Genomic DNA, 57,671 nt, shown 5'->3' on the forward strand with positions numbered 1-57,671 from the left:
TTCCAAATAAAAAACCAAAGGACCTCTTTTTTCTTCTGAAACAGTATAAGTTTTATCTGTAATACCTACTATAACTCCTGGATAAACTACCTCTAAAACCTTAATTATCTTGTTTTTAAAAACAGTTATCTGCTTTTTTAAATCTGTTATAGCAACACGAATTTTATCCAATTCATCCAAGTGCTTTTGAAACTGATCTTTAATTTTTTCTAAAATACCCTCTTTTTCTTTGGTTAATCTACCTTCTTTTTTCAATTTCTCTCCTAATTCCAAACCCACTTTCAATTTCTTAAGAGATTCTTTAAATAATATCTCTTTTTGTATACATTTTAGGTAAGACTCTATGATATTAGCTTTATAACCTGCGAGGATTTGGGTAGGGGTTTGGGATTCATTTCCCAAGATTTTAGCTTCTATATTTCCACTGCATTTTATTGATCCGCCATAGATTATGCCTTTTCCTGAGGTTGCCAGGATATCTCCCATAACATAAGTATCCGAGAAAATGAGATAGCTATCAATGACGAGATTACCTTCTATTTCCAGTTTAGCATATTCAACACCTTTAAGTTCTGCGGTTCCCTTTACTTTTAATTTTGTATTTTCACCTCTTATAATACCATTGCATTTGAAATTTCCTTCCACATCTATAAGGACTTTGTTTTCGGTGCCACCTTCAAGTTCTACATCGCCTTTAGCTTTTACTTTAAAACCGAATTTAATATCACCCTTTATGATAAGTTTTTTGCCTATGAAATTTACATTGCCTACAGAGAAATCTACATCACCTTTGATGGTATATTCAGGGTATATTTCTATTTTATTGTTTTCAATCAGTATAACTCCAGCCTCTTTTGCTCTTATAAAATTGTTCTCATCTATATAAAGATTGTTTCCCAAAGTAAAAGGGGCTTCATCAATTTCTGGAGGTTCTATAGGTTCTCCGAAGATATTAACTCCTGCCACTCCTGGTACAGGAGGATACCATTTACCTATGGATTCATCTTTTTCAGCACATATAATAGTTTGATAAGCCTCTCTAAGATCTTCCCTTTTTGTTTCTTCCTTTTCGGGAGTTGATAATTTTTCATCCTTTAAAACACAAACAAATTTTTTAAAAAGTTCTATCTTCTCAGGAATAGGAGGTTTTGGTGGAGTAGCTTTAGCTATTATTATTTTATTGTCAATAAGTTCTGGTTCATCTAAAATTCCAAAAAAATTTTTGGTTTTTAAATCAGTTTTTATTTTTTCCCAATTTTTTTTAAAATTATCAATAAATTCTGAATCTGAAGGATCAACTTCCAGATAGAGAATAGTTTTATCAGAAGAAGGTTTTATTAAAAAATCACCAATCCAGATTTCTTCTTGTTTAATTTCGTTATTATCAGACATTTTTTATTTTTTTCCAAGTTTTTTCTTCACCTCTGAGTAATCTCTTAATATTATCTTTATGTTTGATCCAGATTAAAATAGCTAAAATTGAACTACATATTATATATTCGGAAGGATAACCGAAAATAAAAATGTTTAAAGGAAGTAAAGCAGTGGCTAAAAGAGAACCTACAGAAACATAACCAGATAATAAAACAGCAAAAAAGAAAATAGCTAAACTTAATAACATAGCCTTAGGGGTAAGAATAAGGAAAATACCTATGGTAGTAGCAACACCTTTTCCACCTTTAAACTTAAGGAAAATAGAAAAAAGATGTCCTAAAACTGCAAAAAATCCGGCTCCAGCTAAAACTAATTCCTTAGGGTAGGGCAAATTTTTAAATAGAAAAAAAGCTAACAGAAGAGCAAAAATTCCTTTACTTGAATCACCTATAAAGGTAATAATACCCCATTTTTTTCCCAGAAGACGCGCTACATTAGTAGCGCCTGGATTTTTACTACCTTCTTTTCTGGGATCAACTCCTTGAGGTAAAGCTACAAGAAGAGCAAAAGGAATAGACCCTAAAAGATAACTTACAAGGAACAAAAATATTAATTTAATCACAAAATTTATTATACATAATTTTTACAAAAAAACAAGATAAAATAGACTTATACTTTTTAATCTTTTACTGATTTGGATAAACACTTACTACCTTTTTACCACCTCTGGTTTCAAATTTAACAATACCGTCAATTTTAGAAAAAATAGTATAATCTCTTCCTAAACCAACATTAAACCCTGGACGAACTTTTGTTCCTCTTTGTCTAACAATTATTTCACCAGCTTTAACAAATTGGCCACTATATCTTTTAACTCCCAGTCTTTTAGAATGAGAATCTCTTCCATTTCTTGATGATCCACCTGCTTTCTTATGAGCCATTTAAAAACCCCCTTATATAATTTCTTTAATTTCTATAGTAGTATAAAATTGCCTATGTCCTCTTTTTCTTTTATAGCCCTTTTTAGCTTTCTTTTTAAAGACAATTACCTTAGAAGCTTTACCCTGTTCCACAATGGTTGCTATTACTTTAGCTCCTTCTACTAAAGGAGTTCCTATTTTAACTTCTCCATTTTTATTAATTAAAAGAACTTCTGAAATCTCAACAGTATCTCCTATTTGTCCTTCAATTTTTTCAACCTTTAACTTATCTCCAGGTTTTACAATATATTGCTTTCCTCCAGTTTTTATAACTGCAAACACAGATAATCCCCCTTTCTAAGGTTTTCTTTAAAAATAGCTTAAAATTGAATTTTGTCAATATTTAAAAAACTTCTTTTTAATATCCTTTAAATATTAAAATTTTATCTTAAATTTACCCTTGAATAAATTCAATATAGATGTTAATTTTTTAATAAAGTTTTTGGAGGAAGTAAAAATGGGAGATGAAATAAGAAGTACTTTAGAGATAGCTCTTGAAAAAGCTGAGAAGATAGGGAAAGCCTCTAAAGAAGAATTAGAAGTTTTAAAATTACAGGAAGAAGCTCAAAGATTAACTGCTAAATTTCTAAGAGAAGATTTTCCAGAGTTTGAAAAAGAAATCCATAAACTTTTAGAAAATAAAACATCTCAACAGAAAAAAGCAGTTTTAAAAAGCATAATTGGTGTTTTTTTAAAAAATATAGTTCTTCCTTATACCCAATATCAATTAGATGATGCTAAAAAAGCTTTGGAAGGCTTAAAATTGCTTTTTAAAAAAATTCCGGATATTTCAAGACTTTGTCAAGAAATAGAGAAACTTCTAAATGAGTATTATCTTCATAAAGAGACTATTTACAATGAGCTTTCAAAAAGATTTAGTGCAGGAATTGAAGCTTTGGAGCAAGCTTTATCTAATCAAATGGGAACAGAGGTAAAAATAAATGTGGAAGAGCATCCTCAATTTAAAGAAGAGTGGAACAAGATAAAAGAAAAATTAGATGAAGAGTATGGGAAACAACTGGAATATCTAAAAAATATTTTTGAAAAAATCGTGGCTTAAAATGTCCTATAATAATTTAAGAGCTCTTTTATATCCTCAAACTTTTCTTTTGCCAGATTTTGGAAAAATAATCCTTCCATATCTTTCTTCTATTATTGTTTTTCAGCTTCCTTCAACTTCTGAAATATGGGAGAAATTTTATAATAATTTTCCCATATCCTGGCAAGAAAAACTTAAATTCTTAACTCTTAAAAAAGATCTTTCAATAGATTGGGAACAATTGAAAAAGGAAAGAAAAACTTTAGAAGAATGGGGACTTAATTTTAGAACTCCTGAAAATTTAAAGTATTTTAGTCAATTCAAAGAAGTTTTAGAAGAATCCTTGGAAACCCTTTTACCTACTATAAAGGGTGTTAAAAATACCTCAAAACAAGAAGTAGAAATTAAAAAAGCTTTAATTACTCTTTTATTAGCTGAAGATCTTGATACAAAATTATATGAAGTCTATATTTCTTTAAAAGAAATAGATCAAAAATATAATGAAATTTTTAAAGAAAAAATTATAGGAGAAGATCTTACTTTTCAGAAAATTTTGGATATTTATTATCCTGTTTCAGAACCTTATATATTTTTTAAAAATTTATCTGGCCTTTTTTCCAGAATTAATGCCTGGAAAACTGTGGGTAAATATTTAGAATGGGGAATATATCCAGATTTATCAAACTTAGTTATTACAGATATTGAACTTTTGGAAAGGTGGAAAGATAAATTTGAATTTAAAGAAGAAAATATTTCAAAAGAAATAAAATTTTATAAATTTAAAGCTTCTTTATTTCAGATTCTGGAAATACCACTAAACACTTCTAAATCTCAGGAAACAGGGGTGATTTTAGTAACCTCCTGATGGTAGAATTTTATATAGTTTTTACTCTTATTTTGCTTTTTGCTTCTATGATATTTACTGTTAGTGAAACCAGCATTTTCTCTTTTTCCCGTATTGAATTAGCAGGTCTAAGAAGCATAGGGTTACCAGAAAAATTTTTAAAAATTTTTCAATTTCCAGAAGAACTCCTTATTGTTTTAATTGCTGGTAATGAAATAGTAGATTATTTTGCCAGTTTTTGTAGTTCTAAAATTTTTTCTTATTGGTTTCCTAATGAAGGGAAAAAATTAGCTTTTTTAATCTTTAGTTTTATCGCTTTTTGGTTTGGTGATTTTTTCCCAAAAGTAATAGGTTTTAGATTTAAAAACTTTTTGATTACTAAACTTTTATATATAGACTACTTTTTTTATCAAATGTTTTATCCTTTAAGGAAGATATATTCTTTTTTATATCAATTTTTAGATAAAATTCTCCCTAAATATTCTTATTATACTCGTACTTTTTCTCCTGTTGAACAACTTATTCTTTATATGTTAGACCAAGCTTATAATCAAAAAAAAATCACTGAAAAAGAGAAAAATTTTATAAGAGGTCTTTTTCTTTCTGAAAAAATACCTGTTTCTGCAATTTTTACTCCACGTTCGGAAATCCTGGCTTTTCAAGATCAATTAATAACTTTGTCCTTTTTAGAAAAATTAAGATATTTACCCTACAACAAATTTCCAATATACAAAGAAAATTTAGACGATATTATAGGAATTTTATATGTCAAAGATCTAATCAAAAATTTTTCTCCAGAAATTTTAAACAAAAAAATGCTTTCTGACTTTATAAGGCCAGCTTTTTTTATTCCAGAAAACTTTAAGGTTAGAGATCTTCTTTTTGAATTTCAAAATAAACATATAAAAATAGCCTTAGTAGTAGATGAATATGGAATTCTTAAAGGTTTGGTTACCTTAGAAGATGTTTTAGAGGAACTTTTTGGAGAGATTTATGAAGAAAAAGAAGCCAAAATAGAGCCTATTCAAAAACTAAGCGAGAATAAATGGCTTGTTTATGGAAAAGTTCTTATGGAAGACTTAAAGCAGGTATTAAATATAGAAATTTTAGAAGAAGATTTACAGGATATAAAAACTCTTAATGGTTTTCTTTTAGCTCTATTTAAAGAAATTCCAAAAGAAGGGAATAGTATTATTTATCAAGATCACAAGTTTATAGTAAAAAAGATAAAGGGAAGAAAAATTATCTGGGTTGAAATAGAAAAATTAAAAACAAAAGCTGAAGAATGATTAGTGCTTTAATTTCTTTTACTATTTTTATATTAGGAGAAGCTTTCTTTGCCTGTAGTGAAATAACTTTTATTTCAGCAGAAAGGTTTTTTATAGAAAGTCTTGCTAAAAAACATGTAGCAGCCAGAATTTATTTAAAATTTTGGCAAAATCCAGAAAGATTATTTACCACTACTATAATGGGAATCACGCTTTGCGTTGTAGGAAATGGTATTTTTACTTCTCACTTTTTAATAGAAACCTTAGGACATTGGGGAGTACTTTTATCTTCTATCGTGCTGCCACTTCTGATGATTATTTTTGGACAAATTATTCCAAAAACCATAGGTAAAAAATTAGCCTATCCCTTGGTACTTTATTTAATCCCTGTGCTTTATTTAGTTTCTTTTTTATTTTACCCTTTGGCCTATTTCAACACTAAAATTTCTCAACTTTTCCTTAAATCCAAAAATGATAGTCCTTTATTTCTAACTAAATTTAGAGAGGTGTTTTTAAATTTTGTTTATTATGAAAAAGAAATAGACTTTAAAGAAAAAGAGCTTATGCATAAGATTTTAGAGTTTGCCAAGAAGAAAGTTTCTCAAGTAATGATACCCATTACCCAGGTGAAAGCACTTCCAATAACAGCTACTATAAAGGATGTTATAGAATTTAGTAAAAAATATAATTTTTCTTATATTCCTCTTTATGAAGAAAGTATAAACAACATAGTCAGTATAGTTAAAGTCCAACATTTGATAGGAAAAAATCTTTTGGAAGAGAATAAGCCTCTTAAAGATTTTTCTATAATACCTCTTTTTGTCCCTGAATTAGCTTTTGCTCATGAAGTCTTATCACAGCTTCAAAAAAGAGGAACAGAAATAGCTGTAGTTGTAGATGAATATGGTTCTACTACAGGAATTGTTACTATAGAAGATTTGGTAGAAGAAGTTTTAGGAGAGTTTAGAGATGCTTTAGATTATTATGTCCCTGAATATTATAAACTTGATAAAAATTTATACAAAGTAAAAGGATTTATAGAAATTGAAAAACTTCAACACTTAGGTCTTCCTATTCCTTCAGGAGATTATGAAACCTTAAACGGGTTTATTTATTCTTTAATAAGAAGAATTCCTTCTGAAGGAGAAATAATTAAATATAAAAATTTAGAATTAAAAATTCTAAAAGCAACTCCTCATAAAGTAGAAGAAGTTTTAATAAAAATTAATTAATTTTATTTTTCTAAATTTTTCTTCAGAGATTTTAAAGTAATTCTTTTCATTTTTAGCAAGTTCTAATTTTTTTATTATCCAAATTAACTTGAAATAAGGAGAAGAAAGAATCCCTTTTTTTTCTTTTTTGGAGAAAAAATAAAATATTTTAATTTTAGAAAAAACTACTTCTGTTTTTCTTTCTTTCAATCCTAAAAAATAAAAGGGAATTTCATAAGTTTTAAATTTTTGGGGGATTTCTATAATATAGAGCTTTTTATGATAGAAATCATAGATTTTAATTTTATCAAATAAATTTTTATCCCATTTAATCAATCCTAAGCTTGAACCCATGGGAGTTTTTAATTCTATATAAAGAAAATTTTTGTTAACAATAAAATTAGCATACCCTGCATTTGATTTAACTTTTCTGTCTTTAAAAAGATCTACCCTCCACCAAATAACACCCTTTAAAGAAATTTTTTTTTCTTTAAATAATGAAATATTGTGAGTTTTTATAGAAGTAATTTTAGGTTTGGCACAGGAAAAACATATGATAGAAATTGCAAAAATTAAGAATTTTATAAATTTTTGAATAAAATCCATTTAATCTAAAATTGTTTTAATTTTTTTTGGATTCTTTCTTTATCTATTTTATGAATAGCAGCTTTAAGAGCTCTTTGATATAGCTTATAAGCTTTATCTTTTTCTCCTTTTTTCATCAATACATCTGCTAAATGTTCTAAAATTATTGCTTCGTCTTCATCAAGTTTATTAACCGCTTTTTCTAAATATTGTAAAGCTAAATCTAAATCTCCTTTTTTATAATAAAGCCAACCTATGCTGTCAAGAATATAAGGATCCATTATTTTAATTTGCAGGGCTTTTAAAAGCAATTTTTCAGCTTTATCTAAATTTATTCCAAGCTCTACATAACTATAACCTACAAAGTTTAATACATAAGGATCTTCTGGATATTTTTTTAATAAAGGTTGAGTTATTTCTAAAACTTTTTTATAATTCCAGGTACAAGCATAATTGGAAGCTAAAGCTAATTTTAAATCCAGATCTTCTGGATAATATTTAAGGCCTTCTAAAGCATACTCTATACCTTTATTACAAAGGTCTAAAACTTCTGCAGAATTGGATAAAAAAACATACAAATTTTTACTTTTATTTTTGGTAGATTCCAAATGTTTGAGATAATTGATAGCCTCTTTTTTATCTTTTTTTCTTAAAATATCTATTATTCTTTTAGAAGCTTCCCAAAACCAATCATTATCAGGCAAAATTTTTTCATAAACTTTTAAGGCTTCTTCTAATTTATTCTGTTTCTCTAAGGAATATCCCAAGAAAAAAAGAAATTTAGGATCATATTTTATAGTTTTTAGATATTGTTTAAGAAGTTTTTCAGATTTTGTCCAGTTTTTATTTTCTATATAAAACCTTAGTAAAATCTTAACAAGTTCCTCATCTTCTGGATATTTAGATACAAATTTTTTTAATAAAATTTCTGCAGTTTTGGAATCATGAATTTCATCTAAAAATTTTAGGGTTTCAATTAATACAGTTTTATCATCAGAAGAAAGTTCTAAAGCTTTTAAATAAGCCTTTTTGGCTTCTTTATACTTTTTTTGTTCCTTTAAAACACGAGCTTTAAAAAGCCAAGCTATATAATTATTTTTATCAATTTTGAGAAGTTTATCAAGATTTGTAATAGCAGAATTCCAGTCTTTTTGATCTAAATAAATGCTTATAAGGAGACTTAAAATATTTTTATCCTTGGGATTTTTTTCTAATATATTTTCAAGAATAGAAGTTGCTTTATATGGTCTATTTTCAAAAAGATAGATTTTGGCTAAAAGCAAATTAAGTTCTTTATCCTTTGGATATGTTTTGTAAAGTTCATTAGCTAATTTTTCAGCTTCTTTTATTTTTTGATTTAAGAGATAAAAAATTACTAAGTTTTTTTTAAGATATAAACTTTTTTGATCATATTGGATAGCTTTTTTAAGATAGTTTTCTGCAAGCTCTGGATTGTTTTCATTCAAACTTAATAAATAATAATAATAAGCTTGGGCATTATTATTAGCAAAAGACTTTATAGGAAAAATAAAGAGAAAAAAAATTATAAAAACAAAACTAATCTTTATGCGGTAAAGCAAGAGGATAATAGTAGGCATCTGGTAATTTCTCCTCAAGAAATTTTTTTAATTTTTTTATAATTTTTTCTTCAATTTGTCTTACTCTTTCCTTAGAGATACCAAGTTTTTGAGAAAGTTCATTAAGGGTTTTGGGTTTTTCTGCTAATAATCTTTCATAGAAAATAACATAATCTTTACCTGTAAGATTTTGCGCAAATTCTTTAAGCAGACGTTTAAAATTATTTAAAACTTCTTCTTTGGCATAAATATCTTCAGGAGTAGGTTTAGTATCTCTCAAAAAGTTAGCTAAAGTATCCTCAGAATCATGAGTAATGGGGGCTTCTATACTTATATCTTGAGAAAACATTCTTTGTTCCATTTCTTCTACTTCTTTTTCTTTTACTCCCAATCTTTTAGCAATTTCAGCAGGAGTTGGTTCAAATCCAAGTGCAGCAAGTCTTTCCTTTTCTTTTCTTAGCTTATAGAATAACTTTCTTTGGGCTTGAGTTGTTCCCATTTTAACAAGTTTCCAATTATCCATAATGTATTTTAAAATATAAGCTTTTATCCAAAAAGAGGCATAATAAGAGAATTTTACACCTTTATAAGGATCAAACTTTTTTACAGCTTGCAATAAACCTAAATTACCTTCTTGAATTAAATCCAAAAAATTATAAGCCCAAAATCTTTGAAACTCTAAAGCTATTTTTACCACTAATTTTAAATTAGAAACTACAAGTTTATAGGCTAAACGGGGGTCTTTAGTTTTATAATAAGCTTTGGCTATTTTTTCTTCTTCCTCTCTTGAAAGAACAGGATATTTACTTATTTCTTGAAGATATTTTTGTAAAGGATCAAATTTAGTAGGAAGTTTAGTTTCTTCCTCTTCTGTTGCAGAGGGTAATATTGCAATATTTTCTAATTTAGAAGAATTTGTAATAGCTAAAGGATCTTCTTGGTTATTTTTTTTATTTTTCATATTAATATTTTAGCATAAACTTAAAATATTTCCAAATTGAATTATTTAAGCCCTAAAACTTTATGAAGCTGTACTTGGAATCTTATGGGCAGTTTTGTATCCAATACCCATTCAGCCAAAATTTTTGGTTCTAAAAAAGGTGATACAGGAGAAAAGAATACCTGTGTGTAATAAAATATCTGAAATTTTTTGACTATTTCTATAGAAAATTCAAAATCTTTTTTATCTTTGATAACAAATTTTACTGCATCTTTTTTATTAAGATACTTTAAATTTTGATATAAATTATATTTTTCCATTCCTGAAGAGGGGGTTTTTAGATCCATGACCTTTATAACACATTTTGGAACTTTGCTTAAATTTATACTGCCATTTGTTTCAAGCACTATAACGGTTTTTTCTTTTAAAAGTTTAGCTATCAAAGTATAAACAGATCTTTGTAAAAGAGGTTCACCTCCAGTAATAGTTATATAAGGAATATCTGAATAATTTTTTTCCCAGAAATTAATAATTTCTGATATTTTAACTTCTTTATAAGAATTATTACCTTTGGCATAAGGGGTATCACACCAAGTACAATTTAAATTACATCCAAAAAGTCTAATAAAAAAACTAGGGTAACCTATTAAAGGCCCCTCACCTTGGATACTAAAAAATATTTCTGAGATTTTGAGAATTTCATTTTTTTTCATTTAAAAAATATTATTAAACTATTCAAAATAAATTGCACAAGAATTTTCAGTTTCATAAACTCTGACTTCTTTAACTTTTATATTAGGGTGTTTTTTAAGCTTTTCCTGAGCTTTTTTAAAGATAAATTCTGCTAATCTTTCTGAAGATGGATTAACCTTAAAAAAATAAGGGTGGTCATTTATAAGGATATGATCCAATTCATCAAGGACTTCTTTCAAGATTTTTTTAAGCACTTTAAAATCAATAAGAAGATCTGCTTCATTTAGTTGAGATCCTTCTACAATTAATTCAACCTTCCAATTGTGTCCATGAAGATTTTCACAAAGACCTCCGTAATTTTTTAAAAAATGAGCTGCTGAAAAGTAGTCTTTGACTTTTAATCTGAACATAAGTTAAAAGATGAGGCGGCGCGGGGATTCGAACCCCGGATTCACGGCTTTGCAGGCCGTCGCCTTACCGCTTGGCTACGCCGCCGTTTTTATTTAAATGGCGGCGGAGGGACTCGAACCCCCAACCCTGTGGATATGAGCCACATGCTCTAACCAGTTGAGCTACGCCGCCATTTTTAAAGTATAAATATATAATTTTTTTCTCTTCCTGTCAAGAGGGGAAAAATAAAAATTCCATTTAATAATTATTTAAAAAAATATTGGAGAAAATTGATTAGAGTATTATAATAAAAATCTATGAAAACAATGAATTTTATTAATGAATTAAATTATGCCCAAGCTGAAGCTGTAAAGACAATTTTTGGTCCGCTTTTAGTGATAGCAGGGGCTGGTTCTGGTAAAACAAGAACTCTTACTTGTAGAATGGCTTATTTAGTAGCTCAAGGTGTTTCTCCTGAAAAAATTCTTCTTTTGACCTTTACCAGAAGAGCCTCTAAAGAAATGGTAGAAAGGGCTGGAGCTCTCCTTAAAATGGATTGTAATAAAATTATAGGAGGCACCTTTCACTCTTTATGTCAATATATGCTTAGGTTCTACGGATATCTTTTGGGATATAGCCCCAATTTCACCATATTAGATAGAAGTGACGCAGAAGATTTAATAAATCTTTTAAGAAATAGTTTAGGGTTAGCAGAAAGAAAAAAAAGATTTCCCAAAAAAGATACCTTGACTAATATTTATAGCAAAATCATAAATCAACAGAAAACTTTGGAAAATATTTTATCTTCTGAATATCCTCAATTTTTAGATTATTATCCAGAAATAGAAAGGCTTTTTATAGAATATACCAATTATAAAAAAGAACATCAGCTAATGGATTATGATGATCTTCTTTTAAATTGGCTTAATATCTTAAAAAGCTATCCTCAGGTTAGAGAAGAAATCAGTAAAAGATTTGAGTTTATTATGGTAGATGAATATCAGGATACCAATATCTTACAAGGAGAGATTATTAAATATATGGGAGAAATTCATCAAAATGTAATGGTAGTAGGAGATGATTCACAAAGTATATATGGCTTTAGAGGAGCAAATTATAAAAATATTTTTGAATTTCCTAAGCTTTTTCCAAATACTAAAATAATTAAATTAGAGCAAAATTACAGAAGCACTCAGGCTATTTTAGATGTAGCAAATGCTATTATTTCTAATTCAAAAATAAAATATACAAAAAATCTTTTCACTCTTAAAAAAGAGGGAGAAAAGCCTATTTTGTTTTTTGCTAAAGATGAGACAGAATCGAGCAAATTTATAGCAGATAGAATTTTAGAATTAAGAGAAAAAGGGCTTAAGCTTTCTCAAATAGCTGTTCTTTTTAGATCAGCTTTTCATTCTTTTGATTTGGAAGTGGAACTTACTAAAAGAGGAATTCCTTTTGTAAAATATGGAGGTTTAAAGCTTTTAGAAGCAGCTCATATAAAAGATATTATAGCTTTTCTTAAAATTATAAGTAATCCAAAAGATTTTTTGTCTTGGAATAGAGCACTTTTACTTTTAGAAGGTATAGGTCCAAGAACCGCAGAAAAAATTATAAACCTTTTAAAACAGAATCAATTAGATATGTTCTTTTCCTTGGATAAATTAGCTTATCAATTTCCTCAGTCAGAGTTTAAGGTTTTTATAAATCTTTTAAAAGATTTACAAAGTTCTAAAATTTTACCTTCGGAATTATTAATAAAAATTTGGGAATTTTACAAACCTATTTTTGAAAGAGTTTATTATGAAGATTATTTTAGAAGAGAAAAGGATATAGAAGGTCTTATAGCTCTTTCAGAAAAATATAAAACCTTAGAAGAATTTTTAACTGATTTAGTATTAGAACCCATAGAAGTAACAGATTTTGAAAATATTCCTAAGGATGAAGATTATTTGGTTTTGTCTACCATTCATTCTGCTAAGGGATTAGAATGGCATACTGTATTTATACTCTCTCTTATTGAAGGAAGGTTCCCTTCTTTATATAGTCTGCAGAAAGAAGAAGAATTAGAGGAAGAAAGGCGACTTTTTTATGTAGCAGTTACAAGAGCAAGAGAAAAACTATTTTTCATTGCTCCCATGACAGTTTATATTCCTGGAGAAGGAAAAATTTTGGCTAAAATTTCGCGTTTTATAAAAGAAATACCTTCCGATTTGATAAATGTTTATGAAGAAGACAAAGAAAAAATTGTAAACATTAAAGGTAATGGAATTAATAAAACTAAAAAGTTTTCAAAAATTTTATCGCCCTTTAAAGTAGGTGATATGGTTAAACATCCTCATTTTGGAGTAGGAGAGGTTTTGGAAGTACTCAGCCCCGAAAAAATTAAGGTTTTATTTCCTAATAAAGGTGCTACACTTTTACACTTAAAATATGTAAAATTAGAAAGATTGATTAATTAATTAAAATGCTTGATAAAGTAGAGCTTTTAACTAAAATAAAAACAAGAGTTTTAAATAAAAATATTTCTCTGGGTGCTTTAAACCTTCTTCCTCAAGACTTACAGAAAAATTTGAATTTTATTTTACAAAAAGCTGTTCTTTTTTATAACCAAAAATTACTTAAAGCTAATTTAGAAGTTATAAATAATAAAAAATTATTGATAAAAAATTTGCCAGAAAATATTACTCTATCTAAAGGGGAGTTAATCCTTATTATCTTACCTGCTGAAAACAAAAGATATGTTTTTCAAACTGTTGTAAAAGAGAAATTACCAGAAGGGTATAAAGTTGAAATTTTAAATCCAAGATATGAAAAAAGAATTAAAATAAAAGCTGAGGTTCCTGTTTTTTTATCTTTAACACCTCAAAAGTTGTTTTTTAATTTTTTAAATAACGACTATTATTTAATTCGAGAATCTAATTTATCTTTTGAAAATGGAAAAGAAAATGATATTTATTTTTTTGATTTAATTTTTGATGAAAAAAATCTATTAGAAGAAGAGTTTAGAAGTTTAATCAGGAAAACTCATATTAAAGGCAATTTGGTAGATATAAGTAGTAGTGGAATTTGTGTAAAAACACATGGTATTATTCAACCTCCTGAAAATTTATTTTTGCTTTATGCCCGATTTGAAATTTCAGTTTTACAAAAGAAAATTAAATTTGGTTTGCTTTGCCATTTAAGAAATCTTCGCTATGAGGGCAATTTCACCTATTTCCACTTAATGTTTTTGATTAGTTTTAAAGCAAATGTTTGGGAAAAAATAAAAGAATTTTTAGAAAAATTAAGTTAAAAGTGTATCACAAATATTTAAAGCTAAATTTAAAGGATTTTCTTTAAATTTAAAGATTATTTTATTGAAATTTCTTTCTTTTTTAACATAAAAAGTATTTCCGCTTTTTTTAATTTTTCTAAATTTAATAAGTAATTCCTGATTTTTTAATAAAAAAATCAAATCTTTTCCTTTAGTTTCTATAGAAAAAAGTCTTAATTTTTTCATATAAAGTTTTAACAAATAAATTTTAATCAAATTTTCTACAGGTTCAGGAATTTGTCCGTATTTATCTTCTAAAAATTTTTTAAAATCTAATAAATCTTCTTTGTTTTTAATTAAAACAAGTTCTCTATATAAACTCAGTCTTTCTTCAGCCTCAGGAACATAGCTTGGAGGAATATAAGCAGGGATTTTAATATTTACTTCTGGTTCCCAATCTTCTATTTCTTCACCTTTTAAGGCTTTTATAGTGTTTTCAAGAAGTTCTAAATAAAGCTCATAACCTACTGTATTGATATGCCCGGATTGTTTTATTCCAAGTAGTTCTCCTGCACCTCTTATTTTCAAATCACTTAAAGCCAATTTAAAACCAGATCCAAGTTCTGAAAATTTCAAAAGGGCTTTAAATCTCTTTTGAGCTTCTTCTGAAATAGCTTTTAAAGAAGGGACTAAAAGATAAGCATAGGCTTTTTCTTCTGATCTTCCCACTCTTCCTCTTAATTGATAAATATCTGCTAATCCAAACATATCTGCCCTATTTATTATAATGGTGTTTACAGAAGGAATGTCTATACCACTTCCTATAATTGGTGTGCATACCAAGACATCTATTTTTTTATTTAAAAATTTATAAAGGTTCTTTTCTATCAAATCTCCGGGCATTTGTCCATGAATTAACTCAACATTTGCTTGAGGGACTAATTTTTCAAGATACCGGGCTAAAGCTGCTAAACCTTGGATTCTTGGATTTACAAAAAACACCTGTCCCCCTCTTTGGAGTTCAGTTTCTATAGCATATTTAATAATCTCTGGTTCAAATTTAGCAAGAATGGTTTTTATAGGTTTTCTTCCAGGAGGAGGAGATTCAATAACAGAAAGATCAAAAATTCCTAATAAACTGAGCTGTAGGCTCCTTGGTATAGGAGTAGCTGATAAAATAAGAACCTTTATGTTTTTTTTAAGCTGTTTAATTTTTTCTTTTTGTTTTACTCCAAATTTATGTTCTTCATCTATTATTAATAATCCAAGATTTTTAAATTCTACATCTGAGGAAAGCAAACGATGGGTTCCTATAATTACTTTTATATCTCCTTTGGCAAGTTTCTTAAGAGTTTCTTTTTGTTCCTTTTCAGATCTAAGTCTTGATAAGATTCCTACTTTTATACCAAAAGATTCTAATCTTGATTTTAAATTTCTATAATGTTGTTCTGCTAAGATAGTGGTTGGAACTAAAAAAGCTACCTGTTTCCCAGAGTAAGCTACCAGGAAGATAGCTCTTAAAGCTACTTCTGTTTTACCAAATCCAACATCACCTACTAAAAGTCTTTCCATAGGTTTATCGCTGCAAAGATCATTTATAATTTCTTCTATAGCTATTTTTTGATCTGGTGTTTCTTCATAAGGAAAAGTAGCTGCAAATTCTTCATAAGCAAGAGCAGGGAAAGAAAGAGTATAACTTTTTAAAGCCTTTCTTTCTGCATACAAAGACAAAAGTTCTTGAACAACTTCTCTTAGTTCTTTTTCTATCTTTTTTTTCCGATTAATAAAGGTCTTTTTGCCAAGCTTGTCAAGTTTTGGCTCTTTGTCTGTAACTCCTACATAAGGATAAAGCTCGTCTAAACGAGCAACAGGTAAATAAAGTTTATCTCCCCCTTCATATTCAATTTGCAAAAATTCACCTTCTACTCCTCCTATTTCTAACATGGTTAATCCAAGATATTTTCCAATTCCATGAAGTTTATGAACTACAAAATCTCCGGGTTTTAAATCCTCAAATTTTCTGAAGTGGCTTTTAGCTCTCTTTACTCCCTCTTTAGAAATTTCTTTTTTAAAAGCAATTTTTCCAAAAAGTTCATACTCAGAAGTAACCCATAGAGAAATTTCTGGAAAATAAAAACCCTCTTTAAGATAACCTCTTTTAAATTCTAAATTTTTAAAATTATCTATTCCTCTAAACTGAAGCCCTTCCAAGATGGTCTTTTCAGTTTTCTCATCAGAAACTACCAAAATGATTTTTTCTCCTTCTGTTAAAGATTTTTTTAACAACTTAAAAGCATGATCAATTTTATTTAAACCTGGAGAGGCTTCTATCTCTTTTTTAAAAATAGAAAAGACTATATGCTTTTCTGATGATTCCATAGCAAAAGAAAGCTCTCTTGCCTGAATAATTTTAAAAGATTTAATAGAATTTCTGAAATCATTAATAGATGAATATATAAAAGTTTCATCAAAGAAGAATTTATTTCTTTCCTTAGCTTTTAGAGCATTAATATAAATTTTATCCCAAAATTTTTCCAAATTTTTTTCTATATGTTCTGGTTCATATAGCAAAACAAGAGCTTCTTCATTAGAGATATTTTCTAAAATTGATTCTAATTTTTCAAAAAATATAGGTAATAAAAACTCTGAATTTTCTGTAATAGCTTTGTTTTCAATTTGTTGAAGAATTTCTGCAAAACGTGATTCAGGAATTTTATTTTTCAAATTAAAAAGACTTTTATAGATAGATTCTATATTTTCTGGAAAAAATATTTCCTTACAAGGAATAATGCTAAATTCTTCTAACTTATCAAAACTTCTTTGAGTTTCTGGATTGAAAAGTTTAAAACTTACAATTTCATCTCCGAAAAAATCTATCCTTACAGGATAATCATAATTAGGAGACCAAATATCTATTACTCCTCCTTTAACAGTAAAACTACCTTTTTCTTTAACAATTCCTGTTCTTTCATAGCCAAGATCAATAAGTTTCTTTAAAAATTTTTCTCTATTTATTTTTTCTCCAATGATGAGATATATGTAAATTTCTTTTAAAAATTTTCTGGGTACATTTTTTCTTACAAAACTGTTTATACTTCCTGCTAAAATTTTGATATTTGGTAACTTCCAGATAATATTAATTCTTTCCATTTCTTCCAAAGAAAGAGTATAAGTTTCTGAAAAAGGAGGTAAATCTATTTCAGGATATAGTTCTACTTTTTCTGTAGTGAAAACTTTTAAAGCTGAAATAAAGTCCTTGACCTGGTTTTCTTCAGGAAAAATTGCTATAAGTTTTTTAAATGTATTCCTTTGCTGAGACAAAAGATAGGCTAAAAAAGATATATTAATACCAGAGATATTTAAAATTTTTTTATAATTACTATTTTCTAAAAATTCTTTTAAATTAAAAAATTTTAACATCTCACCTTTATAGAAACAGATTGTCAGGTTTTAATTTTTGGTAAAAAAATTTAATGCGATCTTATTAAAATTCAACTTTTTAAAAGGCTTTATAAAATCTTAGTTTTAGATTATAATAAAATTCAATGAAATGTCCTCGTTGTAAAGATATAGAGACTAAAGTTATAGATACTCGTGTAATAGAAGATGGATTTACTATAAGAAGACGAAGAGAATGTAACAAATGTGGATACAGGTTTACCACTTATGAAAAGATAGAGCTTGATATTATGATAGTTAAGAAAGATAAAAGAAGAGAGCCTTATAATAGGGAAAAACTTCTTGCTGGTATAAGAAAAGCCTGTCATAAAAGACCAATTAGTGAAGAGAAGATCAGAAAATTTATTCATGAATTAGAGCTTGATTTAATACAAAGAGGTGAAAAAGAGGTGCCTTCTCAATATATAGGTGAAAGAGTTATAGGAGCACTTAAAAAATGGGATAAAGTAGCGTATATAAGATTTGCTTCTGTTTATAAAGAATTTAAAGATGTTAATGAATTTATAGATCAAATAAAAGAATTGGGACATGTTAAGTAACAGTTCAAAACCTCAAGAAAGAATAGTTTTCCCTCTTGATGTTTCTACTCAAGAAGAGGCTTTAAAATGGGTGGAGAGGTTAAATGGTTTAGTTGGAGTATTTAAAATTGGTTTAGAATTGTTTACAAGTTGTGGTCCTGGAATAATAGAAGAGATAAAAAAAAGAACAGATCATAAAATTTTTTTAGATTTAAAGCTTTATGATATTCCTAATACTATTTTAAGAACCATTAGAGTTATTTCAAATTTAGGTGTGGATTGGATTACAGTTCACACACTTTCAGGAAGTGAAGCTTTAAAAAATGCAGTTAACTCAGCTTATAACAATTTAAAAATTATAGCTGTTACTATAATTACTTCTCTTGATAGAGCAGATTTGATGGAACTTGGTTTTAATTCTGAATTAGTAAGGGATACAAAAGAACTTGTATTTAAATTAGCTCAAATAGCTTATAAAACAGGTTGTGATGGAATTGTTTGTTCTGCTAAAGAGGTCAGTAAAATCAAAGAAATATTTCCAGAATTTATTACAGTAGTTCCAGGAATTAGATTAGAAGAAAGTAAAGATGATCAAGTTAGAGTTTCAACTCCTTATGAAGCAATTTTAGCAGGAGCTGATTATTTAGTAATAGGAAGACCTATTAGAGAAGCCTTTTCTCCTGAAAAGGTATGTAAAACTATAGCAGGACAAATTAAAAAGGCCTTAGAAGAAAAAAAATGATAAGTAGAAGCACAGTTGATCTTCCTTTACACGGAGGAAAATGTCCATCTTGGTTATTTGAAAGAATGGTTAAATTAAGCAAGGCTATTTTACTTATAGTATACCAGGAATTTGGCAAACAGGAATTAATTAAAAGACTAACTGATCCTTTTTGGTTTCAAGCTTTGGGATGTCTTTTAGGTTTTGATTGGCATTCTTCAGGATTAACTACTACTGTGGGAGGAGCTGTAAAAGAGGCTTTAAAACCTTATTTTAAAGATTTAGGTGTCTATATATGTGGAGGAAAAGGGAAGACAGCCTTAAAAACTCCTCAGGAAATTATTAAGTGGGCTGAAAAAGAAGGTCTTCCTCATGAAGCTTTTAAATTTGTTACTTTAAGCAGACTTACCGCAAGAATTGATAACAATGCTATCCAAGATGGTTTTCAACTTTATTTTCATCTTTTTATCTTTTCAAAAGATGGAGTTTGGGGTGTAATTCAGCAAGGAATGGATGAAAATACCTGTTATGCTCGTAGGTATCATTGGTATAGTGAAAAGATAATTGATTTTTGTGAAAATCCTCATACTGGTATAATATCAAATATAAAAAAACAAGAGGTTTTAAATCTGGTAGATAAAGAGAGTGTCCCGGTTCAAAAAAATATGGTTTCTTTAGTTAAAGAAAGATTTGAGTTAGTATTGAAAGAATTATCCCCTAAGGTACATATTATTTTTAAAAAAGATCATGCCTTAACACAAAGAGATCTCTCACTTAGTTCTTTAAGAAAAATTTGGGAAAAAATTTATGAAAATCCTCCCTCAGATTTTAAAGATCTCATTTTAACTCCGGGGCTGGGAGCAAAAGCTTTAAGAGCTTTAACTTTAGCTTCAGAATTGATTTATAATGTTCAGGCTTCAAGAAGAGATCCAGTAGTTTATAGTTATGCTCATGGAGGTAAAGATGGGCATCCTTATAAATTGAATAAGAGGTTGTATGATCATACTATACAAGAATTGGAAGAGATACTTAGAAAAATAAAAATAGAGGAATCAGAAAAGGTAAAACTTTTTAAGAAATTGCCTAAGTTATTTAATATTTAAAAATTGCTTGAAAATTTAAAAAAAACAAAAAAAACCTTTCTTAAAACTATGATATATGTCAAAAAGAGGAATAAATTTATAAAAATCAAATTTGACTTTTTAAAAAGGAAAGCTATAAAAATCTGTTAAAATGGCACCGAAGGGGATAGAATTGTCAAAATCGTTTTTAGAATTTTTAGAAGAAAAAAGAGAAGATATTTTAAAAAAGTGGAAGTCTATATTTTGGGATTCTTTTGGGGAGGAAGCTAAGAGATTTTTAAGTAAAGAGGTAGATAGATTTCAAAATCCTTTTGGGTATCGTATAGATGAGTGTTTTGATGGTTTAATAAAAGAGCTTTTTGGAGAATTTAATTGGGAAGAGGTGGATTATTTTTTGAATAGACTTGTTCAAATAAGAGCTATTCAGGAAGAGACACCTTCTAAAGCTTTATATTTGTTTATACAACTCAAGAGTATTATAAGAGATAAATTAGGAGAAGAGATTATAAAGAAATTTGGTATTGAGGAATTTTTAAAATTGGAAGACAGAATAAATACTTTGATTATTCGTAGTTTTGACCATTTTACCAAGTATAGAGAGTTATTGTATAAAAATAGATTTGAGGAATGGAAAAGAAATAATTTTATGTTATTAAAGAAAGCAGGAATAGTATATGATCCTATGGAAGGTATTCCACCAACTGTATCAGAAAAAAATATTAATATCAATAAAATGAGAGGGAGAGAGGTATGAATGTAGGATGGAGTCTATTAGCTGTTATTGTATTACTTCTCATCCCCTGGATAGGGGTAGGTGTATTGGGTTTAGATAGTTTATTTGGTATAGTAATACCTTATGCTTGTTTTTTGGTTTTTATAATTGGATTGATTTATAAAATGATTTATTGGGCTAAGTCTCCTCAACCTTTTAAGATTCCGACTACTTGTGGTCAACAAAAGAGTTTATCTTGGATTAAGCATAGTAGATTAGAATCTCCTTTTACTACTTGGGAAGTGGTTTTAAGAATGTTTTTTGAAATTGTATTTTTTAGGAGCCTTTTTAGAAATTTAAGAGCCGAGCTTCAGGGAAGAAGATTGATTTATGGTTCTGCAAAATGGTTATGGTTAGGAGCTATTTTATTTCATTGGTCTTTTTTTATCATTCTTTTAAGACATTTAAGATTATTTACTAATCCTGTTCCTGAAATTATTCAAGGCTTAGATTTTATGGATAGCTTTTTACAAACCTTAGGGGTGCCACCTGTTTATATAACTGATGTGTTAATTATTGCTGGATTGACATTTCTGCTTTTAAGAAGATTAGTGGATCCCAAGGTTTCATATCTTTCTCATGGTTCTGATTATTTTCCCTTGTTTTTAATTTTGAGTATAGCAATTACAGGAGTTTTGATGAGATATGCTATAAAAGTAGATATTTATGGAGTAAAACATTTAACACTTGGTTTGGTTACTTTAAAACCTACTATACCAGATGTTAAGATTGGAACAATATTTTATATACATATATTTTTAGTATCTGTGTTAGCTGCTTATTTTCCATTTAGCAAATTATGCCACATGGTAGGAGTATTTTTCAGTCCAACTCGTAATATGGCTAATAATAACAGATATGTTAGACATGTTAATCCTTGGGATTATCCAGTGAAATATACAACTTATTGTGAATGGCAAGAAAGATTTAGAGATTTATTAGAACAAGCAGGTTTACCCATTGATGATGAGTGGTGTAAAGAACAACAACAAACCCAGAAGACTCAATAGAGGGAGGTAAAAATATGGCTCTTCCAAAACCAGATGAATTATTGCAGAATGTAAATTTAAATAGAACCCCATCTCAACATTGGATGGATATAAAAACAGAATTTAAACCTGGGACTTATTGTTATGCTGTTGAACCTCAGGTTATGAAGGATTTAGGACTTCCTAATTTAGGAAGTTGGCAACCTCATGATGAAAAATGGCCACTTCCTGAAAATTGGAAAGAGATAGTAAGAGATGCTATTAAAACTCGTATGGAAAGGTTTAGATCTTTCAAGCTTTTTATGGATATTTGTGTAAGATGTGGAGCCTGTGCTGATAAGTGTCATTTCTTTCTTGGAACCGGAGATCCTAAAAATATGCCTGTTTTAAGAGCAGAACTTATTAGGTCTATTATAAAAGGAGAATTTTCCACTTTTGCTAAATTATTTGGCAGATTTGCAGGTGCAAGGCCATTAACAGAAGATGTTATAAAAGAATGGTTTTTTTATTTTTATCAATGCACTGAGTGTAGAAGATGTTCTGTCTTTTGTCCTTATGGAATAGATACTGCAGAAGTTACTATCATAATGAGAGAAATTTTACATGAGTTAGGAATTGCTATAGATTGGGCGATGAAACCTGTTAGATTTTCTCATTTTATTGGTAACCATATTGGAATTCAGCCTCATACTATGAAAGAGATTATTGAATATTTAGTAGCTGATATTGAAGAGATTACAGGAGTAAAGATAGAGGTTCCTTTTAATAAAAAAGGAGCGGAAATATTATTTGTTCCTCCTTCTGGTGACTATTTTGCTGATCCAGGAATTTATAATTTTATGGGATATTTGATTTTATTCCACCACTTAGGACTTGACTATACTATAAGTACTTATGCTTCTGAATCTGGAAACTTTGGATTTTTCAATAAATTAGAACTGGCTAAGAAGTTGCATGCTAAAATTTATGAAGAAGCAAAAAGATTGAAGGTTAAGTGGATTCTTGGTGGTGAATGTGGTCACATGTGGAGAGTTTGGCATCAATATCACAATACTTGGTATGGTCCTGTTAATTTTCTTGAAGTGCCAAAATCTCCTATTACTGGAACTGTTTTTGAACATGCTAAGGATAATAAAATTATTCATATTTGTGAGTTTACAGCAGATCTCATTGCTCATAACAAGATAAAACTTGATCCATCTCGTAATGATCATGTTATAGTGACTTATCATGATTCTTGTAATCCAGCCAGAGCTATGGGATTTTTTGAAGAGCCGAGATTCATTTTAAAACATGTTTGCAATAATTTTGTAGAAATGCCTGAAAATACTATTAGAGAAAAGACTTTTTGCTGTGGAAGTGGATCTGGATTGAATACTGATGAATATATGGAAATGAGAATGAGAGGAGGATTTCCAAGAGCTAATGCTGTAGAGTATGTTCATAAGAAGTATGGAGTGAATCATTTAGCCTGTATCTGTGCAATTGATAGAGCAGTATTTCCAGCTCTTATGAATTACTGGGTTCCTGGTGTAGATGTGTGTGGAGTCCATGAATTAGTTGGAAATGCTATTGTACTTGATGGAGAAAAAGAAAGAACTACAGATTTAAGATATCGTCCATTAAAAGGTAAGGAAGAGGAGGTATAGTTATGTATAATGCCAACAAAGTTATTCCAGGAATAATTATTTTTATTTTATTTTTTACTGCACCTATATGGTTAAATTTTGGGAGACTTGAGGCTATACCTCAACCAGAGTTGCCAAAAGGAGAAAAGAAATGTGTAGAATCAAAGGAGTATATGAGAGCTTATCATATGAAACTTTTAGATGATTGGAGAAAAAAAGCTATCCGTGAAAATCAATATATATACATAAACAGCAAAGGAGAGAAATATAGGATTAGTTTACAAAAAACTTGTTTAAAATGCCATAATAACAGGGAAAAATTTTGTGATAGATGTCATAATTTTGTAATTACACATCCAGATTGTTGGCATTGTCATTTTACAAAGGAGGAGGCCAAAAAATGGCAATAAAGAGAAGGGACTTTTTAAAATTAGGTGGTTTAACTTTAGTTGGTACTGCAGCATCTGCTGCAGTGGAAAACCTTTTAATTAAAGGTGAGGCTAAAGCTGAAGGTTATACTTCAGCTCCAGAATCTCTAAAAGGTAAAAGATGGGCTTTAGTAATTGATGTTAAAAAATGTAAAGAAAACCAATCTACTTGTGGTTTTAAATGTATTGAAGCCTGTAATGTTTATCATAATATTCCTAATATCCCTGATCCAAAGAAAGAGATTAAGTGGATATGGAAAGATAATTTTGAACATGCTTTTCCTGAAGAAGGTACTAACAAATATTTAGTAGAAAAATTGGAAGGGATTCCTTTTATACTTTTATGTAATCATTGTGAAAATCCTCCTTGTGTAAGAGTTTGTCCAACCAGGGCTACTTTTAAAAGAGAGGATGGTATTGTAATGATGGATTATCATAGATGTATAGGATGTCGTTTTTGTATGGCAGCGTGTCCTTATGGAGCAAGAAGTTTTAATTGGTATGATCCTCGTAAATATCTTTCCAAAGTAAACCCGCTATATCCTACAAGAACAAAGGGTGTAGTAGAAAAATGCACTTTGTGTTATGAGAGACTGGCAGATGGTAAAGTACCTGCCTGTGTAGAAGCGTGCCCAGCTAAGGCTATTATATTTGGAGATTTAAATGATCCTAATTCTGAAGTTAATAAAGTTTTAGAAGAAAGAATGGCTATCAGAAGAAAAGAGGAACTTGGAACAGGACCTTCAGTATTTTATTTAATAGATTAATAAATTTTAGAGGAGAGGTGTAAGTATGATTGAAAAGGCTTTAAGAGGAAGTAAAAAATATTGGTTATGGCTTGCTTTTTTAGCATCTATTATTTTTATTGGATTTTTATGCTATCTAAAACAATGGAAAGTAGGTTTAGGTATTACAGGAATGAGCAGGGATGTGTCATGGGGATTTTATATTGCTAATTTTACTTTTTTGGTTGGAGTAGCTGCTGGAGCTGTGATGATAGTTCTTCCATACTATTGGCATAATTATAAAGAATATGGCAAAATTACAGTTTTAGGTGAATTTTTAGCTGTTGCTGCAGTTTTAATGTGTATGTTGTTTATTTTTGTAGATCTTGGTCAACCTATGAGAGCATTGAATGTTTTAAGATATCCTACACCTCACTCTGTATTCTTCTTTGATGCTTGTGTTCTTTCAGGATATTTATTACTCAATATTCTTTGTGGTTGGACAGTTCTGCATTCTGAATATAAAGGGACCAAATATCCTTCTTGGTTAAAGCCTTTTATTTATTTAGCTATACTTTGGGCTCCAAGTATTCATATTGTAACTGCTTTTATTTATCAAGGGTTACCTGGACGTCATTTCTGGTTGACTGCTGTTATGGCTCCAAGATTTCTTGCATCTGCATTTTGTGCAGGCCCAGCATTTATAATCATTGCAGCCCTCCTTTTAAAAAGAGTAGCTAACTTTGATCCTGGTAAAAAAGCAATAGAAGCACTTTCTAAAACAGTTGCTTATGCATTTATTATAAATGTTTTACTTTTCTTCTTTGAACTTTTTACTTCATTTTATAGTGGTATTCCCAGTCATAAAGCACCTATTAAATATTTATTTGTAGGACTTCATGGACATGCAGAATGGGTTCCTTTTATGTGGGCTGCTGCTATTTTAGCTGCTGTTGCAATAATTTTATTAGTAATTCCTGCTACTCGCAAAAATGAAGCTACATTAGTTTTAGGATGTATAGCTGTTTTTCTTGCTTGCTGGATTGATAAAGGTATTGGTTTGATTGTAGGAGGATATACTCCTACACCATTTGAGACTATTACTGTGTACAGACCTACTTTACCAGAAATTGGCATTGCTTTAGGTGTCTGGGCTTTGGGATTTTTTGTTCTTAGTGTATTATATAAAATAACAATAGAAGTTAAAAAATCAAAAGAATTAGTAGTAAAATATAATGGAATTTTATTTAAAAAATAAAATATAAGGGGGTTTTTTTTCCCCTTATATTTTTTAAATATTATGTTATTTTTCTATTTATGTCAATTGTTTATAAAATTCCAAGAATTTTGATTTCCTCTCATAAAGGTGGTGCTGGCAAAACTCTATTTACAATAGGGTTAATCTCAGTCCTTAGAGATCAAGGATTAAAAGTTTCAGCTTTTAAAAAAGGACCTGATTATATAGATGCTGGTTGGCTAAGTAAAGTTTCTCAAGTCCCTTGTAGAAATTTAGATTTGTTTCTTTTTAACGAAGCAGATAATTTATATTCTTTTTACTTAGGTTCAAAAGATTCAGAGATTGCTATTATTGAAGGAAATCGAGGTCTTTTTGATGGAATGGATATATATGGTAGTTGTAGCACAGCTAAATTGGCTCAAGTTTTAAAAGTTCCTATTATAATTGTTCTTGATTGTACAAAGGTAACCCGAAGTTTAGCAGCTTTAGTTAAAGGGTTTTTATCTTTTGAGGAAGGAATTGATATTAAAGGAGTTATTCTGAATAAAATAGCAAGATCAAGACATGAAAATATTATAAGAGAATCTATAGAATATTACACTAATATAAAAGTTTTAGGATCTATACCTAAGCTTAAAAATTTACCACCTGAAAGACACTTGGGACTTATTACTTCTTATGAATACGAAGAAAGACCATTTTTAGAGGAGTTAAAAGAAGCTATAAGAGAAAATGTAGATTTAAATAAAATTTTAGAAATAAGTAAAAAAGTAGAAGATCTAAAAATAGAAGAACTACCTGATATACAAACACAAAAATATAAAGATTTAAAAATAGGAGTTTTTAGAGATGAAGCTTTTCAATTTTATTATCCTGAAAATCTGGAAAGTTTATGCAGATTAGGTGCTGAAATTAGATATATAAATGCTTTTAAAGATAGAAACCTTCCTTCAGATATTTCTGCTTTATATTTAGGAGGTGGATTTCCTGAAGTTCAAGCAGAAGCTTTGTCAGAAAATAAAGGGCTTTTAAAAGATATAAAAGAAGCTGTTTTAGAAGGGATGCCAGTTTATGCAGAATGTGGTGGATTTATGTACTTAGGAAAGAAAATAATCTGGAAAAATAAAGAATATCCCGTGTGTGGAGTTTTACCTATTGTTTTTAAAGTAGAAAAAAGACCTCAGGGACATGGTTATGTAATAGCTAAGGTTATTAAAAAAAATCCATATTTCAAATTAGGTTATTTTATAAAAGGTCATGAATTTCATTATTCTAAACCTATTGAAGTTGACGAAAATAAAGAAATGAGATATATATTTGAATTAAAAAAAGGATTTGGAATAGATGGAAAAAAAGACGGAATTTTATTTAAAAATTTATTAGCGAGTTATACCCATATTCATATTTTTAGTGTAAAATATTGGGCGGAAAAATTTTTAGAAAAAGCGCAAGAGTTTAAGCAAAAATAAAATCAAAGGAGGTGTAACATGTTTGAGATTACTGTAAATTATGACACTTGTGAAGCATGTGGAACTTGCATTGAATCTTGTCCAGGTCAAGTTTATGACAAAGGAGATGATGATAAGCCAGTAGTTGCAAGACCTGAAGACTGTTTAGGATGTATGACCTGTGTAGAAGTTTGTCCTACAGGTTCAATTACCGTAAATGAAGTTTAAAAAAACATAGGGGGCTTATGCCCCCTTTAAAAATTAAATCTTTCTTTTAATTTCTTAGCTACAATAGTTGGGACTAAATCGTCAATTTTTCCTCCTAATTTTGCAGCTTCTTTAATTATAGAAGAACTTAAAAATATCCATTTAAGACTTGGTATTAAAAAAATAGTATCAATACTATTTGAAAGTTTTCTATTCATCAAAGCTAATTGCATTTCATATTCAAAATCTGAAACCGCTCTTAAACCTCTAATAATAGCACAAGCAGATTTTTTTTTGGCAAAATCTACTAATAAACCAGAAAAAATTTCTACTTCTACTCTATCATGTTCAGGCAATTCTTTTATAGCTTCTTTTACTAAAAAAAGACGTTCTTCCTTAGAAAATAAAGCTTTTTTAGCGGGATTTTCTCCTATAGCAACTATTATAGTATCAAATAATTTCAAAGCACGCTTTATAATGTCCATATGTCCATTAGTTATAGGATCAAAAGTTCCAGGATAAATTACAATTTTTTTACAAATCTTGCTCATTTTTAATCCCTAAAATTTATATATAGAATTTTTAAAATTGACTTTCCTTCAATTTTCCCTATACCTAAGAGCCCTTCTAAAAATTCTACATAATTAGTATTTTTATCTTTTATTACCCTTAGAAAGAAAGCCAATTCTTGAGTTTCTCTATTTCCAAATTTTTCACATCTATAAAGCCCCCATAATAATTTAAAAAAAGAATATTTATTTTTCTTATAATATTCCATTAATTTTAAAAATGCACTATAATTTCTTTCTATTCCTTCATCATAAAAAGGCAATATAGCTGGGAAATACCAATATTTTAAATGGATAGAATTACTGTCTAATTGATAATCATACACAAAAGGCCATAATCTTATTTCTTTTTTTATAGTATTATTTTTATTAATATAAGTAGATTTAGAAAGTAATAAAAATCTATGTTCAACTTTTTTATAATGAAATTTTCCTTTATATATATTATCAGTTTTATAAAAATATAGAGGCCATAAAATAAAGGAATCTGAAGAATTTTTTCTTTTTACACAACCATAAAATGGCCAAATTCTTATTCCATTAATATTTTTACCTTCTATTTTTCTATAAAATGGCCAAGGAGCATCTATTTGTTTATAACAAGAATTTTTTGCATAAATTTTCTGGAAAAAAGGCCATAAAATTATCCATTTATTATAAGAATCTGTATTTTCTCTAATATATAAAGGAAAAATGATAAGTTTTTGAGAAAACGGATCTTTTTCTTTAATATAAAAAGGCCATAGGATAAAAGTTCTTTCCATAAGTCTTTCTTTAAAATGTCCATAAATAGGCCATATTTTAAATCCATTATATTCTTTAGATTTAGGTTCATTTGGTTTTATAATTCTAATAAAAGGCCAGAAGAAATTTTCAGAGGTGTATTTTTCATATTGAGCTTTGCTATATACGGGCCAGAGAAAAAAAGTTATTTCTTTAGCCCCCAATCTATTTTTAAGTTTCCCATAGAAGGGAAAAAATCCACCATAGGTTTGATTATCCGAAGTAACCCCTGCAAAAATAGGGAAAAATTCCCAGTTTTTAACATTTTTTTCTTCTTTAGCTTTATGCCAGGTTTTTTTGAGAATAGGAAATAATTTAAGAGTTGAGGTTTCATTATCAGATTTATAAACACCTAAGGGAGAAAGAAAATAAGCCTTCCTTCCCTGAGAATTGCTTACAGAGGAATAAAAAGGTCTTATAAAAAGACCATTTTCCTCAGGAAATTTATACTTGTAAAAAAATGGACCCAGAATTTCTATTTTTTTTATATTTGTTTTTTTATTTTTATAAAAAACTAAAAAAGGCCAGAGATTTAAAGATTTTTCAAAACTATCTTCATATGCTGAGCAAAAAGAAACTTTAAAGAGGAACAAGACTATAAAAATAATAAATAACAAGTTTTGCATGTGCTTAATTATAATTAAAGATATAATAAAGTCAATTTTAAGTGTTAAAAACCAAAAATTAAAAGATAATAGAAATAATTATTTGAAAAAATTTATTTGGGAATATATTGACATTGTAATCAGAATTGATATCCTAAAAGTGAAATGAGGAAAATAATTGTATTTTTGATTTATACTCATTTAAGAGATGAAATTTTAAGAGAATTAAAATCTCATCTTGAAGATGTTTTTTCTTTAGAAACTGAATTTTATGGACTTAGTATAGACATAAATGATGCATATAATTTTACCAGAAATCAGTATTTGGCTTCAAAAATAATAAAAAAAATGTTTCCTTATAAAAATAATTGGAAAGATAAATGGATTTTTTTTGTGGATGTAGATCTTTATACCCCTGGTCTTAATTTTATTTTTGGAGAGGCTTATCCCAGATATGGTATTGCTATTGTTTCTTTAACAAGATTAAAACCTGAATTTTATGGATCTAAACCCAATGAAAGATTATTTACTGAGAGACTTTTAAAAGAAACAACCCATGAGTTGGGACATCTTTTTTATCTTCATCATTGTGAGAATCCTAATTGTGTGATGCATTTCTCTAATAGTATTTTAGATACTGATAGAAAAAGTAAATATTTTTGTCTAAATTGTAATTTTTTATTAAAAGCAAACATGCTGATAATTTAAAAAGAATTTCAATGAAAAGGGAGGGCGAGATGTTTAATTACAAGATTGAAACTTTGCCAAGAGAAGAGATTGAAAAACTTCAATTATCTCAACTGAGAAAAACTTTAAGATTTTTAAAAAATTCACGTTCTAAATTAAAAGAGAAATACAAAGATATTGAACCTGAGGACATAAAAAGTTTGGATGATTTAAAAAATCTTCCTTTTACTACCAAAGATGAATTAAGAGATTGTTATCCCTTTGATCATACAGCAGTAGATCCTTCTGATTGTGCCAGAATGCATATGAGTTCAGGAACAACAGGTGTTCCTGTAATTAACGCTATGACCAGAAATGATATAAATCAATGGGGAGAAATTATGGCAAGATGTCTTGCCTGTGCAGGATTAACATCCAAGGATAGATTGCAAATAATGCCCTCTTTTGGATTATTTAATGGCGGTTTCGGATTTCATTATGGAGCAGAAAAACTGGGATGTTTTGTGGTTCCAGCTGGGGCAGGTAGAACCTTGATGCAATTAAAATTCATAAAAGATTTAGAAGTTACTGCTATAGGAGCTATTGCTTCTTATCCAGCAAGACTTATAGAAGTAGCTAAGGAAATAGGTTATGATTTTAAGGAAACCAAATTAAGAGTTGCTATTCTTGGAGCTGAGACATGGTCAGATGAATATAGAAAACGTATAGAAGAAATTATGGGAGTTAAGACTTTTGATATTATTGGTATGACTGAAACCGGAGGGGTAGGGCTGGGTATAGATTGTGAAGCAAGAGTAGGAATTCACATCTGGGAAGATCATTATATTGTAGAAATAGTAGATCCTAATACTGGAGAAGTCTTACCTGTAGGAAAAGAAGGAGAACTTGTTATAACTACCTTAACAAGAGAAGGCTTACCCTTAATAAGGTACAGAACCAGAGATATTACAAGAATAATAAGTTATGAAAAATGCGATTGTGGAAGAACTCATGTAAGAGTTGACAGAATAAAAGGAAGAACAGATGATATGTTAAAGGTAAAAGGAGTTAATTTTTATCCTTCACAAATAGAGCAAATTTTGATGAAATATAAAGGTTTATCTCCTTATTATCAATTAGTTATAGAAACTGTTAAAGGTAAAGATGAAATGACCATAATAATAGAAAAGGTTGATAATGGAATTACAGAGCCAGAATTAGAAAAATTAAATGTAGAACTTTATGATTTCTTAGGATTTCATAGTAAAATTCAGGTAGTACCTGAAGGTACTATTCAGAGAGTTCCAGGTAAAGCTGTAAGGATAATAGATAAAAGAAAAAAATAAAAAAGAAAAAAGAATATTTAAAAATAAATTTGTTTTATTTAACAAAAACTCTAAAATTTTGGATTTATTAAACTTGACTAAGAAATAAGCTTGTATAAGATTAAAATTAAGTAAAAATAATGGTTGGGTAAAACTTGTTTTTTAATTTTTAAATTTGGGGGGTAAAAAATGAAAGATAAGAAACTATGTTATTTTTTAATGGTTTTTATTTTTTTCTTTTGTTTTAGTATTAATAACAATTCTTTAGCATTTACTAAAAAATTAAATCAACAATGTTTGAAATGTCATAAACTAAAAAGAGCTCCTAAGGTATTACCGAATGGAGAAAAAATGTATTTGTATGTAGATTCTGAAAGATTTAATAAATCTGCCCATGGAGTTTTAAACTGTATTTTATGTCACCAAGATATAGATCCTTCTAACCATCCCAAGCCTGTCAAGATTCTTAGTAAAAAAAGTTATGCTAAGCAAGTAACTCAAAACTGTTTAGGTTGCCATGCTGAGAGTGGTTTATCTTCTTTCCATAAAAATGTTATTAAAGAAAATAAAGTTACCTGTGATGAATGCCATACAGCCCACTATATTAAAACAATGGAAGCCATTAAAGAACAAACTGAAGCTTGTATAAAGTGTCATAAATTAGAGAGACTTCCTAAAATACTTCCTAATGGAGAAAAAATGTATCTTCGTATAAATCCTAAAGAATTTGCTAAATCTCCTCATGCTGAAATAGGATGTTTCGCTTGTCATTTTGATATTTACAATTCTAACAAACATCCTTATCCTAAACCTATAAAAAGCAAGAGAGCATATGCTAAAGAGGTAGTTAAAAATTGTGTTAAATGTCATACTTATTCTTCTCTTTCCAAACATCGTGGGCATGCAGCTATTATAAAAAGTAAAAAATTTATATGTATAGATTGTCATGCATATCATAAAAGCAATTCCTTAGGGAGGTAAGAATGAGAACTAAAATTAAAGATTTTGGGTGGTTTTCAATTTTAGTTTTAATTTTAATCTTTTTAAGCTTTAATCAATCTTTTACAGCAACTACTTTTAATAAAAATAACAACTATTGTATGTCCTGTCACAGATTTAGTTTTATAAAAACTTTACCAAGTGGTGAAAAAATAAGCGTTAAAATAAATCCTAAGGAAATTAAAAATTCAGTGCATGGAAAGTTTAAATGTATAGCATGTCATAGTGATTTTTTAAGGGGTAAACATCCATCTTATAAGTTTAGAAGCAAGAAAGAATATATGATAAAAATGTCAAAAATAGTTTGTCAGAGATGTCATACTGATAAATCACTAAGAAAGAACCCTGTACATTATAATCTTTCTAAAACTGCCCCTTGTATAAAGTGTCATGGATATCACAATGTTAAACCTATAAAAGTTGCTCGGGGTGGTTCTGAAAATCAATATTGCCTACTTTGTCACAGTAGGCCTTTAACTAAAAAAATGGAAAATGGAGAAATTTTGTCAGTTCAAGTTAAAGAAAATGTTCTCATGAATTCTGTTCATAAAAAATTAAAGTGTATAGATTGTCATAAAGAGTTTTCTAAAGGAAAACATCCTTTTAGAAGTTTCAAATCTATAAAAGAGTATAGAGCACAGGCTAATAATATATGTAAACAATGTCATACTAAAGAAATGCAACAATTTGAAAAAAGTATTCATGCTCAAGCTTTAGTTAAAGGGAAAAATGCACCTGATTGTTTAAAATGCCATGGTTATCATAATGTAGTAAAAATTTCTAATAATAAACAATTACAATTTAATCTTTGTGTAAATTGTCATAAAAAAGAAGCACAAGCTTTTGAGGAAAGCATTCATTATAAAGCTCTTTCTGAAAATAAATCCAATTCTCCTACCTGTTCAAGCTGTCATAAAGCACATGATGTACTTTCTACTAATATAGCAAACATAAACAAATCTTGTATAAAATGCCATAAAGGTATTAAAGAAGCACACAATAAATGGTTGTATAATCCTCCTTTTACTTTAAAATCTTTTGTAGATGTTCATTTTAAAGGTGCTTCATGTTCAGCTTGCCATGTAAATGGTAATAAAGCTATAATTCTAACACTTATAAATAAATCTAATAATAAACCATTAACTTTGGAAAAAATAAGTGAATTATTAAATTTAGATCCAGCAGGAGTGAAAGAAAAAATTGACTTAAATGGAGATAATATAATAGAAGAAAAAGAGCTTTGGCAATTTTTAAACTTTTTGAAACCGCAGGTTAAAATAGATTTAAAAGGAAGACTGGATATAATTAATGCTAATGATGCTCATAGAATTGTATCTAAAAAAGATGCTATTAAAGATTGTACTGTTTGTCACAATCCTCAAGCAAAATTTGTAGGTAAATTTGAAATTAATAAGGAAGGAGCTAAACCTGAAAAAATAAATATGGAAAGAAAGGTTGTAAATTCTATTTATGCTATACCTAATATTAGAGATTTTTATGTTTTGGGTTTAACAAAAATAACCATATTAGATATTATTTTTGTACTTGCTGCATTAGGTGGTCTTGCTTTTGCTTTTGGACATTTAGGTTTAAGAATAATTACCACACCAATTAGAAGAAAAAGAAGAGGAGGTTACTAATGAAGAAAGTATATTTACATCCTTTACCAGTTAGAATTTGGCATTGGGTAAATGCTATAAGTTTTATAATTTTAATCCTTACAGGACTTCAAATAAGATTAGTAGATAAAATGCATTGGATGTCTTTTAAAACAGCAGTTAAAATCCATAGTTATTTAGGTTTTGTGTTGTTAATAAATTATTTCATATGGTTTATTTATTATTTTGGTACCTTAAAATTTTTTAAGATATATATTCCTCCTATTTGGAGACCTATTGAATTTATTAAAAGAGCTTTACGTCAGGTTAGATATTATGCTTATGGTATCATGGTAGGAGATAAAAATCCTCATCATCCTACTCCTGAAAATAAATTTAATCCTTTACAGCAAGTAGCTTATTTAATGATTATGATTGTTTGTATTCCTCTTCAGCTTATTACTGGACTTGTTTTATGGGATCCGGTTAAATTTAAAACCTTAGGTAGTCTTTTAGGTGGTTTGCAGATAGTTTCATTCATTCATACAGCTTTATGGGTATTTTATGCCTTTTTTATCTTTGTTCACATGTATTTAAGTACTTTAGGACATACTCCTTTAGCTCATATTATTGCTATGATCACAGGTTATGAAGAAGAACATGAAGAACATTAAATAGGAAATTTAGAGGGGAGATTTTCATCCCCTCTTTAAACTTTTCTAAACTATTTATATTTCTTCTCCATCTTCTAAAATTTCTTCTTCATAAATATATTCTTGCTCCTCAAAACCAAAATTAAAGTCTTGAGAAGGTGTAGAAGTATAAGGGACTCTTATAATTTCTCTTAGCTGATCTAATTCTAAAGGTAAATCCTCATCATTTTGGCAAGTTTCACAATTTTTAATATGTTTTTCAATTAATTCCATCATTTTAACAGGTGATAAAGTAAAATTTCTAACTTCTTGATACCAATCCCTTATTAAAATTTTTAAACGCTCACATTTCATTATTTCCCCCTTTTATTAGCAATTTTTAATATTCTAAAATATTTTAAACATAAAATAAGTTTTTTAAAGTTATTTTAAAGTTTAAAAATTAAAAAAATATGATATTTTATTGATCAGAATTAAAATTTTTGAGGGGTAGGGGAGTGAGTAAGATAAGGATATTAAGCGGAATGAGACCTACAGGGCCTTTACATTTAGGGCATTTACATGGAGTTCTTAAAAATTGGTTAAAGTTACAGGAAGAATATGAATGTTTTTATTTTATTGCGGATTGGCATGCTTTAACTACTGAATATGAAAATCCTAAAAAAATACAAGGTTTTTCAAAGGAACTATTTTTTGAATGGCTTTCTGTAGGATTATCTCCTGAAAAAAGTACTATTTTTTTACAATCTGCTATTAAGGAACATGCAGAGCTTTATCTAATTTTTAGTATGTTTACACCAGTAGCTTGGTTGGAAAGAAATCCCACTTATAAAGATATGCTTCAAAATTTAAAAAATAAAGATCTTGCTACTTATGGATTCTTGGGATATCCTGTGCTTCAAGCTGCTGATATTCTTATTTATAAGGCAAGAAAAGTTCCTGTTGGACTTGACCAGGTTCCTCATTTAGAGTTAACCAGAGAAATAGCTCGTAGATTTAATTATCTTTATCAGGTAGAATTTTTCCCAGAGCCAGAACCTCTTTTATCTGAAATTCCTAAAATTCCTGGAATAGATGGAAGAAAAATGAGTAAAAGTTATGGAAATGCTATATTTTTAAATGATCCTCCTGAGGTTGTTAGGAAAAAAATTTTATCTTATGTAACAGATATTCAAAGGCCAAGAAAAAGCGATCCAGGAGATCCAGAAAATAGATGTGTAGTTTTTAATTTGATAAAACTCTATTTTAATCAAGAGGAAATTGAAGAAATCATAAAAGGATGTAAAAGTGCAATATTAGGCTGTGTAGAATGTAAAAAGAGATTAGCTGAAAGAGTAATAACAAATTTAGAAAAAATTTGGGAAAAAAGAAAAGAGATAGAAAAAAATAATTGGGAGGATTTACTTTATAAAGGAATAGAGCGGGCAAGAAAAATTGCCCGCCAAACTATAGAAGAGGTGAATTCAATCTTAGGCTTTACCTATAAGTTTTAAAAATTCCTCTTCATTTATAGTTTTTATACCTAATTGTAAAGCTCTTTGATATTTAGAACCTGGACTTTCTCCTACTACTACATAATCTACTTTTCTGGATACTGAATCTGTGACTTTACCACCTAATTCTATTACTTTTCTTTTTGCCTGATCTCTGGTCATAGATTTTAAAGCACCAGTGAAGACAAAAGTTTTACCCTCTAAAATTTTGGGTTTTTCCTCTTCTTTCTTTTCTTCTTCAATAAAAGTAACCCCAGCATCCAGCATTCTCTGGATCATTTTGCGATTTTCTTCATTTTTAAAGAAATCCACTATGGATTTAGCTACTTCATATCCTACTCCTGGAATACTTAATAAATCAGAAACAGAGGCATTCATTAATTTATCAAGAGTTTTAAATTTTTCTGCTAAAAGATAAGCCATAGCTTCTCCTACATGTCTTATACCAAGAGCGTAAATAAAACGGGCTAAAGTAGTTTTTTTACTCTTTTGAATAGCTTCATAAAGATTTTTAGCCTTTTTATAAGCAAATCCTGGAAGTTTCATAAAGTCTTCTAATTTTAAATAATATAAATCTGCTATATTTTGCACAAATCCTTTGTCAACAAGATCTCTGGCTACCTTTTCTCCAAGACCTTCTATATTCATAGCATTTCTACTGGCAAAGTGTAAAATTTTCCTTACTAAGGAGGCATAGCAATTAGGATTAGGACATCTCCAAATAGCTTCTCCGGGTTTTTTAACCAATTTAGTTCTACAAATAGGACAATGAGTGGGAAATACAATTTCTTTTTCTTTACCTGTTCTACGATCTTTTATAGGCATAACTATTTGTGGAATAACATCTCCTGCTCTTTGAACCAATACCCAATCTCCTATACGTACATCTAAATTTTTAATAAAATCTTCATTATGAAGAGTAGCTCTTTCTACAATTACTCCTCCAATTTGCACAGGCTTAAGAATAGCTACAGGTGTAATAGCTCCTGTTCTTCCTACTTGAAAGACAACATCTATTAATTGTGTGGTAACCTGAGTAGGCTGAAATTTATAAGCAAGGGCATACCTGGGAGAGCGTGCTTTTGTTCCTAATTTTTCCCATAAAGAGAGATCATTAACCTTTATAACTATCCCATCTATTTCATAAGGCAAAGTTTCTCTAATTCTTTCTATTTCATGATGATATTTAATAGCTTCTTGGATATTTTTAACAAGTTTAACCATGGGATTTATTTTTAATCCCCATTTAGGAAGTGTTTGAAGAATTTCCCATTGAGTTTTAAATTTATAACCATCAACCCTTCCCACGCCATAGCAAAAAATATCCAATTTTCTTTTAGCTGTTATAGAGGGATCAAGCTGCCTTAAAGATCCAGCTGCAGCATTACGAGGATTAGCAAAGGGTAATTCTCCTTTTCTTACTCTTTCTTCATTCAATCTTTGGAATTCCTCTTTAGTCATAAAAACTTCTCCTCTTATATCAACACGAGGAGGAATATCAGGAGCATCTTCTGTAAATTTTCTAAGTCTTAGAGGTATAGTTTTTATTGTTTTTAAATTGTTAGTAACATCTTCCCCTACATATCCATCTCCTCTGGTTGAACCCACTACAAATACTCCATTTTCATATACCAATTCTACAGCAAGACCATCAATTTTGGGTTCAACAGTGTATTCAATAGGTTGATCCTCGGGGAATCCTAAAAACCTTTTTATTCTTTTATCAAATTCTATAACTTCTTCTTCGTTCATAGCATCATCTAAGGATAACATAGGCTCTACATGAGGGACTTCTTTAAAACCTTCAGCTGGTTTAAATCCCACTCTTTGGGTAGGAGAGTCAGGAGTTATTAATTCGGGATATTTTTCTTCTAATTCCTTTAATTCCCTCATTAAAGCATCATACTCAGCATCAGAAATAACAGGAGAATCTAAAACGTAATATCTATAATTATGATAATCTATTTCTTCTCTTAATTTTTTAACCCTTTCTATTATCTCTGGAGGAATTTCTCTTTTATTAATTTTTTCTTCGGCCATTTTTTTTGACCTCCTGAAATTGAAATTTGTCCGAATTTATTTAAATTATAAATATTTTTATTTTAAAAGACAATATGGATGATGTTAGATTTTATAAACATTTTAAAAAGTATTTACTTGACAAAGTTAAAAAAAGATTATATATTTTGAGAAAAATTTGCAATAAGGGGGCTGAGTTTAATGGCAAGGCATAAGAAGAGAGAAAGGGAGAGAGAAATAGAAAGAAGAAGAAGGAGAAGGGAAAAGCTTCGTAAACTTCGTGCTAAAGGACTTTTTCCAAGACCAGAAGGATATGATACTAAGGTTTATTCTTATGTTGCATATGCAGTAGCTAAGGGTATAATGACCTTAGAAGAAGCTTTAGCAAGATTGGAACAGGCTAAAGTTTCCTAAGGTTTTAATAACTTTTTAGTTCTTTTTCTCTTTAATCTCCCTAATCTTTAGGAGGTTAGGGAGATTTTTCTTTATTTTTATGAAACCGATTCTCAAGGTAGAAAATGTCTATAAAAACTTTGGTTCCAAAATTGTTTTAAAAAATGTGTCTTTTGAGCTTTATCCTTCAGATATTTTAGGTATCATAGGTCCTAATGGAGCTGGTAAAAGTACACTTTTATATATTCTTCTCAATATAATCACTCCTACTTCAGGTAAAATTTTTTATTTTGGAAAAGATTTTTTTAAAAATAGAAGTGAGATTTTAAAAAAGGTTAGTTTTGCTTCTCAATATGTAAGTTTACCTTATTCCCTTACTGTAGAGGAAAATCTTAAAGTTTTTGCCAATCTTTATGAGATAAAAAAAGCAGATAAGAAGATTACTGAACTTTTAGATCTTTTTAGATTAAAAGATAAAAAGAAGGTTTTAACAAGGGCTTTATCTTCTGGAGAGATGATGAGGCTCAATTTGGTAAGAGCTTTTCTAAATGATCCTTTAATTTTACTTTTAGATGAACCTACAGCTGGACTTGATCCAGAATATGTTAAATATATTTCTGAACTTTTAAAATATTTATCTAAGGATAAACAATTAGCTATTATTCTTACTTCTCATCAATTAGGGGAACTTGAAAAAATAATTAACAAAGCTCTTTTAATTAAAAATGGAATAACCCTGGCTTATGGAACTTTGACAGAGCTTTTTAAAAAATTTAAAGTAAATTCTTTGGAAGAGTTATATTTTAAAATTTTAACTTAGGCTATGAAATTAAGTTTTAAAAGAATTTGGGGTATAATTTTAAGACATTTATATCTTTTAAAGCATAGTTTCAGTAGGTGGATAGATCTTTTATATTGGCCTACGGTTGATCTTCTTTTATGGGGATTTATTACTATCTATTTACAAAAAGACTTTTATCCTGAGGGGAAATGGGTTTTTCAATTTATAGGAGCTCTTATCTTTTGGAATATTTTAATAAGAGCTCAACAGGGTTTAGCTGTAGGGTTTTTAGAAGATATATGGGCCAGAAATTTATTACATTTATTTGTTTCTCCTTTAACAATAACAGAATACTTATTGGGATTATTTATTTTTAGTTTATTTAAAGCTTTTATAGCTTCTTTGTTAATGGCTATTATAGCTACCTTTGCTTTTAATTTTAAAATATGGCTTCAAGGAATAGATATTTTTTTAATGGTTTTTAATTTAATATTTTTTGCCTGGAGTATAGGACTACTTACTATGGCTTTTATTTTATTTTTTGGACAGGAGGCAGAAATACTTGCTTGGGCTTTAGCTTTGTTTTTTCTGCCTTTTTCTGCAGTTTTTTATCCTGTAGATGTATTACCTAAGTTTTTTCAATATATAGCACAATTTGTTCCCACTTCTTATATTTTTGAAACCATGAGGAAAGTTTTGTTGGAAGGAGAGGTTTCTTATGTTTTAATTTTAAAAGCCTATTTTTTAACCATTATTTATTTTTTTATAAGTGTTGTAATTTTTATTTTATCCTTTAATTTTGCTAAAAAAACGGGAAAATTTACCAAAATAGGAGAATAATACCCTTGTTTTTTCTTGTAGATTTGTTATTTTTTTAATTGCTATGAAAGCTATACCACAGGAAAAAATTAGAAATTTTAGTATAATAGCACATATAGATCATGGGAAATCTACGCTTGCAGACCGTTTACTTGAAATTACTGGTGCTGTTTCTGCAAGAGAAATGAGGGAACAATATTTAGATAAGCTTGATCTTGAAAGAGAAAGAGGGATCACTATTAAAGCTCAGGCTGTAAGACTTTATTATCAGAAAAAAAACGGAGAGGTTTATCAGCTTAATCTTATAGATACTCCTGGGCATGTAGATTTTACTTATGAGGTATCTCGTGCTCTTGCTGCTTGTGAAGGGGCTTTGTTAGTGGTTGACGCTTCTCAAGGAGTAGAAGCCCAAACTCTTGCAAATGTCTATTTAGCTCTGGAAAACAACTTAGAAATTATACCTGTAATTAATAAAATAGATCTTCCTCAAGCAGATATTGAAAAAACCAAAAAAGAAATAGAAGAAATAGTAGGTCTTCCTGCTGATGATGCCATTTTGGTAAGTGCTAAATTAGGTATTGGAATAGAAAAACTCTTAGAAACTATTGTGGAGAGAATTCCGTCTCCTAAGGGTGATAGAAATAAACCTTTAAGAGCTCTTGTTTTTGATTCTTGGTATGATCCATATTTAGGAGTGGTAGTTTTGATAAGAGTAGTAGATGGAAAGATCTATCCTGGAATGAAAATAAAATTTCTTTCTACAGGAAGAGTTTATGAAGTTACCAAGGTTGGAGTTTTTGCTCCAGAAGCAAGTTCCTTGGATGCTTTATTTGCAGGAGAAGTAGGATTTATAGCAGCTGGAATAAAAGAAGTTAGAGAGGCTAAAATAGGAGACACAATTACTGAGGCTAATGCACAGGTTGAACCTTTACCTGGTTTTAAAGAAAGAAAACCTGTTGTTTTTGCAGGTATTTTCCCTGTAGATAGTGATGATTTTGATGATTTAAGAGAGGCAATAGAAAGACTCTGGTTAAATGATCCTGCTTTTTCTTATGAAATGGAGACTTCTGCAGCTTTGGGCTTTGGTTTTAGATGTGGATTTCAGGGACTTCTTCACATGGAAATTGTCCAGGAAAGACTGGAAAGAGAATTTAAATTGAATTTAATCTCCACCGCTCCATCAGTTAAATATAGAATAAAACTAAGAAATGGTAAAGAAATAGAAGTAGAAAACCCTGCAGATTGGCCAGATCCTGGACTTATTGAGGAAGTTTTAGAACCTTATATAAGAGCAGAAATATACACTCCTAAGGAATATTTAGGAGCTTTAATTAAATTGTGTGAGGAAAAAAGAGGTGTTCAAAAAGAAATAAGATTCATTACACCTGAGAGATGTGTTTTAGTTTATGAGCTGCCTTTTAGCGAAGTAGTTTTAGATTTTTATGATAAATTAAAAAGTTATTCCAGAGGATATGCGTCTTTAGATTATCAATTTATTGGATATAAACCTGGAAATTTAGTGAAAATGGATGTTTTAATAAACAAACAACCTGTAGATGCTCTTTCTTTAATTGTTCATAGAGAAAAGGCTTATTATAGAGGAAGAGAGCTTACAACTAAATTAAAAGAAGTAATTCCAAGACAGCTTTTTGAAGTGGTAATTCAGGCTGCTATAGGAAGTAAAATAATTGCACGTGAAAGGATACCACCTTTAAGAAAAGATGTTCTTGCAAAATGTTATGGAGGGGATGTTACCAGAAAGAAAAAACTTTTGGAAAAACAAAAAGAAGGTAAAAAGAGATTAAAAGCTATAGGACAGGTAGAGATTCCACAAGAGGCTTTTTTAGCGGTGTTAAAAATTTAAAGAAAGGAGATATTAAAATGGAACCTGCTAAAAGTAAAATTTTAGAATGGGTTAAAAGCATTTTAATTGCTTTTCTTTTAGCTTTATTTATACGCACTTTTATAGTTCAGGCTTATAAAATACCTTCAGGTTCTATGATTCCAACATTGCTGGTAGGAGATTATATCTTAGTAAATAAACTTTCTTTTGGTATAAAAAATCCTGTTAAAAATGATTTTATTTATTTTAGAAGACTACCTAAACGACAAGAAATTGTAGTTTTCACATGGCCTCGGGATAAAAAACTGGATTTTATTAAAAGAGTAATAGGACTTCCTGGAGATACTATAGAAATAGTTAATAAAAAAGTATATGTAAATGGCAAACTTTTAAAAGAACCCTATGTTATACATACAGATCCAACTATTTATCCTAAGGAGGTTAGTCCCAGAGATAATTTTGGACCTATAAAGGTTCCTCCAGGTGAAATTTTTGTTATGGGAGATAATAGAGATCAAAGCTATGATAGCAGATTTTGGGGATTTGTTCCTATAAAATATTTAAAAGGAAGTGCAATGATAATATATTTTTCCTGGGATTCTAAACATTTTAGAATAAGATTTAATCGGATTGGAAAGCTTATAAATTAATTACTTAGCTATCATAGCTCTCATTAAATCTGCAGTATTCTCAGAATGGTGGGCAATCCCTAAGATTAGATCCACCAATTTTAGAGTATAAAAAAGTGTAAGAGCATCTTCTATTTTATTAAAAATCTCCTTTTTTACTGTATTGCCAAAATCCTCTGCTATATACTGGGCATATCTAATTTTTCTCACCAGTTCTTTAGCTTGATTTCTGCTTTCTTCATTTTTGTTAAGCAAGAAATCCGCTGAAAAATTTATTAAATCTTCCAGATATTTTAAAGAATCTATACTTTTTATCAAAAGGTTTTCAATATTTTTATGTAAATCCTGTGGCAAATTAACATGTTTGAAGGAAAGCCAATTGAGAATTTCTTCAGCAACATCTGCAATAGCATCCTGTTCTTTTAAATATAAAAACAATTCAAATCTTTCTACAGGAAGAATAATACCCTTGGGTAAATGACCTCTAATGTTTTGTTTAAGTTTATCTGCTTCTTTTTCTATATCAAAAATATGTTTTGCTATTTCTTTTAATCTATTAAGATCGTTGTTATAATAAGCTTCTAAGGATAAAGAAAGTCTTTCAACACACTCTAAAACTAAATGAGCATGTTTTTTTAATAGATCAAAAATCGGAAGATCCTTTAAAACTATATTTTTTAATTCCTTAAATTTTTCTATTTCTTTTTCTAATTTGACTATCCTACCTTCAACTGTAAAAATAACTCCTTCTGCAATATTAGTAGCTAAATCTGCTATTCTTTCAAGATTTTGAATTACAATAATATAATCTACACCGGTTTCTATAAATCTAGGATCACCTTTTTTCATACAACTTTTTACTTGGGATATAAGTTCTGTTTGCAATTTATCTACTATAGAATCATATTCTATTACATAACGAGCCTTTTGAGTGTTTTCTGTAACAAAAGCATTAATAGCAGAGTGGAGCATTTTTAAAGCTTCATTAGCCATAGTTTCTATTTCAACCTTGCATTGAGGAATTGAGTTGTTTTGATATTTAACCAAATTTGAAACTCTAAAAGCTATATTTACAGCTTGATCAGCAGTTCTTTCTAAGTTTCTGGCTATATCAATAGAGGTAATCACAAATCTTAGATCTTTGGCTACAGGTTGTTGCAAAGCTATAATTTCAAGAACAGTTTGAGAAACCATATGTTCATAATAATCTATTTGGTCATCTGCATCTATGACTTTCTGAGCTAAACCAGAATCTAATTTCTCTATAGCTAAAATAGCTCCATTAACAATTTCATCTACATTTTTAGCCATATCTGTTAGAAGGTTTTTTAAAACCTGCAATTCTTTTTCTAACATCAAACGGGTCATATATGCCTCCGATTTTTTGTTAATATTATAAAATTATAATATACCTTTTTGTTAAGTCAAAATTATAACCAATTTTAAAAACTTTTTGCTAAAAAAATTTATTACAAACATTTTAAACAATAAAAAAAATGAATTTGACAAAATTTTAGTTGATATTAAAATAGTCTTTAAAATTTTGAAAGGAGGAGCTTCTGAAATGGATCAAAAAGAGAAAAACCCAGTTAAAGAAAAACATTTTTTAATGGATCAGCAGGATAAAAAGATAAGAGAACAACTTTCTAAAATCAGATATAAAATAATGGTAATGTCAGGAAAAGGAGGGGTAGGGAAAAGCACTGTGTCTGTTAATGTAGCTATTGGTTTATCTTTGCAGGATTTTATGGTAGGATTATTAGATGTAGATTTACATGGTCCTAACATTCCCAAAATGCTTGGAGCAAGAGATTTAAAACTTTCAAGAAAGCCTGATGGCAAAATAGGAGCAATTAAATACTCTCCAAACCTTAAATTTCTTTCTATAGAACCTTTACTTCCTTCAGAAGATGCAGCTGTTATTTGGAGAGGGCCTTTAAAACATTCTGCTATAAGACAATTTATAGGAGATATAGATTGGGGAGAACTTGATTATTTAGTAATTGATGCACCTCCTGGAACAGGAGATGAGCCTCTTACTGTTGCTAAAACTATTCCAGATGCTTATGCTCTTATAGTTACAACTCCTCAAGAAGTTTCTTTAATAGATGTTAAAAAATCTATCAGATTTTGCCAGAAAACAAAAATGAGAATTCTTGGTATTGTAGAAAATATGAGTGGATTTATTTGCCCTCATTGTGGTAAACCTATAGATCTTTTTAAAAAAGGGGGAGGAGAAAAATTAGCCCAAGAACTTGGGCTTAGATTTTTAGGGAGAATTCCTATTGATCCACGTGTGGTAGATACTGGAGATACTGGAAGGCCATTTATTGCTGCTTATCCTGAAAGCCCTACAGCTAAAGCTTTTGAAGAATTAATCAGAAAAATAATATCAGCTACTGAAGAAATGGAAAGAGATGTTTTAGAAGGAAGGTATATGAGAGTAGCCATTCCTGTGGATACACCTCCTAATAAAATGGAGGCTGATATAAATAAAGCAGATATGTATGCTATTTATGATATTGAAAATGGAAAAATTTTAGTAAAAGATGTAATTAAAAAACCAGAAAATCAAGATTTATTGGATTTCCTTAAAGAACAAGTAGCTACTCATATTATTTTATTCAATCCGCCCAAAGAATTGGCTGATTATCTTTCTGATAATGGTATAATAATATTATTAACAGATTCTCCCCAGGAAGCTCCTGATAATTTAATAAATGAACTTATCAAAGTACAAAACCAATAAGTGGAAGTTTATTATTTTACTTTTACAGGAACTTCAAAGAAAATAGCAGAATTTATTGGAAAAATTTTTAATATAAAACCAAAGGAGATAAAAAGTTATAAATTGCCTTATCTCCTTTGGTTATTTTTATCTTTTATACCTTATTTATCTTTAAAAGCTATTTTTGAACCACCTACAAATGATACCGTTATTCTTTGTTTTCCAAAATGGACTTTTAATTGTCCCCCTGTAACTTGTTTTTTAAAAAAAATAAAGTGTAAAAAACTTGTTTTAATAATAAGCTATAAAGGATGGGGAGAAAAAAGTTATGCCAATTTATACAAGAAATTGATTTCAAAGGATGTTAAAAAAGTAACAGTTATTTTAATAAAAGAAAGGGTTTGGAAAGAGATTGAAAAAATTATTTATAAATCAGATTAACATGATATAATATTAAATATGAAATTTCAACCTTCGGAATTATTAGAAAGAAAAAATAAAGAACTTACAGCTCTTTTTGAAATCAGCAAAATTTTAAGTTCTTCTTTTGATTTAAAAACCAATCTTGAAAAAGCTTTAAAGGTTCTTTCTGATATTTTGGACATGCAAAGGGCAACTATTACTCTTTATGATTCTGATACCAATACACTTCAAATTGCAGTTGCTTATGGACTCACAAAAGAGCAAATAAAAAGAGGTAAATATAAAATAGGGGAGGGTATAGTTGGAAGAGTTTTTCAAACCGGAGAACCTATGATAATCCCAAATATTGGTAAAGAACCCCTGTTTTTAAATAGAACAGGAGCAAGATTAAATAAAGATAATATATCTTTTTTATGTGTTCCTTTAAAAATAGAAGAGGAGATTTTAGGAGTTTTTTCAGTTGATAGGATTTTTAGTGAAGAAATTGATCTGGAAGAAGATATTAGAGTTTTGAATATTGTTGCCGCACTTATAGCTCAGTATCTGAAACTTTATCAATTATTTAATAAAGAAAAAGCTGAGAAAGAAAGATTATCCTTAGAGCTTAAGAAAAAATACAAATTACAAAATGTAGTAGGAATATCTGATAAAATGCAAGAAGTTTTTAAAATAGCTTTAAAAGCAGCCAAAAGTAAAGCTACAATCCTTTTAACAGGAGAAAGTGGAACAGGAAAAGAATTAATAGCCCGTGCTATTCATTATGAAAGTGATAGAGCTAAAGGTCCTTTTATAGCTATAAATTGTGCAGCTATACCAGAAAATTTACTTGAAGCTGAACTTTTTGGTTATGAAAAGGGTTCTTTTACTGGTGCTTTGATCTCCAAGCCTGGAAAATTTGAATTAGCAAACGGAGGAACTATCTTTTTAGATGAAATAGGAGATTTACCTCTTTCTCTTCAGGCTAAGCTTTTAAGAGTAATTCAGGATAGGACTTTTGAAAGGATAGGAGGAACCAGGCCAATAAAGGTGGATGTAAGAATTATAGCTGCTACTAATAAAAACTTGGAAGATATGGTAAAAAATGGTTCTTTTAGAGAAGATTTGTACTACAGATTGAACGTTATTCCAATTTACCTTCCTCCTTTAAGAGAAAGAAAAGAAGATCTACCTCTTTTAATTGATTATTTTCTAAAAAAGTTCAACAAGGAATATGACAGAAATCTTAACATAAATCAAGAAGCTATGAAAAAACTTATAAATTATTCTTGGCCTGGAAATGTAAGAGAACTGGAAAATACAATAGAAAGATTGGTTGTTCTTGCTGAAGGAGAAGAAATAACTTTAAATGATCTTCCTTTTTATATAAAGCAAGAAGAAAATCCCAAAATAATAAGAATAAAATCTGGAGAATCACTTACTTATCAACTTGAGCTTATTGAAAAAAAAGCTATAGAAGAAGCATTGAAATCCTGCAATTATAATCAAACCAAAGCTGCTAAAATGCTTGGTCTTACAAAAAGACAAATTAATTATAAAATAAAAAAATATGGATTAATGTAAAGGGGCAAAAGCCCCCAAAAGTTTTATAATATTGGAAGATATTTTTCTAATTCATAAGGAAAGACTTGAACCCTATATTTATCCCATTCCATCTTCTTAGCAATAATTAATTCTTTAAAAATATGATCTCCCAATGTTTCTTTAAGAAGTTCGCTTTTTTCTGCATATTCAATAGCTTCACCAAGACTACCAGGTAAATTATCAATACCTAAGGATCTTCTTTCTTCTTCGCTCATATGGAAAATATCTTTTTCTATAGGTTCAGGAAGTTTATAACCTTCTTTAATTCCTTCAAGACCTGCAGCAAGCATACAGGCAAAAGCAAGATAAGGATTACATGCAGGATCAGGACTTCTAAGCTCTATACGAGTTGCTTTCTCTTTACCAGGTTTATACATAGGAACTCTAATAAGAGCTGAGCGGTTTCTTCTTGCCCAAGAAATATACACCGGTGCTTCATATCCTGGAACAAGTCTTTTATAAGAATTAACCCATTGATTGAGAACCAAGGTAATCTCTTTAATATGAGTTAAAAGACCAGCTATGTATTTCTTAGCTATATCTGAAAGGTGATATTTATCGTTAGGATCAAAAAAAGCATTTTTATCTCCCTTAAAAAGAGATTGATGGGTATGCATACCACTTCCGTTTTCACCAAAAATAGGTTTTGGCATAAAAGTAGCATAAAATCCATATTTTTTGGCAACTTCCTTAACAACAATTCTGTAAGTCATTACAATATCAGCCATTTCTAAAGCATCAGCATATCTTAAGTCAATTTCATGCTGCGAAGGGGCAACCTCATGGTGAGAATATTCAACTCTTATTCCCATTTGTTCCAAACAAAAGATGGTTTCTCTTCTTAAGTCTTCTGCAGCATCCATAGGGTAGTCAAAATAACTACCTCTATCCAAAATTTCGGTTCCCTGATCATTTTTAAAGTAAAAATATTCAAGCTCAGGACCTAAATAAAAATTAGTAAATCCCATTTCTTTCATTTTTTCAAGATTTCTTTTTAATACATATCTTGGATCTCCTTCATAAGGAGAACCATCAGGTCTATAAATATCGCAGAACATTCTGGCAACAGCTTTTTCTTTTGGTCTCCAAGGTAAAATGGTAAATGTCGTCGGATCAGGAATAGCAATCATGTCTGATTCTTCAATAGGAGAAAAACCTTTTATAGAGGATCCATCAAAACCCATTCCTTCTTCAAAAGCAACATCCAACTCCTCTACAGGAACTGCAAAGCTTTTAAGCTGTCCCAAAACATCAGTAAACCAAAATCTTACAAACTTTACATCATACTGTTTGATAAGTTCCATCACATCTTTCTTATCTCTGGGTTTCTTTTTGATCATAATACCGCCTCCTTTCTTAGTTTTAGTTTTTTAATAAACAAAATATATGCCTACTTAACCCTTTATTAAATCTAACCTTTAATAAAGTTTTTAAGCACATTTTTATAACAATTTTGTATCAATAACAAATTTGTTGTTTATTCTAAAAAATTTTCACCTGTGAAATCCAAAGCACCTAATTTAGAGAGGAAACCACCATCCCAGACCCAATGGGCAACAGGAATAGAGCAAGACCTGGTAGAGTCATTAACATAACAAAAGCAGAAGCAACTAAAAGCCAGGCAGTATCTCCTGTGTTAATTTTAGCAGTTTCTTGAACTAAAGTCAGATTATTAAAACAGAGAACACTTAGTAAACTTATAAACCCAATCCTTTTTAACTTCATCTTTTTTTCCTCCTGCAATAATTATTATTTATATTTTTGAAATAAGAAGTATAGGACTCCCTCCTTTATTTTTTTATTTTTTATATAAAATATTGCAATATATATGCCAATTTAGATTCAAGAAATTATAAAGCTTGGAGGAATTTATTTTGTTACAATAATGTTTTAAAAAAATAATAATGTAAAAACTTTTCAAAAATTGATAAAACTAATAATGTTTCAATATATACTAAGCCCCAGAATTTTTTTATTAAAAACGGAACAATAATGGAAAAGAGTCTGAATTAAAAGAATTTAGAAGTTATAGGCATTCGCCAATCTTTGCCAAAAGCTCTGGAAGTAATTTTGGGTCCAATAGGTGCTTGTTTTCTTTTAAATTCTGCAATTTTAATCATTTTAAAAACTTTATTAACTATTTCTTTTTTGAAACCTCTTTGAATTATTTCTTTTTCAGAAAGGCCTTCCTCTATAAATAATTGTAAAATTTTATCAAGTATTTCATAAGGAGGTAAAGTGTCTTGATCTGTTTGATCAGGTTTTAATTCTGCGGAAGGAGGTTTTTTAAAAACTCTTTCAGGTATATCAGGTTTTATAGAATTACGATATTGGGCTAATTTATAGACCCAGGTTTTATAAACATCTTTTAAAGGGCTAAAACCTCCTGCCATATCGCCGTAAATAGTAGTATACCCTACAGCAGATTCACTTTTATTAGATGTAGATAAAACCAAGGCTCCTAATTTATTAGAAAGATAAAAAAGAATATTTGCTCTTATTCTGGCTTGTAAGTTTTCATCAGCCACTGTAAAATTCGGGAAATTTAAAATATCTCTAAATATCTCAAAAATTTTATCAATAGAGTAAATATAAAAAGAAATTTCTAAATTTCTAACCAACTCTTCAACATCTTCTTTACTTTCTTTAGAAGTAAATTGAGAAGGCATAAAAACACCTATAACATTTTCTTTGCCCAAGGCATCTACTGCTAAACAAGCAACTAAGGAAGAATCTATGCCTCCTGAAAGTCCTAAAACAACTTTTTTAAATTCATTTTTATAAACATAATCTCTAATACCTGTGATAATGGCTTTGTAGATCTCCTCTTCAAATTCTGGATTTTTTTCAATCCCTCCTTTTTTATTTTCTAAAATATTTCTTTTATTTTTTAAATTTATAATATCAACACTGTCTTCCATAAATTGTATTTCTCTAAGACGAATATTTATAAGCCTTTTTCTTTCAACTTTACTGATTTCCAGACTTACGGTTTGTATATCTTCTTCAAAGGCTTTTAATCTTGCAATTATATTTCCTTCTGGATCAATTATTAAGCTTCTTCCATCAAAAACAAGTTCATCCTGAGCTCCTACCATATTTATATAAACTAAATAAGCTATATTATCTTCAGCTCGTGCTTTAAGAAAATTTTCTTTAAACTGATATTTACCTACATGATAAGGGGAGGCATTAATACTGATAAAAACCTCTGCACCTAAGGAAGCATATAATCTTTCCCAACCATCAGGATACCAAATATCTTCACAAATAGAAAAGCCAATCTTAATATTATTTAAATTTAAAAGAACTGGTCTATTTCCTTTTTTAAAATATCTCTTTTCATCAAAAACAGAATAATTTGGTAAATAGCATTTATAATACTTACCTATAATGTTTCCTTTATATATAAGGATTAAAGCATTAAATAGGTCATTTTCATAATAAGGAGTTCCTATAACTCCAATAGAATTTAAATTTTGGGACATTTCAAGAAGTTCTTTAAGGGTTTTTTGACACTCTAAAATAAAATCTAGTCTCAATAACAAATCTTCTGGAGGGTAACCACAAATAGAAAATTCAGGAAAAACTACTAAATGTGAATTTTCGTCATATTTCTTCCAAATATCTAAAATTTTATTTAAATTATATTTAAAATCTCCTATTATAGGATCAATTTGAGCTAAGGTTATATTTAAAAATCGCATATTAAAAATGTATAATATTTTTTTAAAATTGTAAGGGTTTTTATAAATATTTAACAAATTTTTTGTAATTTTAAATGTGAAAATAGGTTTTAAAAATAAAATTCCTCTTATTTTATCTTGGAAAATCAGGAATATAAATTATAATTATTTATTTTAAAAAAAAAGAATTTTTAAATAAAAATTTTAAATAAAGGGGTCTTAAAATGAATTATTTAGAATTTGATGCTTGTGGAGTAGGGTTTGTTTGTGATATAAATAACAAAGAAAGTTATCAAATAGTAAAATGGGGGATAGAGGCAGTTAAAAATCTTACACATAGAGGGGCTATAGGAGGAGATGGAAAGACAGGGGATGGTGCTGGAATACTTATAAACATCCCTAAGAAATTTTTTGGAGACTATTTAAAAGAAAATTCCTTAGAAATTTCAGATATAAATAATTTAGCTGTAGGAGCAGTTTTTCTCTATAAAGATGTTAAAAATAAAATAGAAAAACATATTAATAGATCTCCTTTTAAATTAATTTCCTGGAGAGAAGTTCCTATAGATACCTCTGCTGTTGGAGATTCTGCTTTGCAAGTCATGCCTAAGATTTTTCATCTTCTTTTAGATACTGAAAAAGTAGAAAAAAATAGGGTAGAATTAGAGCTTTATTTTTTAAGAAGACAGATAGAAAAAGATCCAGATCTGGCAGAAAAGGTATATATTGCTTCTCTTTCTGCAAGAACTTTGGTTTATAAAGGTATGTTGGTTGCTCCCCAATTGGATAAATTTTATATTGAATTAAGGGATGAAAGAATAGAATCCTCTATTTGTCTTTTTCATCAAAGATATTCTACTAATACCTTTCCAGATTGGACTTTAGCTCAACCTTTTAGATATTTGGCTCATAATGGAGAAATAAATACTTTACAAGGTAATAGAAACCTTATTCTCGCTTTACAAAATGAATTTGAACATGAATTATTTGGAGAAAAAATAGAACTTGTTAAACCTTTGGTTTCTTTGGAAGAAAGTGATTCTGCTTCCTTAGACAGAGTTTTTGAACTTTTATGTCTGGCTGGATATTCTCCAGCCCATGTTATTAATATGCTAATTCCTCCTGCTTGGGAAAATGTTCCAGATATGCCAGAAGAAATTCGTTTATTTTTTGAATTTCAATCTTTTATGATGCAACCTTGGGATGGTCCTGCTGCAATAGCTTTTACTGATGGTGAAGTGATTGGGGCTCATCTTGATAGAAATGGCTTGAGACCTTGCAGATACATACTTACAGAAGATGGAATAATGGTTCTTGGCTCTGAAGTAGGAATGATAGATCTTTCTGGTAAAAAGATAAAAGAAAAGGGTAGGTTAGGACCTGGAGATACTATAATAGTGGAACTCTTTTCTGGAAAAGTAAAAAAAACTGATGAAATTTTAAAAGAACTCTCAGCCTCCAAACCTTATAAAGACTGGATTAAAAAATATCTGGTAAGACTTTCTAAAATTGTTCAAAATTCAACTATAAATCATCCTCAAGAAGATAAAGAAAGAATTAGGAAACAAATAGCTTTTGGTTATACTCAAGAGGAATTAGAAAATATTCTTTCTTATATGGCTAATGAAGGAAAAGAGGTTACTTTTTCTACAGGAGATGATACCCCTATTCCTCCTCTTTCTGAAAGACCTGTTTTACTTTTTAAATATTTTAAACAGAGATTTGCTCAGGTTACCAACCCTCCTATAGACCCTATTAGAGAAAAAAGCATTATGTCTCTAAGAATGTCTTTGGGAGCCAAAGGTAATTGTTTAAAAGAAACTGAAGAACATGCCAGAAAATTAGAAATTGAAAGTCCTGTTTTATTACCTTATGAATTTTCGGCTATAGAAAATCAAAATAAAATCAAAGTTAGTAAAGTTTCTATAACCTATCCTAAAAATTCTTTTTTAGAAGAAGCTATAAATCAGCTATGTCAAAAGGTTGAAGAAGAAATTTCTAAAGGCGTAGAAATAGTTATTCTTTCTGATAAAGATATTAATAAAGATAAAATAGCAATTCCCAGTTTATTGGCTATTTCTGCAGTTTTCACTCATCTTTTAAATAAAAGCTTAGCTACAAAAGCTTCTTTAGTTTTAGAAACAGGAGAAGCTAGAGACACTCATCAGTTTTGCTGTCTTATAGGATATGGAGCTTCGGCTATTTATCCTTATTTAGCTTATGAAACTATTTATGAACTTTGTCAAAAAGGTCTTGTAAAACATAGTTATGAACAAGCGATTTTAAATTATAAAAAAGCTTTAGAAGCTGGAATTTTAAAAATAATGTCTAAAATGGGGATTTCTACTCTAAGCTCTTATTATATAGGAAAAATTTTTGAAACTGTTTGTTTAAATAAAGATTTTGTTGAAAAATATTTTCCTGGAACTCCTGTTACTATAGAAGCAGATGGAATAAAAGAAGTAGAAAATAGTCTCTTGAGAAGGCATAAATCTGCTTTTGAATCTGTTGAGCCCAAACTTGATGTTGGTGGAGAGATGAGATTCAAAAAAGGTGGAGAATGGCATGCTTGGTCTCCTGAGGTTGTCAGAGCTTTTCATAAATTTTTAAAAACTCAAGATTATAAAGATTATAAAGAATTTTCAAAAATTGCCAATAATATCCGTCCAGCCTTTATAAGGCATTTATTAACCTATAAAAAGGCTGAAAATCCAATTTCCATTGAAGAAGTTGAACCTGTAGAGGAAATTTTAAAAAGATTTGTAATTAGTGCTATGTCCTTAGGAGCTTTATCTCCAGAAGCTCATGAGACTTTGGCTGAAGCAGCTAATAGACTTGGAATGAAGAGTGATTCTGGAGAAGGAGGGGAAGATCCAGCAAGATATTGGACTGTTAAAAATTCTGCTATTAAACAGGTAGCTTCTGGAAGGTTTGGGGTTACTCCCACTTATTTGGCTTCTGCAAAAGAGATAGAGATAAAAATAGCCCAAGGAGCCAAGCCTGGAGAAGGCGGGCAACTTCCTGGTCATAAAGTTAATGAATATGTAGCCAAATTAAGACATTCTCAACCTGGAGTTACTTTAATTTCTCCTCCGCCTCATCATGATATTTATTCCATAGAAGATCTGGCTCAGCTTATTAACGATCTTAAAGAAGCCAACCCACAGGCTAAGGTCTGTGTAAAGTTGGTATCAGAAATAGGAGTAGGAACAATTGCTGCAGGAGTTGCTAAGGGTTATGCAGATGTAATTAAGATTAGCGGAGGAGAAGGTGGTACAGGAGCAAGCCCTTATTCTTCTATTAAACATGCTGGAAATTACTGGGAAATTGGTCTTGCTGAGACCCAAAGAATCTTAATGGAAAATAATCTTAGAGATAAAGTAATAATTAAAGCTGATGGTGCTATAAGAACAGGAAAAGATGTTATAATCTTAGCACTTTTTGGAGCAGAGCAATACGGATTTGGTACAGCAGCTTTAGTAGCTCTAAAATGTGTAATGGACAGAAAATGCCATACTAATAGATGTCCTATGGGAATTGCAACTCAGGATCCAGAGTATAGAAAGAGATTTAAGGGCAAAGTAGAAGAGGTAATGGCTTATTTTAAAGCAGTAGCTCAAGAAGTAAGAGAGATTTTAGCAGAAATGGGATTTAGAAGTCTTAATGAAATAATTGGAAAAAGAAATCTTTTGGAAATAAGAACTTATGAAGAATTTCCTGGTTCTAAAAGAATAAAACTTAAAGAGTTTTTAATAGAAAATTATACCAAAGATAAACCTTTGAAATGTCTTATTGATAGAAATGATAATCCCAGAAGATCAGAACTTGCTAAAAGGCTTGAAGAAGAGATTAAACCTTTTATAGAAAAAGGAGAAAAGGTTTTTAGAGAATATGAGATAAAAAATATAGATAGAAGCATACCTACCAGACTTAATTATTACATAGCTGTAAAATATAAAGATCAGGGACTTCCTGAAGATACTATTAATCTTACTTTTATTGGGACTGCTGGGCAGAGTTTTGGAGCTTTTAATCATAAGGGAATGTCTCTTACTTTAATTGGAGAGGCTAATGATTATGTAGGAAAAGGAATGAATGGAGGAAGAATTATTTTAAAACCTGCTGATATAGAAGACACTCAAAATCATGTTATTATGGGAAATACCTGTCTTTATGGTGCTACTGGAGGAGAACTTTTTGCTGCAGGAAAAGCGGGTGAAAGGTTTGCTATAAGAAATAGTGGAGCTATAGCAGTAGTGGAAGGAGCAGGGCTTCATTGCTGTGAATATATGACAGGGGGAATTGTGGTAGTTCTTGGAAATGTAGGATTTAACTTTGGTGCAGGTATGACAGGAGGATATGCCTATGTTTTAAATTTAGATGGCAATATTGAGAAAAAAGTTAATTATTCCTATGTTACTTTAAGACAACTTCTTACTGAGGATGAATATATTGAATTAAAAAATTTAATTAAAAAACATTATAAATATACAGAAAGTCCTTGGGCTAAGCATATTCTTGAGAATTATGATAAATTTGTAGAAATGTTTTTTAAAATTATTCCTTTAGAACAATATCAAAAACACATACCTGAAGTCAAAGAGCCAGGAGAAGAAGGATAAAAGAATTAATTTAACAGATAGAACTTAGCTTTATCTGAAATATATAAAAGTTTGGATTTTACTTGAAGAATTAAATAAGTTTGTGGTATCTAATCGATTTTACATAATATACATTATCGGAAGTTAATTATTTAAATGTAAAAGATTGTAAAAAGTTGCAAAAAATTGTAAATCCCTAATCTCTAAAACTTAACAAGTTTAACAAAAAAACAGTAGCATAGCTTCCGGAAGGAAGAAAAAATCTAAAAGTAAATACTTTACAGTCATAATTAATTATTTTCATACCTTCTGGAAAAACCATAATTTTCCTTGTTCCAGAGGTAAAAATTTTTAATCCTAAGGCCTCAGCTTCCAAAACATCCTCTAATTTTTCTTCTTTAATTATTTTCAAAATTTCTTTTTTTATAATCTCTGGACCATCCCAATTCAATACTTCAGAACTAATAAATGGCAATTCAAAATCTTTAAAATTTTTTAAAATTGGAGAAAGTTCTTTATAGAAACAAATTTTTTCTTTACGAATAAAAGGCAAACAAAAGTGATGTGTTACTTTTTTAATAAAATTTGTTAAAATTCTATTCCATAGTAAACTCTGATAAGAAAAAAAGAATAATAATTTCAAAGACTTAGGAAATATTTTAAAGACTTTTTCTGCATTCTGTTTTTTAATGTATGTTATTAAGACTCTTTTTTCTATAGTAGATAAATGTCCTGCCTCTTTAAAAAATTCCTCCCAATTACCCCAGAATTTTTTGAGAATTCTTTTTTTACCAGGATGTTGGGTAAAATATTCTTTCAAAGCACCTTCATAATCTTTATCTAAAAAATATTTCACTAAAGGCTTTTTCATATATAAATCAGGGGCAAACCTTTGTTCTCCAAAATAATTGGCAAAACCAATTCCTTTAAGCTTATTTAAATTTTTAATAATCCTTTCAGGATTAACATTTTTTAAAGTAATGGTAAAAATATTTCCTTTAGCATCTCCTAATTTTAAAGGCTTACTCCCCTTCCCTATATATTCTAATTTAAAATTAGAACCTGTTAGATCTTTTTCAGGACCGTTTTTTATAGAAATATATTGAATGGTTATAGCTCTTTTATCTTTTAATCCGCAAAAACCTATTCTATCTCTTGAAATTTTCCAGTATTTTTCAATTAAATCTAAAGCTAAAAATGTGTTAATGTTCCTTTTAGTAAGTTTATAATAACTATATTCCCCCTGCTCTTCTAATTTTAAATCCACTACTTCTTCAACTCTAAATTCTTCTGGATGAGTTTTTATTTTCCCTTTTAACAATTTTAAATAACTCATAATATAAAAAAATTATTTCACATATTTAAAATTATTTTTTAATTTTTAAAACTAAATATTTGAAATAAAATTAATTTTCTGCTTCAGAATAAGCTTTAAAAGGTTTAATATCTAAAATCGGAGTTCCGTCAAACATATCTATTCTTTTAACTTTTATAATATTATCTTTTACATCCAGCACATCAAGAACTGAAAGTCCTATAGGATTAGGTCTTATAGGAGAACAAAGGCTGAAAACTCCTTTAGGACTATCTTTATGAGGAGGTTTTTGAATAAGTTTATCTTTTGTAAAAGAAGGTGATTTATGAAAGCAAAAAAGCACTACTATTTTATCTCCAGGTTTTATATCTTTAAGTCCATCTTTATATTCAGGGTTTATAATAAGTTCTCCTTCTACTTTAGAATAACTCCAATGCCTCGGGATTTCAATAGCGGAGGTCTTAACATAACCAATTGGTTTAAAAATAAACTCTTCTTGAGATTGTTTTTCCATTTTAAACTCCTTGTTTTCCCTTAATTTCAATAGTGGTTTTTTATAAATTAAATTATATCACAGAATTTTAAAAATGTTTATGATACACTACCTATAAAGACATTAAACGATATTTCAAATAGTTATATTAAAAGGGATAAAAAGGTAAAGGAATAGATTCAAAATTTCTTAACACCATGTTAGAATATGGAAAGAAAAGAGGAAGAAAAATAGCAGAACTTTTGGAAGGAGGTTTTATGGATATCCTTGTTTTTGGATTAGGTGCTTTAGGAACTGTATT

At 29.1% G+C, this 57,671-nt stretch carries 53 protein-coding genes and 2 tRNA genes (1 of these 55 running past the window's edge); 33 read left to right on the forward strand and 22 right to left on the reverse strand.

Annotated elements, in window-relative coordinates; translation table 11 throughout:
- The 4 genes from CC87_RS07905 to rplU all read right to left on the reverse strand — a co-directional run.
- Positions 1-1,392 (reverse strand): FapA family protein (locus CC87_RS07905; RefSeq protein WP_038057913.1); only part of this gene is annotated, 1,392 nt, incomplete at its 3' end.
- Positions 1,385-1,996 carry a glycerol-3-phosphate 1-O-acyltransferase PlsY gene (gene plsY / locus CC87_RS07910; RefSeq protein ID WP_051920799.1) on the reverse strand — a complete coding sequence of 204 codons (612 nt, stop codon included), beginning with the start codon at positions 1,994-1,996 and terminating at the stop codon, positions 1,385-1,387. The genes plsY and CC87_RS07905, both read right to left, overlap by 8 nt.
- Positions 1,997-2,060: 64 nt before the next feature.
- The gene (rpmA, locus tag CC87_RS07915) at positions 2,061-2,315 is read right to left on the reverse strand and encodes a 50S ribosomal protein L27 (protein WP_038057915.1); all 255 of its coding nucleotides are present in this window, start codon (positions 2,313-2,315) and stop codon (positions 2,061-2,063) included.
- Between the two features lie 12 nt (positions 2,316-2,327).
- The gene (rplU, locus tag CC87_RS07920) at positions 2,328-2,636 is read right to left on the reverse strand and encodes a 50S ribosomal protein L21 (RefSeq protein ID WP_038057916.1); all 309 of its coding nucleotides are present in this window, start codon (positions 2,634-2,636) and stop codon (positions 2,328-2,330) included.
- A gap of 175 nt (positions 2,637-2,811) precedes the next feature.
- Between rplU and CC87_RS07925 the strand changes: the two genes are divergently transcribed.
- Genes CC87_RS07925 through CC87_RS07940 form a run of 4 tightly spaced genes read left to right on the forward strand, consistent with a single transcriptional unit; the run spans position 2,812 to position 6,737 of the window.
- Positions 2,812-3,414 (forward strand): hypothetical protein, encoded by a 603-nt coding sequence (locus CC87_RS07925; RefSeq protein ID WP_038057917.1) that lies wholly within the window; start codon positions 2,812-2,814, stop codon positions 3,412-3,414.
- 1 nt (position 3,415) lies between these two features.
- On the forward strand, positions 3,416-4,258 hold the full coding sequence (locus CC87_RS07930; RefSeq protein ID WP_156955607.1) for a hypothetical protein: 843 nt from the start codon (positions 3,416-3,418) through the stop codon (positions 4,256-4,258).
- Positions 4,258-5,526: a hemolysin family protein gene (locus tag CC87_RS07935; RefSeq protein ID WP_038057919.1), complete on the forward strand. Its 1,269-nt coding sequence runs from the start codon at positions 4,258-4,260 to the stop codon at positions 5,524-5,526. Before CC87_RS07930 ends, CC87_RS07935 begins: the two co-directional genes overlap by 1 nt.
- Complete coding sequence (locus CC87_RS07940; protein WP_038057921.1) at positions 5,523-6,737, forward strand: hemolysin family protein; 1,215 nt, start codon at positions 5,523-5,525, stop codon at positions 6,735-6,737. Before CC87_RS07935 ends, CC87_RS07940 begins: the two co-directional genes overlap by 4 nt.
- On the opposite strand, the gene CC87_RS07945 is transcribed toward CC87_RS07940, so the two are convergent.
- From CC87_RS07945 to CC87_RS07975, 7 genes are all read right to left on the reverse strand, one after another.
- Positions 6,720-7,322, reverse strand: coding sequence for a hypothetical protein (locus tag CC87_RS07945; protein WP_038057924.1), 603 nt, complete (start codon positions 7,320-7,322; stop codon positions 6,720-6,722). The two genes, CC87_RS07940 and CC87_RS07945, sit on opposite strands and share 18 nt — an antisense overlap.
- Before the next feature lie 5 nt (positions 7,323-7,327).
- Complete coding sequence (locus CC87_RS07950; protein WP_038057926.1) at positions 7,328-8,899, reverse strand: tetratricopeptide repeat protein; 1,572 nt, start codon at positions 8,897-8,899, stop codon at positions 7,328-7,330.
- Positions 8,859-9,839 carry a sigma-70 family RNA polymerase sigma factor gene (locus CC87_RS07955; RefSeq protein ID WP_038057929.1) on the reverse strand — a complete coding sequence of 327 codons (981 nt, stop codon included), beginning with the start codon at positions 9,837-9,839 and terminating at the stop codon, positions 8,859-8,861. The genes CC87_RS07950 and CC87_RS07955 overlap by 41 nt, the downstream gene beginning before the upstream one ends.
- A gap of 41 nt (positions 9,840-9,880) precedes the next feature.
- Positions 9,881-10,531: a 7-carboxy-7-deazaguanine synthase QueE gene (locus CC87_RS07960; RefSeq protein WP_038057931.1), complete on the reverse strand. Its 651-nt coding sequence runs from the start codon at positions 10,529-10,531 to the stop codon at positions 9,881-9,883.
- Positions 10,532-10,549: 18 nt separating this feature from the next.
- On the reverse strand, positions 10,550-10,921 hold the full coding sequence (gene queD, locus CC87_RS07965) for a 6-carboxytetrahydropterin synthase QueD (RefSeq protein ID WP_038057933.1): 372 nt from the start codon (positions 10,919-10,921) through the stop codon (positions 10,550-10,552).
- 13 nt (positions 10,922-10,934) lie between these two features.
- A tRNA-Cys gene (locus CC87_RS07970) sits at positions 10,935-11,006 on the reverse strand.
- Positions 11,007-11,019: 13 nt separating this feature from the next.
- Positions 11,020-11,093, reverse strand: a tRNA-Met gene (locus CC87_RS07975).
- Positions 11,094-11,218: 125 nt separating this feature from the next.
- Between CC87_RS07975 and CC87_RS07980 the strand changes: the two genes are divergently transcribed.
- Together CC87_RS07980 and CC87_RS07985 are read left to right on the forward strand one after the other, a co-directional pair.
- Positions 11,219-13,360: an ATP-dependent helicase gene (locus tag CC87_RS07980; RefSeq protein ID WP_038057934.1), complete on the forward strand. Its 2,142-nt coding sequence runs from the start codon at positions 11,219-11,221 to the stop codon at positions 13,358-13,360.
- Positions 13,361-13,365: 5 nt separating this feature from the next.
- Positions 13,366-14,193 (forward strand): PilZ domain-containing protein, encoded by an 828-nt coding sequence (locus tag CC87_RS07985; protein ID WP_038057937.1) that lies wholly within the window; start codon positions 13,366-13,368, stop codon positions 14,191-14,193.
- Here CC87_RS07985 and mfd read toward each other — a convergent pair.
- On the reverse strand, positions 14,185-17,574 hold the full coding sequence (gene mfd / locus CC87_RS07990; RefSeq protein ID WP_038057939.1) for a transcription-repair coupling factor: 3,390 nt from the start codon (positions 17,572-17,574) through the stop codon (positions 14,185-14,187). The genes CC87_RS07985 and mfd overlap by 9 nt on opposite strands.
- 125 nt (positions 17,575-17,699) lie before the next feature.
- Between mfd and nrdR the strand changes: the two genes are divergently transcribed.
- From nrdR to CC87_RS08045, 11 genes are all read left to right on the forward strand, one after another.
- Entirely contained in the window at positions 17,700-18,152 is a 453-nt protein-coding gene (nrdR, locus tag CC87_RS07995) for a transcriptional regulator NrdR (RefSeq protein ID WP_038057941.1), read from the forward strand.
- Positions 18,142-18,873 carry an orotidine-5'-phosphate decarboxylase gene (gene pyrF / locus CC87_RS08000; RefSeq protein ID WP_038057943.1) on the forward strand — a complete coding sequence of 244 codons (732 nt, stop codon included), beginning with the start codon at positions 18,142-18,144 and terminating at the stop codon, positions 18,871-18,873. The genes nrdR and pyrF overlap by 11 nt, the downstream gene beginning before the upstream one ends.
- Entirely contained in the window at positions 18,870-19,955 is a 1,086-nt protein-coding gene (locus tag CC87_RS08005; RefSeq protein WP_038057945.1) for a DUF763 domain-containing protein, read from the forward strand. The genes pyrF and CC87_RS08005 overlap by 4 nt, the downstream gene beginning before the upstream one ends.
- 130 nt (positions 19,956-20,085) lie before the next feature.
- On the forward strand, positions 20,086-20,688 hold the full coding sequence (locus CC87_RS08010) for an RsbRD N-terminal domain-containing protein (protein ID WP_038057947.1): 603 nt from the start codon (positions 20,086-20,088) through the stop codon (positions 20,686-20,688).
- Positions 20,685-21,716: a sulfate reduction electron transfer complex DsrMKJOP subunit DsrM gene (gene dsrM, locus CC87_RS08015; RefSeq protein WP_038057949.1), complete on the forward strand. Its 1,032-nt coding sequence runs from the start codon at positions 20,685-20,687 to the stop codon at positions 21,714-21,716. Before CC87_RS08010 ends, dsrM begins: the two co-directional genes overlap by 4 nt.
- Positions 21,717-21,730: 14 nt before the next feature.
- A complete protein-coding gene (gene dsrK, locus CC87_RS08020; RefSeq protein ID WP_038057951.1) occupies positions 21,731-23,344 on the forward strand; it encodes a sulfate reduction electron transfer complex DsrMKJOP subunit DsrK in 1,614 nt (537 codons plus the stop codon).
- A gap of 2 nt (positions 23,345-23,346) precedes the next feature.
- Entirely contained in the window at positions 23,347-23,733 is a 387-nt protein-coding gene (gene dsrJ / locus CC87_RS08025; protein WP_038057953.1) for a sulfate reduction electron transfer complex DsrMKJOP subunit DsrJ, read from the forward strand.
- The gene (gene dsrO, locus CC87_RS08030) at positions 23,724-24,518 is read left to right on the forward strand and encodes a sulfate reduction electron transfer complex DsrMKJOP subunit DsrO (protein ID WP_038057956.1); all 795 of its coding nucleotides are present in this window, start codon (positions 23,724-23,726) and stop codon (positions 24,516-24,518) included. The genes dsrJ and dsrO overlap by 10 nt, the downstream gene beginning before the upstream one ends.
- A 25-nt stretch (positions 24,519-24,543) precedes the next feature.
- Positions 24,544-25,734 (forward strand): sulfate reduction electron transfer complex DsrMKJOP subunit DsrP, encoded by a 1,191-nt coding sequence (dsrP, locus tag CC87_RS08035; protein WP_038057958.1) that lies wholly within the window; start codon positions 24,544-24,546, stop codon positions 25,732-25,734.
- A gap of 59 nt (positions 25,735-25,793) precedes the next feature.
- Positions 25,794-27,182: a cobyrinic acid a,c-diamide synthase CobB gene (locus CC87_RS08040; RefSeq protein WP_038057960.1), complete on the forward strand. Its 1,389-nt coding sequence runs from the start codon at positions 25,794-25,796 to the stop codon at positions 27,180-27,182.
- An 18-nt stretch (positions 27,183-27,200) separates the two neighbouring features.
- Positions 27,201-27,389: a 4Fe-4S dicluster domain-containing protein gene (locus tag CC87_RS08045; protein WP_038057963.1), complete on the forward strand. Its 189-nt coding sequence runs from the start codon at positions 27,201-27,203 to the stop codon at positions 27,387-27,389.
- A 26-nt stretch (positions 27,390-27,415) separates the two neighbouring features.
- On the opposite strand, the gene coaD is transcribed toward CC87_RS08045, so the two are convergent.
- Complete coding sequence (gene coaD / locus CC87_RS08050; protein ID WP_038057966.1) at positions 27,416-27,919, reverse strand: pantetheine-phosphate adenylyltransferase; 504 nt, start codon at positions 27,917-27,919, stop codon at positions 27,416-27,418.
- 2 nt (positions 27,920-27,921) lie between these two features.
- Positions 27,922-29,346, reverse strand: coding sequence for a hypothetical protein (locus CC87_RS08055; protein WP_038057969.1), 1,425 nt, complete (start codon positions 29,344-29,346; stop codon positions 27,922-27,924).
- Between the two features lie 144 nt (positions 29,347-29,490).
- Between CC87_RS08055 and CC87_RS08060 the strand changes: the two genes are divergently transcribed.
- The 5 genes from CC87_RS08060 (at position 29,491) to CC87_RS08080 (ending at position 34,587) form a co-directional block, all read left to right on the forward strand.
- Positions 29,491-30,033 (forward strand): archaemetzincin family Zn-dependent metalloprotease, encoded by a 543-nt coding sequence (locus CC87_RS08060; protein ID WP_038057972.1) that lies wholly within the window; start codon positions 29,491-29,493, stop codon positions 30,031-30,033.
- A gap of 29 nt (positions 30,034-30,062) precedes the next feature.
- Entirely contained in the window at positions 30,063-31,337 is a 1,275-nt protein-coding gene (locus CC87_RS08065; protein WP_038057975.1) for a phenylacetate--CoA ligase, read from the forward strand.
- 168 nt (positions 31,338-31,505) lie between these two features.
- A complete protein-coding gene (locus CC87_RS08070) occupies positions 31,506-32,297 on the forward strand; it encodes a hypothetical protein (protein ID WP_038057978.1) in 792 nt (263 codons plus the stop codon).
- 2 nt (positions 32,298-32,299) lie between these two features.
- Positions 32,300-33,955, forward strand: a complete 1,656-nt coding sequence (locus CC87_RS08075; RefSeq protein WP_051920801.1) for a multiheme c-type cytochrome — start codon at positions 32,300-32,302, stop codon at positions 33,953-33,955.
- Positions 33,955-34,587, forward strand: coding sequence for a cytochrome b/b6 domain-containing protein (locus CC87_RS08080; RefSeq protein WP_038057981.1), 633 nt, complete (start codon positions 33,955-33,957; stop codon positions 34,585-34,587). Before CC87_RS08075 ends, CC87_RS08080 begins: the two co-directional genes overlap by 1 nt.
- Positions 34,588-34,641: 54 nt before the next feature.
- Here the strand turns inward: CC87_RS08080 and CC87_RS08085 are convergent, their stop codons facing one another.
- The gene (locus CC87_RS08085) at positions 34,642-34,920 is read right to left on the reverse strand and encodes a hypothetical protein (RefSeq protein WP_038057984.1); all 279 of its coding nucleotides are present in this window, start codon (positions 34,918-34,920) and stop codon (positions 34,642-34,644) included.
- A 143-nt stretch (positions 34,921-35,063) separates the two neighbouring features.
- Here CC87_RS08085 and trpS point away from each other — a divergent pair, with 143 nt between their 5' ends.
- On the forward strand, positions 35,064-36,059 hold the full coding sequence (gene trpS, locus CC87_RS08090) for a tryptophan--tRNA ligase (RefSeq protein WP_038057986.1): 996 nt from the start codon (positions 35,064-35,066) through the stop codon (positions 36,057-36,059).
- Here trpS and ligA read toward each other — a convergent pair.
- Positions 36,036-38,099, reverse strand: coding sequence for an NAD-dependent DNA ligase LigA (gene ligA, locus CC87_RS08095; protein ID WP_051920803.1), 2,064 nt, complete (start codon positions 38,097-38,099; stop codon positions 36,036-36,038). The genes trpS and ligA overlap by 24 nt on opposite strands.
- A 180-nt stretch (positions 38,100-38,279) precedes the next feature.
- Here ligA and CC87_RS08100 point away from each other — a divergent pair, with 180 nt between their 5' ends.
- From CC87_RS08100 to lepB, 5 genes are all read left to right on the forward strand, one after another.
- Positions 38,280-38,492, forward strand: a complete 213-nt coding sequence (locus tag CC87_RS08100; RefSeq protein ID WP_038057989.1) for a hypothetical protein — start codon at positions 38,280-38,282, stop codon at positions 38,490-38,492.
- A gap of 79 nt (positions 38,493-38,571) precedes the next feature.
- The gene (locus tag CC87_RS08105; RefSeq protein ID WP_038057992.1) at positions 38,572-39,291 is read left to right on the forward strand and encodes an ABC transporter ATP-binding protein; all 720 of its coding nucleotides are present in this window, start codon (positions 38,572-38,574) and stop codon (positions 39,289-39,291) included.
- A 3-nt stretch (positions 39,292-39,294) separates the two neighbouring features.
- Complete coding sequence (locus tag CC87_RS08110) at positions 39,295-40,092, forward strand: ABC transporter permease (protein WP_038057995.1); 798 nt, start codon at positions 39,295-39,297, stop codon at positions 40,090-40,092.
- Between the two features lie 52 nt (positions 40,093-40,144).
- Entirely contained in the window at positions 40,145-41,935 is a 1,791-nt protein-coding gene (gene lepA / locus CC87_RS08115) for a translation elongation factor 4 (protein ID WP_342666631.1), read from the forward strand.
- Between the two features lie 17 nt (positions 41,936-41,952).
- Entirely contained in the window at positions 41,953-42,564 is a 612-nt protein-coding gene (lepB, locus tag CC87_RS08120) for a signal peptidase I (RefSeq protein WP_038058001.1), read from the forward strand.
- On the opposite strand, the gene phoU is transcribed toward lepB, so the two are convergent.
- The gene (gene phoU, locus CC87_RS08810; protein WP_051920805.1) at positions 42,565-43,911 is read right to left on the reverse strand and encodes a phosphate signaling complex protein PhoU; all 1,347 of its coding nucleotides are present in this window, start codon (positions 43,909-43,911) and stop codon (positions 42,565-42,567) included.
- A 196-nt stretch (positions 43,912-44,107) separates the two neighbouring features.
- Here phoU and CC87_RS08130 point away from each other — a divergent pair, with 196 nt between their 5' ends.
- Genes CC87_RS08130 through nifA form a run of 3 tightly spaced genes read left to right on the forward strand, consistent with a single transcriptional unit; the run spans position 44,108 to position 47,254 of the window.
- Positions 44,108-45,292 (forward strand): P-loop NTPase, encoded by a 1,185-nt coding sequence (locus CC87_RS08130; protein WP_038058062.1) that lies wholly within the window; start codon positions 44,108-44,110, stop codon positions 45,290-45,292.
- Positions 45,293-45,712 carry a hypothetical protein gene (locus tag CC87_RS08135; RefSeq protein WP_038058004.1) on the forward strand — a complete coding sequence of 140 codons (420 nt, stop codon included), beginning with the start codon at positions 45,293-45,295 and terminating at the stop codon, positions 45,710-45,712.
- An 18-nt stretch (positions 45,713-45,730) separates the two neighbouring features.
- Positions 45,731-47,254, forward strand: a complete 1,524-nt coding sequence (nifA, locus tag CC87_RS08140) for a nif-specific transcriptional activator NifA (protein ID WP_038058006.1) — start codon at positions 45,731-45,733, stop codon at positions 47,252-47,254.
- A gap of 23 nt (positions 47,255-47,277) precedes the next feature.
- On the opposite strand, the gene CC87_RS08145 is transcribed toward nifA, so the two are convergent.
- From CC87_RS08145 to CC87_RS08155, 3 genes are all read right to left on the reverse strand, one after another.
- On the reverse strand, positions 47,278-48,615 hold the full coding sequence (locus CC87_RS08145) for a glutamine synthetase family protein (RefSeq protein WP_038058009.1): 1,338 nt from the start codon (positions 48,613-48,615) through the stop codon (positions 47,278-47,280).
- 175 nt (positions 48,616-48,790) lie between these two features.
- On the reverse strand, positions 48,791-49,000 hold the full coding sequence (locus CC87_RS09230) for an ammonium transporter (protein ID WP_038058012.1): 210 nt from the start codon (positions 48,998-49,000) through the stop codon (positions 48,791-48,793).
- A 284-nt stretch (positions 49,001-49,284) separates the two neighbouring features.
- Entirely contained in the window at positions 49,285-50,982 is a 1,698-nt protein-coding gene (locus tag CC87_RS08155) for an NAD+ synthase (RefSeq protein ID WP_038058015.1), read from the reverse strand.
- 203 nt (positions 50,983-51,185) lie between these two features.
- Here CC87_RS08155 and gltB point away from each other — a divergent pair, with 203 nt between their 5' ends.
- Entirely contained in the window at positions 51,186-55,583 is a 4,398-nt protein-coding gene (gene gltB, locus CC87_RS08160; protein WP_038058018.1) for a glutamate synthase large subunit, read from the forward strand.
- Between the two features lie 175 nt (positions 55,584-55,758).
- Here the strand turns inward: gltB and truD are convergent, their stop codons facing one another.
- Together truD and tsaA are read right to left on the reverse strand one after the other, a co-directional pair.
- A complete protein-coding gene (gene truD / locus CC87_RS08165; RefSeq protein ID WP_084222240.1) occupies positions 55,759-56,898 on the reverse strand; it encodes a tRNA pseudouridine(13) synthase TruD in 1,140 nt (379 codons plus the stop codon).
- Positions 56,899-56,968: 70 nt separating this feature from the next.
- Positions 56,969-57,391: a tRNA (N6-threonylcarbamoyladenosine(37)-N6)-methyltransferase TrmO gene (gene tsaA, locus CC87_RS08170; protein WP_038058022.1), complete on the reverse strand. Its 423-nt coding sequence runs from the start codon at positions 57,389-57,391 to the stop codon at positions 56,969-56,971.
- A 176-nt stretch (positions 57,392-57,567) separates the two neighbouring features.
- On the opposite strand from tsaA, the gene CC87_RS08175 reads away from it, so the two are divergent.
- Positions 57,568-57,671: the 5' end (the start) of a ketopantoate reductase family protein gene (locus CC87_RS08175; RefSeq protein ID WP_211248415.1), read on the forward strand. Its footprint extends 901 nt past the window's final position; only the first 104 of its 1,005 coding nucleotides appear in the window; the start codon lies at positions 57,568-57,570; its stop codon lies off the right edge, out of view.

This window comes from Thermodesulfobacterium hydrogeniphilum (assembly GCF_000746255.1).
Taxonomy (GTDB): domain Bacteria; phylum Desulfobacterota; class Thermodesulfobacteria; order Thermodesulfobacteriales; family Thermodesulfobacteriaceae; genus Thermodesulfobacterium; species Thermodesulfobacterium hydrogeniphilum.

Excerpts from the sequence above, each read along its gene's own strand:
- rpmA (WP_038057915.1), bottom strand. The coding sequence starts at position 2,315 with ATGGCTCATAAGAAAGCAGGTGGATCATCAAGAAATGGAAGAGATTCT.
- CC87_RS07925 (WP_038057917.1), top strand. The coding sequence starts at position 2,812 with ATGGGAGATGAAATAAGAAGTACTTTAGAGATAGCTCTTGAAAAAGCT.
- CC87_RS07930 (WP_156955607.1), top strand. The coding sequence starts at position 3,416 with ATGTCCTATAATAATTTAAGAGCTCTTTTATATCCTCAAACTTTTCTT.
- CC87_RS07935 (WP_038057919.1), top strand. The coding sequence starts at position 4,258 with ATGGTAGAATTTTATATAGTTTTTACTCTTATTTTGCTTTTTGCTTCT.
- CC87_RS07940 (WP_038057921.1), top strand. The coding sequence starts at position 5,523 with ATGATTAGTGCTTTAATTTCTTTTACTATTTTTATATTAGGAGAAGCT.
- CC87_RS07945 (WP_038057924.1), bottom strand. The coding sequence starts at position 7,322 with ATGGATTTTATTCAAAAATTTATAAAATTCTTAATTTTTGCAATTTCT.
- CC87_RS07950 (WP_038057926.1), bottom strand. The coding sequence starts at position 8,899 with ATGCCTACTATTATCCTCTTGCTTTACCGCATAAAGATTAGTTTTGTT.
- CC87_RS07955 (WP_038057929.1), bottom strand. The coding sequence starts at position 9,839 with ATGAAAAATAAAAAAAATAACCAAGAAGATCCTTTAGCTATTACAAAT.
- CC87_RS07960 (WP_038057931.1), bottom strand. The coding sequence starts at position 10,531 with ATGAAAAAAAATGAAATTCTCAAAATCTCAGAAATATTTTTTAGTATC.
- queD (WP_038057933.1), bottom strand. The coding sequence starts at position 10,921 with ATGTTCAGATTAAAAGTCAAAGACTACTTTTCAGCAGCTCATTTTTTA.
- CC87_RS07980 (WP_038057934.1), top strand. The coding sequence starts at position 11,219 with ATGAAAACAATGAATTTTATTAATGAATTAAATTATGCCCAAGCTGAA.
- CC87_RS07985 (WP_038057937.1), top strand. The coding sequence starts at position 13,366 with ATGCTTGATAAAGTAGAGCTTTTAACTAAAATAAAAACAAGAGTTTTA.
- mfd (WP_038057939.1), bottom strand. The coding sequence starts at position 17,574 with ATGTTAAAATTTTTTAATTTAAAAGAATTTTTAGAAAATAGTAATTAT.
- nrdR (WP_038057941.1), top strand. The coding sequence starts at position 17,700 with ATGAAATGTCCTCGTTGTAAAGATATAGAGACTAAAGTTATAGATACT.
- pyrF (WP_038057943.1), top strand. The coding sequence starts at position 18,142 with ATGTTAAGTAACAGTTCAAAACCTCAAGAAAGAATAGTTTTCCCTCTT.
- CC87_RS08005 (WP_038057945.1), top strand. The coding sequence starts at position 18,870 with ATGATAAGTAGAAGCACAGTTGATCTTCCTTTACACGGAGGAAAATGT.
- CC87_RS08010 (WP_038057947.1), top strand. The coding sequence starts at position 20,086 with ATGGCACCGAAGGGGATAGAATTGTCAAAATCGTTTTTAGAATTTTTA.
- dsrM (WP_038057949.1), top strand. The coding sequence starts at position 20,685 with ATGAATGTAGGATGGAGTCTATTAGCTGTTATTGTATTACTTCTCATC.
- dsrK (WP_038057951.1), top strand. The coding sequence starts at position 21,731 with ATGGCTCTTCCAAAACCAGATGAATTATTGCAGAATGTAAATTTAAAT.
- dsrJ (WP_038057953.1), top strand. The coding sequence starts at position 23,347 with ATGTATAATGCCAACAAAGTTATTCCAGGAATAATTATTTTTATTTTA.
- dsrO (WP_038057956.1), top strand. The coding sequence starts at position 23,724 with ATGGCAATAAAGAGAAGGGACTTTTTAAAATTAGGTGGTTTAACTTTA.
- dsrP (WP_038057958.1), top strand. The coding sequence starts at position 24,544 with ATGATTGAAAAGGCTTTAAGAGGAAGTAAAAAATATTGGTTATGGCTT.
- CC87_RS08040 (WP_038057960.1), top strand. The coding sequence starts at position 25,794 with ATGTCAATTGTTTATAAAATTCCAAGAATTTTGATTTCCTCTCATAAA.
- CC87_RS08045 (WP_038057963.1), top strand. The coding sequence starts at position 27,201 with ATGTTTGAGATTACTGTAAATTATGACACTTGTGAAGCATGTGGAACT.
- coaD (WP_038057966.1), bottom strand. The coding sequence starts at position 27,919 with ATGAGCAAGATTTGTAAAAAAATTGTAATTTATCCTGGAACTTTTGAT.
- CC87_RS08055 (WP_038057969.1), bottom strand. The coding sequence starts at position 29,346 with ATGCAAAACTTGTTATTTATTATTTTTATAGTCTTGTTCCTCTTTAAA.
- CC87_RS08060 (WP_038057972.1), top strand. The coding sequence starts at position 29,491 with ATGAGGAAAATAATTGTATTTTTGATTTATACTCATTTAAGAGATGAA.
- CC87_RS08065 (WP_038057975.1), top strand. The coding sequence starts at position 30,063 with ATGTTTAATTACAAGATTGAAACTTTGCCAAGAGAAGAGATTGAAAAA.
- CC87_RS08070 (WP_038057978.1), top strand. The coding sequence starts at position 31,506 with ATGAAAGATAAGAAACTATGTTATTTTTTAATGGTTTTTATTTTTTTC.
- CC87_RS08075 (WP_051920801.1), top strand. The coding sequence starts at position 32,300 with ATGAGAACTAAAATTAAAGATTTTGGGTGGTTTTCAATTTTAGTTTTA.
- CC87_RS08080 (WP_038057981.1), top strand. The coding sequence starts at position 33,955 with ATGAAGAAAGTATATTTACATCCTTTACCAGTTAGAATTTGGCATTGG.
- CC87_RS08085 (WP_038057984.1), bottom strand. The coding sequence starts at position 34,920 with ATGAAATGTGAGCGTTTAAAAATTTTAATAAGGGATTGGTATCAAGAA.
- ligA (WP_051920803.1), bottom strand. The coding sequence starts at position 38,099 with ATGGCCGAAGAAAAAATTAATAAAAGAGAAATTCCTCCAGAGATAATA.
- CC87_RS08100 (WP_038057989.1), top strand. The coding sequence starts at position 38,280 with ATGGCAAGGCATAAGAAGAGAGAAAGGGAGAGAGAAATAGAAAGAAGA.
- CC87_RS08105 (WP_038057992.1), top strand. The coding sequence starts at position 38,572 with ATGAAACCGATTCTCAAGGTAGAAAATGTCTATAAAAACTTTGGTTCC.
- CC87_RS08110 (WP_038057995.1), top strand. The coding sequence starts at position 39,295 with ATGAAATTAAGTTTTAAAAGAATTTGGGGTATAATTTTAAGACATTTA.
- lepB (WP_038058001.1), top strand. The coding sequence starts at position 41,953 with ATGGAACCTGCTAAAAGTAAAATTTTAGAATGGGTTAAAAGCATTTTA.
- phoU (WP_051920805.1), bottom strand. The coding sequence starts at position 43,911 with ATGACCCGTTTGATGTTAGAAAAAGAATTGCAGGTTTTAAAAAACCTT.
- CC87_RS08130 (WP_038058062.1), top strand. The coding sequence starts at position 44,108 with ATGGATCAAAAAGAGAAAAACCCAGTTAAAGAAAAACATTTTTTAATG.
- nifA (WP_038058006.1), top strand. The coding sequence starts at position 45,731 with ATGAAATTTCAACCTTCGGAATTATTAGAAAGAAAAAATAAAGAACTT.
- CC87_RS08145 (WP_038058009.1), bottom strand. The coding sequence starts at position 48,615 with ATGATCAAAAAGAAACCCAGAGATAAGAAAGATGTGATGGAACTTATC.
- CC87_RS09230 (WP_038058012.1), bottom strand. The coding sequence starts at position 49,000 with ATGAAGTTAAAAAGGATTGGGTTTATAAGTTTACTAAGTGTTCTCTGT.
- CC87_RS08155 (WP_038058015.1), bottom strand. The coding sequence starts at position 50,982 with ATGCGATTTTTAAATATAACCTTAGCTCAAATTGATCCTATAATAGGA.
- gltB (WP_038058018.1), top strand. The coding sequence starts at position 51,186 with ATGAATTATTTAGAATTTGATGCTTGTGGAGTAGGGTTTGTTTGTGAT.
- truD (WP_084222240.1), bottom strand. The coding sequence starts at position 56,898 with ATGAGTTATTTAAAATTGTTAAAAGGGAAAATAAAAACTCATCCAGAA.
- tsaA (WP_038058022.1), bottom strand. The coding sequence starts at position 57,391 with ATGGAAAAACAATCTCAAGAAGAGTTTATTTTTAAACCAATTGGTTAT.